48 protein-coding genes and 1 other RNA gene (1 of these 49 running past the window's edge) are annotated in these 55038 nt (G+C 38.6%); 33 read left to right on the forward strand and 16 right to left on the reverse strand.

The window, feature by feature from the left end:
• Positions 1 to 651: the 3' portion of a UDP-3-O-acyl-N-acetylglucosamine deacetylase gene (gene lpxC, locus M992_RS06815; RefSeq protein WP_047256302.1), read on the forward strand. It extends 267 nt beyond the left edge of the window; only the last 651 of its 918 coding nucleotides appear in the window; its start codon lies off the left edge, out of view; its stop codon occupies positions 649 to 651.
• Between the two features lie 181 nt (positions 652 to 832).
• On the opposite strand, the gene M992_RS06820 is transcribed toward lpxC, so the two are convergent.
• Positions 833 to 1366: a DUF721 domain-containing protein gene (locus M992_RS06820; protein ID WP_053907875.1), complete on the reverse strand. Its 534-nt coding sequence runs from the start codon at positions 1364 to 1366 to the stop codon at positions 833 to 835.
• Positions 1367 to 1657: 291 nt separating this feature from the next.
• On the opposite strand from M992_RS06820, the gene secM reads away from it, so the two are divergent.
• From secM to mutT, 3 genes are all read left to right on the forward strand, one after another.
• Entirely contained in the window at positions 1658 to 2188 is a 531-nt protein-coding gene (secM, locus tag M992_RS06825) for a secA translation cis-regulator SecM (RefSeq protein WP_053907876.1), read from the forward strand.
• Positions 2189 to 2299: 111 nt separating this feature from the next.
• Positions 2300 to 5011, forward strand: coding sequence for a preprotein translocase subunit SecA (gene secA / locus M992_RS06830; RefSeq protein WP_053907877.1), 2712 nt, complete (start codon positions 2300 to 2302; stop codon positions 5009 to 5011).
• Between the two features lie 173 nt (positions 5012 to 5184).
• Entirely contained in the window at positions 5185 to 5577 is a 393-nt protein-coding gene (gene mutT / locus M992_RS06835) for an 8-oxo-dGTP diphosphatase MutT (RefSeq protein WP_053907878.1), read from the forward strand.
• Positions 5578 to 5629: 52 nt separating this feature from the next.
• Here the strand turns inward: mutT and yacG are convergent, their stop codons facing one another.
• From yacG to ampD, 7 genes are all read right to left on the reverse strand, one after another.
• Positions 5630 to 5827: a DNA gyrase inhibitor YacG gene (gene yacG, locus M992_RS06840; RefSeq protein WP_047256297.1), complete on the reverse strand. Its 198-nt coding sequence runs from the start codon at positions 5825 to 5827 to the stop codon at positions 5630 to 5632.
• Between the two features lie 19 nt (positions 5828 to 5846).
• Complete coding sequence (locus M992_RS06845) at positions 5847 to 6599, reverse strand: cell division protein ZapD (protein WP_053907879.1); 753 nt, start codon at positions 6597 to 6599, stop codon at positions 5847 to 5849.
• Positions 6596 to 7216, reverse strand: a complete 621-nt coding sequence (gene coaE / locus M992_RS06850) for a dephospho-CoA kinase (protein ID WP_053907880.1) — start codon at positions 7214 to 7216, stop codon at positions 6596 to 6598. Before coaE ends, M992_RS06845 begins: the two co-directional genes overlap by 4 nt.
• A gap of 137 nt (positions 7217 to 7353) precedes the next feature.
• A complete protein-coding gene (locus M992_RS06855; RefSeq protein ID WP_053907881.1) occupies positions 7354 to 8547 on the reverse strand; it encodes a type II secretion system F family protein in 1194 nt (397 codons plus the stop codon).
• On the reverse strand, positions 8544 to 9953 hold the full coding sequence (locus M992_RS06860) for an ATPase, T2SS/T4P/T4SS family (protein WP_053907882.1): 1410 nt from the start codon (positions 9951 to 9953) through the stop codon (positions 8544 to 8546). Before M992_RS06860 ends, M992_RS06855 begins: the two co-directional genes overlap by 4 nt.
• Before the next feature lie 14 nt (positions 9954 to 9967).
• A complete protein-coding gene (ppdD, locus tag M992_RS06865) occupies positions 9968 to 10393 on the reverse strand; it encodes a prepilin peptidase-dependent pilin (RefSeq protein WP_047255305.1) in 426 nt (141 codons plus the stop codon).
• Between the two features lie 343 nt (positions 10394 to 10736).
• Entirely contained in the window at positions 10737 to 11276 is a 540-nt protein-coding gene (gene ampD, locus M992_RS06870; RefSeq protein ID WP_053907883.1) for a 1,6-anhydro-N-acetylmuramyl-L-alanine amidase AmpD, read from the reverse strand.
• A gap of 291 nt (positions 11277 to 11567) precedes the next feature.
• Here ampD and nadC point away from each other — a divergent pair, with 291 nt between their 5' ends.
• From nadC to M992_RS06920, 10 genes are all read left to right on the forward strand, one after another.
• Entirely contained in the window at positions 11568 to 12458 is an 891-nt protein-coding gene (gene nadC / locus M992_RS06875; RefSeq protein ID WP_053907884.1) for a carboxylating nicotinate-nucleotide diphosphorylase, read from the forward strand.
• A gap of 655 nt (positions 12459 to 13113) precedes the next feature.
• Positions 13114 to 13884, forward strand: a complete 771-nt coding sequence (gene pdhR / locus M992_RS06880; protein WP_053907885.1) for a pyruvate dehydrogenase complex transcriptional repressor PdhR — start codon at positions 13114 to 13116, stop codon at positions 13882 to 13884.
• Positions 13885 to 14048: 164 nt separating this feature from the next.
• The gene (gene aceE / locus M992_RS06885) at positions 14049 to 16715 is read left to right on the forward strand and encodes a pyruvate dehydrogenase (acetyl-transferring), homodimeric type (protein WP_053907886.1); all 2667 of its coding nucleotides are present in this window, start codon (positions 14049 to 14051) and stop codon (positions 16713 to 16715) included.
• Positions 16716 to 16728: 13 nt separating this feature from the next.
• Positions 16729 to 18603, forward strand: coding sequence for a pyruvate dehydrogenase complex dihydrolipoyllysine-residue acetyltransferase (aceF, locus tag M992_RS06890; RefSeq protein ID WP_053907887.1), 1875 nt, complete (start codon positions 16729 to 16731; stop codon positions 18601 to 18603).
• 205 nt (positions 18604 to 18808) lie between these two features.
• Positions 18809 to 20236, forward strand: coding sequence for a dihydrolipoyl dehydrogenase (lpdA, locus tag M992_RS06895; RefSeq protein ID WP_047255299.1), 1428 nt, complete (start codon positions 18809 to 18811; stop codon positions 20234 to 20236).
• A gap of 575 nt (positions 20237 to 20811) precedes the next feature.
• A complete protein-coding gene (acnB, locus tag M992_RS06900) occupies positions 20812 to 23409 on the forward strand; it encodes a bifunctional aconitate hydratase 2/2-methylisocitrate dehydratase (RefSeq protein WP_053907888.1) in 2598 nt (865 codons plus the stop codon).
• 333 nt (positions 23410 to 23742) lie between these two features.
• A complete protein-coding gene (locus M992_RS06905) occupies positions 23743 to 24129 on the forward strand; it encodes a YacL family protein (RefSeq protein WP_053907889.1) in 387 nt (128 codons plus the stop codon).
• A gap of 97 nt (positions 24130 to 24226) precedes the next feature.
• The gene (gene mscS / locus M992_RS06910) at positions 24227 to 25105 is read left to right on the forward strand and encodes a small-conductance mechanosensitive channel MscS (RefSeq protein ID WP_047255296.1); all 879 of its coding nucleotides are present in this window, start codon (positions 24227 to 24229) and stop codon (positions 25103 to 25105) included.
• 153 nt (positions 25106 to 25258) lie between these two features.
• Positions 25259 to 25876, forward strand: coding sequence for an arginine exporter ArgO (argO, locus tag M992_RS06915; protein ID WP_053907890.1), 618 nt, complete (start codon positions 25259 to 25261; stop codon positions 25874 to 25876).
• A gap of 204 nt (positions 25877 to 26080) precedes the next feature.
• Positions 26081 to 26815 carry an oxidative stress defense protein gene (locus M992_RS06920; RefSeq protein ID WP_053907891.1) on the forward strand — a complete coding sequence of 245 codons (735 nt, stop codon included), beginning with the start codon at positions 26081 to 26083 and terminating at the stop codon, positions 26813 to 26815.
• On the opposite strand, the gene M992_RS06925 is transcribed toward M992_RS06920, so the two are convergent.
• On the reverse strand, positions 26812 to 27726 hold the full coding sequence (locus M992_RS06925; protein ID WP_053907892.1) for a LysR family transcriptional regulator ArgP: 915 nt from the start codon (positions 27724 to 27726) through the stop codon (positions 26812 to 26814). The genes M992_RS06920 and M992_RS06925 overlap by 4 nt on opposite strands.
• Before the next feature lie 266 nt (positions 27727 to 27992).
• Between M992_RS06925 and rpiA the strand changes: the two genes are divergently transcribed.
• A complete protein-coding gene (gene rpiA / locus M992_RS06930; protein WP_053907893.1) occupies positions 27993 to 28652 on the forward strand; it encodes a ribose-5-phosphate isomerase RpiA in 660 nt (219 codons plus the stop codon).
• Between the two features lie 405 nt (positions 28653 to 29057).
• Positions 29058 to 30308 carry a phosphoglycerate dehydrogenase gene (gene serA, locus M992_RS06935; protein WP_053907894.1) on the forward strand — a complete coding sequence of 417 codons (1251 nt, stop codon included), beginning with the start codon at positions 29058 to 29060 and terminating at the stop codon, positions 30306 to 30308.
• A gap of 201 nt (positions 30309 to 30509) precedes the next feature.
• Here serA and M992_RS06940 read toward each other — a convergent pair whose 3' ends face one another.
• From M992_RS06940 to zapA, 3 genes are all read right to left on the reverse strand, one after another.
• The gene (locus M992_RS06940) at positions 30510 to 31100 is read right to left on the reverse strand and encodes a 5-formyltetrahydrofolate cyclo-ligase (protein WP_053907895.1); all 591 of its coding nucleotides are present in this window, start codon (positions 31098 to 31100) and stop codon (positions 30510 to 30512) included.
• Positions 31101 to 31298: 198 nt separating this feature from the next.
• A non-coding RNA gene (gene ssrS, locus M992_RS14680) (6S RNA) lies at positions 31299 to 31480 on the reverse strand.
• 111 nt (positions 31481 to 31591) lie between these two features.
• Positions 31592 to 31921 (reverse strand): cell division protein ZapA, encoded by a 330-nt coding sequence (gene zapA / locus M992_RS06945; RefSeq protein ID WP_047255289.1) that lies wholly within the window; start codon positions 31919 to 31921, stop codon positions 31592 to 31594.
• A 184-nt stretch (positions 31922 to 32105) separates the two neighbouring features.
• Here zapA and M992_RS06950 point away from each other — a divergent pair, with 184 nt between their 5' ends.
• From M992_RS06950 to gcvP, 8 genes are all read left to right on the forward strand, one after another.
• Entirely contained in the window at positions 32106 to 32684 is a 579-nt protein-coding gene (locus M992_RS06950) for a YecA/YgfB family protein (protein WP_053907896.1), read from the forward strand.
• A gap of 179 nt (positions 32685 to 32863) precedes the next feature.
• Positions 32864 to 34177, forward strand: coding sequence for a Xaa-Pro aminopeptidase (gene pepP, locus M992_RS06955; RefSeq protein ID WP_047255287.1), 1314 nt, complete (start codon positions 32864 to 32866; stop codon positions 34175 to 34177).
• 108 nt (positions 34178 to 34285) lie between these two features.
• Complete coding sequence (gene ubiH / locus M992_RS06960; RefSeq protein ID WP_053907897.1) at positions 34286 to 35464, forward strand: 2-octaprenyl-6-methoxyphenyl hydroxylase; 1179 nt, start codon at positions 34286 to 34288, stop codon at positions 35462 to 35464.
• A 26-nt stretch (positions 35465 to 35490) separates the two neighbouring features.
• Positions 35491 to 36723: an FAD-dependent 2-octaprenylphenol hydroxylase gene (gene ubiI / locus M992_RS06965; RefSeq protein ID WP_053907898.1), complete on the forward strand. Its 1233-nt coding sequence runs from the start codon at positions 35491 to 35493 to the stop codon at positions 36721 to 36723.
• Positions 36724 to 37065: 342 nt separating this feature from the next.
• Positions 37066 to 37401 carry a hypothetical protein gene (locus tag M992_RS06970; RefSeq protein WP_053907899.1) on the forward strand — a complete coding sequence of 112 codons (336 nt, stop codon included), beginning with the start codon at positions 37066 to 37068 and terminating at the stop codon, positions 37399 to 37401.
• Positions 37402 to 37896: 495 nt separating this feature from the next.
• Complete coding sequence (gene gcvT / locus M992_RS06975) at positions 37897 to 38991, forward strand: glycine cleavage system aminomethyltransferase GcvT (RefSeq protein ID WP_053907900.1); 1095 nt, start codon at positions 37897 to 37899, stop codon at positions 38989 to 38991.
• A gap of 53 nt (positions 38992 to 39044) precedes the next feature.
• On the forward strand, positions 39045 to 39434 hold the full coding sequence (gene gcvH, locus M992_RS06980; protein WP_053907901.1) for a glycine cleavage system protein GcvH: 390 nt from the start codon (positions 39045 to 39047) through the stop codon (positions 39432 to 39434).
• A gap of 239 nt (positions 39435 to 39673) precedes the next feature.
• On the forward strand, positions 39674 to 42553 hold the full coding sequence (gcvP, locus tag M992_RS06985; RefSeq protein WP_053907902.1) for an aminomethyl-transferring glycine dehydrogenase: 2880 nt from the start codon (positions 39674 to 39676) through the stop codon (positions 42551 to 42553).
• 171 nt (positions 42554 to 42724) lie between these two features.
• Here gcvP and M992_RS06990 read toward each other — a convergent pair whose 3' ends face one another.
• Entirely contained in the window at positions 42725 to 43345 is a 621-nt protein-coding gene (locus tag M992_RS06990) for an HD domain-containing protein (RefSeq protein WP_053907903.1), read from the reverse strand.
• Between the two features lie 17 nt (positions 43346 to 43362).
• Positions 43363 to 44355 carry a tRNA-modifying protein YgfZ gene (gene ygfZ, locus M992_RS06995; RefSeq protein ID WP_053907904.1) on the reverse strand — a complete coding sequence of 331 codons (993 nt, stop codon included), beginning with the start codon at positions 44353 to 44355 and terminating at the stop codon, positions 43363 to 43365.
• Between the two features lie 260 nt (positions 44356 to 44615).
• Here ygfZ and sdhE point away from each other — a divergent pair, with 260 nt between their 5' ends.
• Entirely contained in the window at positions 44616 to 44882 is a 267-nt protein-coding gene (sdhE, locus tag M992_RS07000; RefSeq protein ID WP_053907905.1) for an FAD assembly factor SdhE, read from the forward strand.
• A complete protein-coding gene (locus M992_RS07005; RefSeq protein WP_053907906.1) occupies positions 44863 to 45273 on the forward strand; it encodes a protein YgfX in 411 nt (136 codons plus the stop codon). The genes sdhE and M992_RS07005 overlap by 20 nt, the downstream gene beginning before the upstream one ends.
• 457 nt (positions 45274 to 45730) lie before the next feature.
• Here M992_RS07005 and fldB read toward each other — a convergent pair whose 3' ends face one another.
• Entirely contained in the window at positions 45731 to 46249 is a 519-nt protein-coding gene (fldB, locus tag M992_RS07010; protein ID WP_047255276.1) for a flavodoxin FldB, read from the reverse strand.
• 219 nt (positions 46250 to 46468) lie between these two features.
• On the opposite strand from fldB, the gene xerD reads away from it, so the two are divergent.
• From xerD to lysS, 5 genes are all read left to right on the forward strand, one after another.
• Positions 46469 to 47380, forward strand: coding sequence for a site-specific tyrosine recombinase XerD (gene xerD, locus M992_RS07015; RefSeq protein ID WP_053907907.1), 912 nt, complete (start codon positions 46469 to 46471; stop codon positions 47378 to 47380).
• 24 nt (positions 47381 to 47404) lie between these two features.
• On the forward strand, positions 47405 to 48097 hold the full coding sequence (dsbC, locus tag M992_RS07020; RefSeq protein WP_053907908.1) for a bifunctional protein-disulfide isomerase/oxidoreductase DsbC: 693 nt from the start codon (positions 47405 to 47407) through the stop codon (positions 48095 to 48097).
• 8 nt (positions 48098 to 48105) lie between these two features.
• Entirely contained in the window at positions 48106 to 49839 is a 1734-nt protein-coding gene (gene recJ / locus M992_RS07025) for a single-stranded-DNA-specific exonuclease RecJ (protein WP_053907909.1), read from the forward strand.
• A gap of 115 nt (positions 49840 to 49954) precedes the next feature.
• A protein-coding gene (prfB, locus tag M992_RS07030; RefSeq protein ID WP_134473557.1) for a peptide chain release factor 2 occupies positions 49955 to 51053 on the forward strand; the annotation gives its coding sequence in 2 pieces (ribosomal slippage) (positions 49955 to 50029 and positions 50031 to 51053; 1098 coding nt in all).
• A gap of 7 nt (positions 51054 to 51060) precedes the next feature.
• Entirely contained in the window at positions 51061 to 52578 is a 1518-nt protein-coding gene (gene lysS, locus M992_RS07035; RefSeq protein WP_053907910.1) for a lysine--tRNA ligase, read from the forward strand.
• Between the two features lie 149 nt (positions 52579 to 52727).
• Here the strand turns inward: lysS and M992_RS07040 are convergent, their stop codons facing one another.
• Positions 52728 to 53024 (reverse strand): HdeA/HdeB family chaperone, encoded by a 297-nt coding sequence (locus tag M992_RS07040; RefSeq protein WP_053907911.1) that lies wholly within the window; start codon positions 53022 to 53024, stop codon positions 52728 to 52730.
• Between the two features lie 459 nt (positions 53025 to 53483).
• Here M992_RS07040 and M992_RS07045 point away from each other — a divergent pair, with 459 nt between their 5' ends.
• Positions 53484 to 53996, forward strand: coding sequence for a hypothetical protein (locus M992_RS07045; protein WP_053907912.1), 513 nt, complete (start codon positions 53484 to 53486; stop codon positions 53994 to 53996).
• The coding region (locus M992_RS07050) for a hypothetical protein (protein ID WP_147638165.1) at positions 53993 to 55038 on the forward strand (1046 nt) is incomplete at its 3' end. The genes M992_RS07045 and M992_RS07050, both read left to right, overlap by 4 nt.

Below are 55038 nucleotides of genomic sequence, written 5' to 3' on the forward strand. Positions count from 1 at the left end.
GATAACATTGTTATCGAAGTTGATGCACCTGAAATTCCTATTATGGACGGCAGTGCAGCACCGTTTGTGTTTTTATTGCTAGACGCGGGCATTGATGAACTCAATTGCGCGAAAAAATTCTTACGTCTAAAAGAAGCTGTTCGCGTGGAAGATGGTGATAAATGGGCTGAGTTGTCTCCTTATAATGGATTCAGTTTGGATTTTACCATTGATTTTAATCATCCAGCGATTGATAGCAGTACACAGCGTTATAGTTTGGATTTTTCTGCGGAATCTTTTGTTCGCCAGATAAGTCGAGCACGTACTTTTGGTTTTATGCGTGATATTGAATATCTGCAATCGAAAGGTCTTTGCCTCGGTGGTAGTTTCGATTGTGCGATTGTCGTCGATGATTATCGTGTATTGAACGACGATGGCTTACGTTTTGAAAACGAATTTGTTCGTCATAAGATGCTAGATGCGATTGGTGATTTGTTTATGTGCGGGCATAATATTATTGGTGCCTTTACAGCATATAAATCAGGTCACGCACTAAATAATAAATTACTGCAAGCGGTTCTGGCTACAGAATCTGCTTGGGATCTAGTAACTTATGAAGATGAGGCCGAATTGCCATTGGCATTTAAAGCTCCTTCTGCGGTATTTGCGTAATTAATTGTTGCTAGACAACATAGATAACTAGATCTAAACAATATTGCTAGATACTGATAGTTATTAAATCTTTATGGCATAAAAATATCTGTCATAAAGTGAAATGAATAAATCACGCTGGTAATAAATAGTATTGCTACAAATATAAAATAACGTTACTTGCATCAATGAATAACCCGCATTAACGTTTCCTGTTGGCTGCATTAGTACTCTCTCCGGCTAATGCAGCCAGCCGCTCAAACTTCTCTTTTAATTTTTTCGGGCTTCTTTCTGCCAACACTAATAATTGTTCTGCCGTTTTAGCACTAATCCGTCGCGGGTTACTTTTTTGTTCTGGTTCAACCAATTGATGATTTGTTGAGCTATTTTGTCCTTTTTTTGTCATTAGAACTGGGTTGATTCTGATGTCGATAGAGGATAAAGATGGTAGAATAGTGCTTCTTAGCGCTGAAACAATATTAGGCTTTTCATAATTCATTCGATTAAGCCAGCTTGCGTTAGCGACTTCGATAATTAAAATATGATTGCGGTAATTTGCGACTCTGCACATTGGTTTCATTTCGGCAGGCAGTAGGCTTTTTACTGTACGATTTAGTTGAAGTATCGCTTTTGCAGTGCGCTGTATGGCTTGGAGTGATCCCTTAGCATCAGACGTATTTTTAGAGAGTGAATCGTCTAAAACATCACTTAGTGGTTGAGGATGACTATCTCGCATAGCAACTCCGGTTAAATCAGAAATATAATAGTTGAGTTAAATATAGTTAAAGATCTAAGCTAGTGTAGTGAGTTGATAATAAAATTAAGCTGTTAGCCGCTTAGCTCATTAGCAACATAGCTCATTAGCTGCATAGGGTCTGAAACATTAACTATAAAATATCAGCAACAAAACAAGTAATAAATTATAAGCTATAGCAGTATAGCTATAGTAAATAAGATTGTAATATAGCTGACTCTGTACTGAATCAGCTGCTTTATCAACATAAAAAAGATAAATTAAAAATTCTTGATGGGTATTGTAAGTCTTTGGCGACAATTTGGTAGACGATATTTTTGGCCCCACCTATTGTTAGGTGTTGTGGCTGCTGGTATCGGCATGCCCGCAATCTTGAGTGCACTGGTTGAAAGCCACAATATCCAGATTAATGCCTCAGTTGCCGAAAGACAAACTCAGGCAATGAGCGCCTTTGATAATCTATTTGCTCAAAAAAGTAACCAACGCCCCTCATCTTCTTATTCAATTAATTACTGGCAACAACATGCAGTTAGAAATGTTATTCGTCAGCTTACTTTTGCGTTCTCTTCTTTGGAATCAGAGAAAGATGAACCCGCAGAAAACGATGATTTAATCTTAGTTGCACAGCTTGAGCCGCAAGTTATGCTAGACACGCTGTATGCGATGTTGGCTCAGCGTTCGCTGCAATATATTGAACCTACCTTCAAGCCATTTAATACTAAACTTCCACCAGACATTGCATGCCAACCTGCGATGTGGGTATCTCAAACTCAAGGGATTCGAGCCGGGCCAGAGCAGGTTTAACTGCTTCGTTTTGTGATTGATATTGATGAGTGATATTTTTAAATAAGAATGCTGCCAATATCAATTTAATTAACTCTAACCTGTAATCTATTGATTTGAGAAAAGAAATTTATGTTAACTAAATTAATGACCAAAGTTTTTGGTAGCCGTAATGATCGTACTCTGCGTCGCTTGCGTAAAGAAGTTGAGAAAGTTAATCGTTTAGAGCCTGAATTCCAAAAACTAACTGACGATGAATTGAAAGCTAAAACTAACGAGTTCCGTGAGCGCCTGAAAAAAGACGAAAGTTTAGACAGCATCTTACCTGAAGCGTTTGCAACTGTACGTGAAGCCAGTAAACGTGTGTTTGGTATGCGCCATTTTGATGTTCAGCTGATAGGTGGCATGGTACTGAATGAACGTTGTATCGCAGAGATGAGAACCGGTGAAGGTAAAACCTTAACTGCAACCTTACCTGCTTATCTTAACGCGTTGAGCGGCAAAGGGGTGCATGTTGTTACCGTCAATGACTATTTGGCAAAACGTGATGCTGAAAATAACCGTCCGTTATTCGAGTTTTTAGGATTAACTGTAGGTATTAACTTACCAAATATGCCGGCACCACAAAAGCGTGAAGCCTATGCCGCAGATATTACTTACGGGACTAACAACGAATTCGGCTTTGATTATCTGCGCGATAATATGGCATTTAGCCCAGAAGAACGTGTTCAGCGCAAACTGCATTACTCTTTGGTCGATGAGGTTGACTCCATTTTAATCGATGAAGCACGTACCCCATTGATTATTTCAGGTCCTGCTGAAGATAGTTCTGAACTATACAAACAAGTTGATAAGTTAATTCCAAAATTAATTCGTCAAGAAAAAGAAGATACTGAAACGTTTGAAGGGGAAGGTCACTTCTCTGTCGATGAAAAATCTCGTCAGGTAACTTTAACAGAACGTGGACTAGTATTAATTGAACAATTACTGGCAGAAGCAGGTTTGATGCAGGAAGGGGAATCGTTATATTCACCTTCAAATATTATGTTAATGCACCATGTGATGGCCGGTTTGCGTGCTCACGCGCTATTTACCCGCGACGTTGATTATATTGTTAAAGATAATCAGGTTATTATTGTTGATGAGCATACGGGGCGTACTATGGAAGGCCGCCGTTGGTCTGACGGTTTGCATCAGGCGGTTGAAGCTAAAGAAGGCGTTGATATACAGAATGAAAATCAGACCTTAGCCTCAATTACCTTCCAGAACTATTTCCGTCTATATGAAAAATTAGCTGGTATGACGGGTACTGCCGATACTGAAGCATTTGAGTTCAGTTCAATTTATAAATTAGATACGATTGTTATCCCAACCAACCGTCCAATGGTACGTAAAGATTTACCTGACTTAGTTTATATGAATGAGGCAGATAAATTTAACGCAATTATTGAAGATATCCGCGAAAGAACCAAAAATGGCCAGCCGGTGTTAGTTGGTACAATCTCTATTGAAAAATCAGAGTTGATTTCTCAAGCGTTAACTAAAGCCAATATTCCACATAATGTCTTAAATGCTAAATTCCATGCAATGGAAGCTGATATTATAGCTAACGCAGGTCAAGCAGGAGCGGTGACTATTGCGACCAATATGGCTGGGCGCGGTACGGATATCGTATTGGGTGGTAGCTGGCAGACTGAAGTTGCCGCGTTAGAAGAACCGACAAAAGAACAGATTGAAGAGATTAAAGCTGCATGGCAAAAACGTCATGATGAAGTTTTAAAAGCCGGCGGTTTACATATTATCGGTACAGAACGCCATGAATCTCGTCGTATTGATAACCAATTACGCGGCCGTGCTGGTCGACAAGGTGATGCAGGTTCATCACGTTTCTACTTGTCGATGGAAGATGCTTTGATGCGTATCTTCGCCTCAGATCGCGTAACGGGCATGATGCGTAAGTTGGGTATGAAACCTGGCGAAGCTATTGAACATCCGTGGGTGACTAAAGCGATTGCTAATGCTCAACGTAAAGTTGAAAATCGTAACTTTGATATTCGTAAACAATTGCTTGAATACGATGATGTAGCTAGTGATCAGCGACGTGCTATTTATACCCAGCGTAATGAATTGCTGGATGGCGGTGATGTTAAAGAAACCGTTGATAGTATTCGCGAAGATGTATTTACTACAGTAATTGATGCCTATATTCCACCACAATCTCTAGAAGAAATGTGGGATATTGACGGGCTACAAAAACGTTTAATTAACGATTTTGATTTAGACTTGCCAATTAAAGAATGGTTAGATAAAGAGCCAGAATTGCATGAAGAAACGTTGAGAGAGCGTATTTTAGCGACAGCGATTGAAGTGTATCAGAAGAAAGAAGAAGTGGTTGGCGAAGAGATGATGCGTAATTTTGAAAAAGGCATCATGCTACAAACGCTTGATACACTTTGGAAAGAGCATTTAGCTGCGATGGATTATTTGCGTCAAGGTATTCACTTACGAGGTTATGCTCAGAAAGATCCAAAGCAAGAATATAAACGTGAATCGTTCAATATGTTCTCTAACATGTTGGAATCATTAAAATATGAAGTTATTAGCACATTGAGTAAAGTTCACGTTCGTATGCCAGAAGAAGTTGAAGCGCTTGAATTACAGCGTCGTAATGAAGCTGAACGTTTAGCGAAACAGCAGCAATTAAGTCATGCAACGGAAGAAGAAGCATTGATGTCCGAAGCTGAGGCTAAAATTGCAACAGAAGGGCATAAAATTGGTCGTAACGATACTTGTCCTTGTGGTTCAGGCAAAAAATATAAGCATTGCCATGGCCGTTTAAACTAAGTCATGATGTTAATATATTAAACTCATAAATAAAGGCGGGGAAACCCGCCTTTTTATACCCACGGTATCACAACCTATCGATAGACAGATTCAATTGTTGTTATAGTGATTGCAGAATAATTTTATTTAATCTCTTGTTAGGGATACCGAATTTACTATTGATGAAAATAATTATGCAAAAGAAACACCTTTATATTGCTGCGGGTATCATTCGAGATCCTCAGAATAATATCTTTATTGCTCAGCGCCCAATGGGTTCACATATGGGGGGATTTTGGGAATTTCCAGGTGGTAAATTAGAATCTAATGAGCGACCAGAAGATGCTTTAGTGCGTGAGTTAGAAGAAGAGATAGGAATTATCGCAACAGAATATCAATTGTTCAAAAAAGTTGAACATGAGTTTGATGATCGTTTTATCACTCTGTATTTTTTCTTGGTGACCAACTGGGATAATCAACCTTATGGGCGTGAAGGACAAAATTCACGCTGGGTAAAACAATCTGATTTAATTGCCGATCAATTTCCACCAGCAAATCGTATTGTTGTCGATATATTGACTCAATAACTAGTATTGCAGGCAGAGATCCGCCTGCAATGTATTTTACGATTAGAACATCCTAATCATCTGGATTTTCGCTCCAGGTATCACTTTCAGAAATATCACTCTGGCTAGCAATACGCTTTTCTTCATCAGCCCATTCACCGAGATCAATTAGCTGACAACGTTTACAGCAAAATGGACGGTAAGGGCTGTTTTCGCCCCAAATGACTTTCTTACCACAGGTAGGGCAAGAGACTTCAATTATTTCATTCATATTTATTTAGCTTATATTTTTAACAACTTGCCAACTCAAATTTTAGTATCGGAGGAACAATGCCATGTTCGCTATCAAAATGCAGAAAACGAATTGCAAAGCGTGTCTTATGTCCCGATATCTGAGGGTAAATTAATTCATTTACTGGCAGTTTTATTCGTAATAAATACTTATCTTCGACGCTGTCTTGATAAAAACCATTATGTGATTCTATTAATTCAAAATAACCTGAATTACGGATCAACAGCAGGATAACATCTAATGACTCTTTAAGTGGCAATAAACCGTCTAACCAGAGTGACATTCGTTGATCTCGCTCTGGTTGTGGTAAGTTTAGCCATAATTGAAGCAAGGGTAAATCAAAACCGCAGTAGCCGCCTGGAATACTAAGTCGTTGACGAACCATACTGATTATTTTATCTCCGCGTAATTGATGGGCAAACCGCGGTGCTGTTTTTACTTTAACTTGTTTGTTATTCACATCAGCCAATAAACCAACAATGATCTCTTTATCCACATACGGTGCTTCTGACCAGGCGACTAAACGCTGATGTTGTTTGTCTAATTCTTTGATTAATTCTGAACGCACTTCACCACGATCGAGAACTTCAATCAATTCAGATACAGCTCGAAAGAAAGCAATACCAGATGTATAGGAATCAATGTGTTGTAATGCAAAAATTTGAGATAAAAGCGTTTCTAGCCGTAACCAAGAACGCACTTTTTCATTTAAAGGATGCTCGTAGATGACAAAAGTGGTTGTCTCATTCATTTTGCATTTTCCTGTTGAGCTTGTTTCGCTAATTGCTGGTATTTCTGATGAAGTTTTACGATATCATCTTGCTGTTGATGCTCGCCATCATGGTTGGAAATAATATCATCAGCCAAACTTAACCGCTCAGCTCTACTTGCTTGTGCTGCGATAATTCGCTCAACGTGCTGCCGGGTAATATTATCTCGAGTAATTGTCCGTTGTATTTGTTCTTCTGGCGTAACATCAACGACTAACACTCGGTCTGCTAAGTGTGAAATATTATTTTCAATTAATAGGGGAACAACCCATAGTACATATAAAGCATCAGTATTCTTGATTTGACGCTGTGTTTCTTGCTGAATTAAAGGATGAAGTAATGCGTTTAACCACGCTTTTTGTTGTGGGTTAGAAAAAATTTTATGTCTTAATAACGGGCGATTTAAGGTACTATCGGGCAGCAAAATATCCTGACCAAAATGAGCTACAATTGCAGCTAATGCAGGTGATCCTGGCTCAACGACTTGTCTGGAAATAATATCGGCATCAACTATAGGAACCCCTAATGCGGCAAAGGCATTAGCGATAGTTGTTTTACCGCTTCCTATTCCTCCTGTAAGAGCCACTATATAAGCCATAATTTTCTCGCACTTTTAGTTATTTACTGAATCAATATATTATCCGTATTTTACAATAATGTTGCATCAGTCTCTATGACAAATAAGATGGAATTTTTAATAAAATGAAATTATAGTTTATACTTATAACTTAAAATTCAAGAGAAAATATTGCCAAGATTAAAGATTGGTAGGTACATTGCCAATAATAATCCGCCTATCAGTAAAGCAAGGAATAGCATAATAATTGGCTCCATACTTTTTAATAGTCCTTCTGTTTTTTGAATGTACTGTTCCTCATAATAATTACTCAAATAATGAACGAAGTGAGATAGTTTCCCTGACTCCTCACCGATTGAAATCAGTTGATAACATAACTCAGGGAACAATTTGTTATCTTTTAGTGATTGTGAAAAAGAGCAACCTAAAATAATACGCTCATAAATTTTATAAGTTTCTTGCTGGTAATAGGTATAAGTTAATGCTGATGCTGTGGATTTTAGACTGTCTAATAATGAAAGCTCAGCATGTAATGTTGTCGATAGAATTGAGAAATAGAGTTGTAATTGATTTAATTTTATCAACGTGTTGATTTTTGGGGTTTTTAATAAAATCCATTGTATAACTAAATCAAAAGATTTATTTTTTCGTTTTAGTGAAAAAAGAGTACTAGTGATTATAATTATGCATAAAAAGATAGTTAGCAAATTATTTTCAATAAGTTTAGATATTAGTATCAAATTTTTTGTAACGCTGGGAAGTTCACTATCAAAATTCTCATAAACAGATTGAAATTGAGGAAACACATAAATTAACATAATAAAAACTACTAACATAGAAAACAAGCAAAGAGTTATTGGATAATTTAATGACTTGATAATTCTCTTTTTAACAATATCTTTTTTATTGTATAAATTAAATATTTTATCAAAAGTAATATCATAGTTACCTGTTTTTTCTGAGATTATAACTAAATTAATAATTATTCTATCAAATATTAACGGGTGTTTTTTCATGCTATTAGAAAGAGATATCCCTTGTTTAATATCTACTATAATATCAGAAATAATTATTTTCCAGTAAATAATATTGCAGTTATTAACTATAATTTGTAAGCTATTAAGTAATGAAATACCTGATTGCATTAATATACTTATTTGCTGAAAAAAAGTAATTCTATAAGCTAAACTTTTATAGTTTAAATAATTTATTGTTTTAAATGTTAGTTTTAATGGGATTAAGTTTTTATCAATAATTAGTAAATAAGCTTGTTTTTTATTATTTGAGGATATTATGTCATTAACTATATCTCCTTTTGAATTTATTGCATTATATTGATAAATTAATTTCATTCATTTTTTCCTGTTATTGAATAAAGTTCTTGTAGTGACGTTACTCCTTGTTGAACTAAATTTAAGCCAAAATCAAATAATTTATCATAGATAATGGAATGATCTGTATGGATGTTATTTAACAGTGAATCCAATTCATGATGAGTAATAAATTCATAAATAGCAGTTCGGCCAATATAGCCAGAGAAACAATGTTCACATCCTTTGGCTTTCCAGTGTACTATTTCGATATTTTTCTTATCGTGACTAACCGTAATAGGCTGAGATTCTTGCTGTCGGCAATGAGTACAAAGCATTCTAATTAAACGTTGAGCAATAATAATTTTAACGCAGGATGCTAGAAGTGAGGGGGCAATACCAAGTTGCTCTAGTCGACTGACGGTATTTATTGTTCCATTAGTATGCAGGGTAGAAAGTACTAAGTGACCTGTTTGTGCTGCTCTTACAGCAATTTTTGCAGTTTCTTCATCTCTGATTTCGCCAATCATGACGATATCAGGATCTTGTCTGAGTAAAGAACGTAGAATATTTGCAAAACCTAAACTGTATTTTTCATTAACTTGTATCTGGTTGATTCCGTTTATAGGAATTTCTATTGGGTCTTCGATAGTTGATATATTTCGGTGCAAATTATTGACTGATTCAAGAGAGCTATACAATGTAATAGTTTTGCCACTTCCCGTTGGGCCAGTTACTAAAATCAATCCTTGAGATGAACTTAAAGTATCTTTTAGCTGCTGTAAAAGGCTCTCCGGCATACCTAGTTGGTCTAGGGTATATTTTAGCTGAGTATGTAGAATTCGCAGTACTAGCTTTTCCCCATACAGTGTTGGCATAGTGGATAAGCGTATACTAAAGTTCTGCTTGTCTAAAAAACAACTGAATTGTCCATCTTGTGGTAGGCGTTTTTCTGCGATATTAAGTTTAGCGAGAATTTTTAATCTTGCGATTATTTCTGCATTAATCTCATAAGCAGGAGCGGGAAGATAGTGTAGTTTTCCATCCACCCGAATGCGGATTTTTATTCCTTGTTTAGAGGGTTCTAGATGAATATCAGAAGAACGTTTTCTCACTGCTAGTGTTAACATATCTTCGACAAAAGCTACTGCAGGGGATGAAGACATAGCATGTTCATTTGGTGTTGGTTGATAAGCTACTTCTTCTTCATTGGCCTCTTCATAATAATTATTAAAATGATGGTCTATTTTTTCCTTAGGCCATAGATCATAGCAAATAGAAACACCAGCAATAAATTTTAAAGTCGATAATATTTCATCTTTAGGTTTTTTAGTTGCAGCAATAGATAATTTATTATGAGTCAGCTCAATAATTATAATGAAATTTTTATCACATATAGTTTTAATTTCTTTATATACTAAATGAATGTCTTTTCTATTATTAGCCATTTATTTACGCCTTATTAGAATTGAAGTGTTTTTTCACATATACTTTTAACTTTCTCATTGGCATCAATTACACAAGCTACTGTCCATTGAAAAACATTTACAGTACTAGGTAATTGAGGTGTCAATGTGATGGTGAGACCGTTTAATATTTTTTTAGTAGTTAATGTAATAACTCCACTTTTCACTGCTATTTTAGTAATATATTTTCCTTTTATATCATTTGGAATAGTACTTTTCCCACTGTCGCACTTACTAAAATCACCTTCATCAATACTACAAAGTTCTATATTACTTTTATAAGGTAGTAAGGATTGTAGTACATCTGTCATTGCCGCTTTTTGCATATAAGTTTGATAGCCAGGAATAGCCACAGCACTTAAAATGGAAATGATTGCAATGACGACCATAATTTCTATTAATGAAAATCCTTTTTGATACATAAAATGACACTCCTCGTTTTTAGGGTGTTTTATTATGCAGTATATGGTCGGTAAAATAATCGCTCTAATATAATAATGCGATCAGTTCTCTAACAAATACTATTGTTTTTTTCAGCCTGTTATTTGTTTTGTGAAGCGACTCGAATAAATATTAAAACACTATATTTTTTTATCGACTCTCTTACTTTTAAATGCGAGTCTTATTTTTAATGGCTATTTTTTATTTTGATATTTTATTGATTTTATATTTCTATATGAGATATATGTATTTTTTTAAATTATATATTACTGAAGAATTAGCTAGCCCATTAAATTTAATTAATATTAGCGGGCTAATTAATGATTATTTTAATAATGAATTAAAATAATCCCAATCAAAGAATGGACCGGGATCTGTTTTTCGAATAGGAGCTATATCACTATGGCCGATAATATTTCCTTTAATGAGAGGATATTCAATTAACAGCTGTTGTGTGATTTTTGCTAAAACTAAATATTGTTGGCTCGTAAATGGTTGAAAATCGGTACCTTCTAATTCTATACCAATGGAGAAATCATTGCATTTTTCTTGTCCTTTATAACAGGAAACACCGGCATGCCATGCTCTGAGTTGAAAAGGAACATATTGAATAACTTCACCATCACGGCGGATTAAGCAATGGGCAGAAACTTTCAATCCCTTTATTTGATCAAAAAAAGGATCTTCTGTCGGATTAAGTGTTCCAGTAAAAAGTTGATTAATGTATGGGCCACCAAATTGCCCAGGAGGCAAACTAATATTATGGATAACCAATAATGAGGGAACCATATCGACGGGGCGTTGATCATAATGCGGAGAGGGGATATGCGTTATGCCATCTATCCAGCCATTATGTATTTTCATTTTTAGGCTCCTTTACACTATATTGTTCAGTATCATATGAAGAGCTTCTATCAAAATGTTATCTCTATCGATAAAAGATATACAATATTAATAAAAACCTTACAGCTAAAGTATAACTAAAAAGGGTATTTTAGTTCACATTTTAGTGATTTAAGGTGATTCAAAGTTACTTAAATTAGTAGGCTATCTGTATTGTATGAGGCGATATAGTGAATGAATTGAAAAATAAATATAGTGAATAAATACTAAATTGATATTGATTACTTAAATCGATGTTCTTAGGAGTCCTTAATGACGATACGACGTTACGATACTGAACAAAGAAAACAGATATTAATGGCGCAGTTAGAGCGAGATATTCCAGCCAGAGTCACGCTCGCATTGCAAGAGGATCTCGGTCAATCTACTGATTATCATTATGATATTACGGGGCAACTGTTATCATCAGATCAGCAAGTAACGGCTAGAATTATTACCCGAGAAAATGGAGTATTTTGTGGTCAACAATGGCTAATTGAAGTCTTTCGTCAGCTGGGAGGAAATATCTCGATTGATTGGCAGGTCACTGACGGTGAGCCCGTGATTGAAAATCAAATATTATGCGAACTTACTGGCTCTGCTCAAATTCTTCTTACCGGTGAACGAACGGCACTTAATTTTATACAAACACTTTCTGCTGTTGCGACAGTAACTGCGCAATATGTCGCATTATTGCAGGGAACTCACGCTAAATTATTGGATACTCGTAAAACCATTCCAGGGTTACGTACGGCATTGAAATATGCAGTGTTGTGTGGTGGAGGTCAGAATCATCGATTAGGTTTAACGGATGCATATTTAATCAAAGAAAATCATATTATCTCAGCGGGTTCAATTAACAATGCGGTTTATTATGCGCGTCGAGCTCATGCTGAATTACCTATTGAAGTTGAGGTAGAAAATTTAGATGAATTACTTGAAGCAATTAGAGCCGGTGCCGATATTATTATGCTAGATAATTTTACTACCGTCATGATGAAGGATGCTGTGATATTAAATCGTGGTACTGCTGCACTTGAAGTATCGGGAAATGTAACTTTGGATACAATCTCTGAATTTGCCCAGACGGGAATTGATTTTATTTCAGTTGGGGCATTAACCAAACATATCCGAGCGATTGATCTATCGATGCGTTTCGTTTGATTTTGTTGTAAGGATTTATGCGCTATTAAATTTTGGGTATTGATGGAGCATATATGTAATTAGTTTTCATACTTTCTTATATTTTTTAATTACTTGATATAAAATATAAAGTTGAATTTCTAATATACCTGCAGCTACAGACGACAGCTTTGAGATTTCTTTGAATACTAATGATAAGTTGTTTTTTTATTCGGTTTTAAAATAGATGAACTACAAGTGATTTACTTGAGCTCTCGTTCGCATCAATAACGGTGCTTATTATTTTTTGCCATGAAATTAGTTTTGAGATAATAAAATTTTACTATCGATTATAATTTGATAAACCATTAGATGATAAATGGTTTTATATTCACATATTTTGCATTTAAATTTTAAATTTGGTTGGCTGTATCGCTTCAGTTTGCTTATTTAAACGTTTAAAAAGTAAAAAACTGTTAAATCTAAGCTCTTAAGCAACGATCATATAGTTATCAAATTATGCTAAATTTTAAAAAAAACTGTTAAAATTTGCAGGATTTTATGATTTGTCACAAGGTCTTTATGGACAGTTGGTGAATACTTTGTTACTTTATCGATATGTAATATAAATTGGTATTACCAATTGACTCTAGGTAATTCAAAATCAATATTTACTCACAAATGATTACTGCAAATTATGGCTTATAGTAAGATTCGCCAACCAAAGTTATCTGATGTTATTGAGCAACGTCTCGAACATTTGATACTCGAAGGGACATTGCGTCCGGGTGAAAAGCTGCCTCCGGAACGAGAACTGGCAAAACAGTTTGATGTTTCGCGGCCATCTTTGCGTGAGGCTATTCAAAAATTAGAAGCTAAAGGGCTGCTACTGCGCCGACAAGGTGGCGGTACTTTTGTCCAACAAAATCTATGGCAAAGTTTCAGTGATCCCTTGGCTGAATTACTCGCCGGCCACCCTGAATCCCAGTTCGATCTTCTAGAGACTCGTCACGCTTTAGAAGGTGTTGCCGCCTATTATGCGGCATTACGAGGTACTGATGAAGATTTGGAACGTATCCGTAAAAGCTATCATCTTATCGAGCAGGCACAAGGTACAGGTAATTTAAACGCTGAGTCAGACGCCGTTTTGCAATATCAACTGATAGTCACAGAAGCTGCACACAATGTAGTTTTATTACATTTATTACGCTGCATGGTGCCTATGTTAGAGCAAAATATTCGTCAGAATTTTGAATTTCTTTATACCCGTAAAGAGATGTATTCCGCAGTAAGTGAACATCGTGCACAGATATTTTCAGCAATTGTGGCACGTGAGCCGGAGCAAGCTCGTGAAGCTTCTCATCGTCATTTGGCGTTTATTGAAGATATTCTATTAGATATTAGCCGAGAACAAACTCGACGTGAACGTTCATTGCGTCGATTACAGCAACATCCCGAATTAAATTAGTGATGCAGATCCTGGCTGCTGCGTCTGCATTACTGCTACTGCTCATTAGAGCATAAGCAGCAACAAAACAGCAGGGCCTATCTTCTCGTGTTTTATATTGTAGAGAACCACGAGAAGATAGGCTCCATTAAACATTAAAACAAATAACAGATAAGGAATACACCATGTCAGATATGTTGAAAAATGACGTGGATCCGATCGAAACTCGCGACTGGTTACAGGCGATCGAATCGGTTATCCGTGAAGAAGGTGTTGAGCGCGCACAGTATATTATTGATAAAGTGTTGAATGAAGCTCGCAAAGGCGGTGTTAGTGTTGCCGCTGGCTCTGTTGGTAGTCGTGACTATATCAACACAATTCCTGTCGAAGATGAGCCTGCGTATCCAGGTGACATGGATTTAGAGCGTCGTATCCGTTCTGCTATTCGTTGGAATGCGGTAATGACAGTTCTGCGTGCGTCTAAAAAAGATTTGGAACTGGGTGGCCATATGGCATCGTTCCAGTCTTCAGCAACGCTGTATGATGTATGTTTCAACCACTTCTTCCGTGCACACAATGAAACTGATGGCGGCGATTTAGTGTTCTTCCAAGGACATATCTCCCCAGGGATTTATGCACGTGCATTCCTTGAAGGTCGTTTGACTGAAGGTCAAATGAATAATTTCCGTCAAGAAATTGGCGGTGAAGGTCTGTCTTCTTATCCTCACCCTAAATTAATGCCTGAATTCTGGCAGTTCCCGACAGTATCTATGGGCTTAGGTCCACTAAATGCTATCTATCAGGCTAAATTCTTGAAATATCTGAATCATCGTGGCCTGAAAAATACTACAGCACAAACTGTTTATGCTTTCCTTGGTGATGGCGAAATGGATGAGCCAGAATCAAAAGGTGCGATCACTATCGCAACTCGTGAAAAACTGGACAACTTGGTCTTTGTGGTTAACTGTAATTTACAGCGTCTTGATGGCCCAGTAACAGGTAACGGTAAAATTGTTAATGAGCTGGAAGGCATCTTTAGCGGTGCTGGCTGGCAAGTTATTAAAGTTCTTTGGGGCGATCGTTGGGACGAATTACTGCGTAAAGATACCAGCGGTAAATTGATCCAATTAATGAACGAAACCCTAGATGGCGATTATCAGACATTCAAATCTAAGAATGGCGCGTATGTTCGCGAACATTTCTTTAATCGTTATCCAGAAACTGCAGCATTAGTTAAAGATATGACTGATGATGAAATTTGGGCGTTGAACCGTGGTGGTCACGATCCGAAGAAAGTTTATGCAGCGTTCAAAAAAGCACAAGAGACAACAGGTAAACCAACTGTAATTCTTGCTCAAACCGTTAAAGGCTATGGTATGGGTGATACAGCAGAAGGTAAAAACATTGCTCACCAAGTGAAGAAAATGAACATGGACGGTGTTTCTCAATTCCGTGATCGTTTCAATGTTCCTGTTTCTGATGATCAACTTGAAAAACTGCCATTGATCAGCTTTGATAAAGATTCTGCAGAATACAAGTATCTGCATGAACGTCGTCAAGCATTAGGTGGTTATCTACCCGCTCGTCGTACGCATTTTGATGAAAAATTAGACATTCCTACACTGTCAGATTTCAGTCAATTGCTGGAAGAACAGTCTAAAGAGATTTCAACTACTATCGCTTTCGTTCGTGCATTGAACGTTATGCTGAAAAACAAATCGATTAAAGACCGTTTAGTCCCGATTATTGCTGATGAAGCACGTACTTTTGGTATGGAAGGTCTGTTCCGTCAAATCGGAATTTACAGCCCGAATGGTCAACAATACACTCCACAAGACCGCGAACAAGTCGCTTATTATAAAGAAGACGAAAAAGGTCAGATTTTACAGGAAGGTATTAACGAACTGGGCGCAGGTTCATCTTGGTTAGCGGCTGCAACTTCTTACAGCACCAATAACTTGCCGATGATCCCATTCTATATTTACTACTCAATGTTTGGCTTCCAACGTATTGGTGACTTACTGTGGGCAGCTGGCGACCAACAAGCGCGCGGCTTCCTGATCGGTGGTACATCAGGACGTACGACGCTGAACGGCGAAGGTTTACAGCATGAAGATGGTCATAGCCATATTCAATCACTGACTATTCCTAACTGTATTTCTTATGACCCAGCCTATGCTTATGAAGTTGCGGTTATTATGCACGACGGTTTAGAGCGCATGTACGGTGACAAACAGGAAAATGTGTATTACTACATCACGACCCTGAATGAAAACTACCATATGCCTGCGATGCCAGAAGGTGTTGAAGAAGGTATCCGTAAAGGTATTTACAAACTGCAATCTATCGACGGCGCGAAAGGTAAAGTTCAGCTGTTAGGTTCTGGTTCAATGATGCGTCATGTCCGTGAAGCTGCTGAAGTTCTATCAAGCGAATACGGCATTGGTTCTGATGTTTACAGCGTAACTTCATTTACTGAACTTGCTCGTGATGGTCAGGATTGTGAACGTTGGAATATGCTGCATCCGTCTGAGCAACCACGCGTTCCATACGTTGCACAAGTAATGAACGATGCGCCAGCTGTTGCATCTACTGATTATATGAAATTGTTTGCTGAACAAATTCGTACTTTCGTACCAGCAAGTGATTATCGTGTATTAGGAACTGATGGTTTTGGTCGTTCTGATAGCCGTGAAAATTTACGTCATCATTTCGAAGTAGATACTTCATATGTGATTGTTGCGGCACTGGGCGAACTGGCTAAACGTGGTGAAGTTGATGTTAAAGTCGTTGAAGACGCGATTAAAAAATACAACATCAACTCTGAAAAAGTTAACCCACGTCTGGCATAAGAGGTAATTATTAATGTCTATTGAAATTAAAGTACCCGATATCGGTGCTGATGCAGTTGAAGTCACCGAAATTATGGTCAAAGTTGGTGATAAAGTAGAAGTTGAACAATCACTGATTACTGTTGAAGGTGATAAAGCTTCTATGGAAGTCCCATCGCCAGAAGCTGGTGTCGTTAAAGAAATCAAAATTGCTGTTGGCGATACTGTAGAAACTGGCAAATTGATCATGATTTTTGAATCTGCAGCGGGCGCAGCTGAAGCGGCACCTGTCGCACAACCAGCGGCGGCTTCAGCAGCACCGGCTGCCGCAGAATTAAAACAAGTTGAAGTCCCTGATATCGGTGATGATGAAGTTGAAGTCACTGAAATTATGGTGAAAGTAGGCGATGTTATTTCTGAAGAGCAATCATTAATTACTGTTGAAGGCGATAAAGCTTCAATGGAAGTCCCTGCACCATTCGCAGGTACAGTTAAAGAAATTAAAATTGCTGCTGGTGATAAAGTTAAAACCGGTTCACTGATTATGGTGTTTGAAGTTGCTGGTTCTGGTTCTGCGCCAGTTGCTGAGCAAGCTCCAGCTCCTGCTGCTTCAGCGGCACCTGCAGCATCAGCTGTTAAAGATGTGAATGTTCCTGATATCGGTGGTGATGAAGTTGAAGTCACTGAAATCATGGTTAAAGTTGGCGATAAAGTTGAAGCTGAACAGTCAATTATCACTGTTGAAGGTGATAAAGCTTCTATGGAAGTGCCTGCGCCATTTGCTGGAACAGTTAAAGAAATTAAAATTGCTGCTGGCGATAAAGTTAAAACCGGTTCTTTGATTATGAGCTTTGAAGTTGTCGGTGCGGCACCTGCGCCATCAGCACCAGCAGCACAATCTCCAGCTGCGTCGGCACCTGCCGCAGCTGCACCATCAGCACCCGCGAAAGCGGCTGATGGTAAAAATGAATTTGTTGAAAATGATGCTTATGTTCATGCAACACCGGTTATTCGCCGTTTAGCGCGTGAATTTGGTGTTAACTTGGCAAAAGTTAAAGGTACTGGGCGTAAAGGCCGTATTCTGCGCGAAGATATCCAAACTTACGTTAAAGATGCAGTTAAACGCGCGGAAGCAGCACCAGCGGCAGCTACTGGTGGCGGTATTCCGGGTATGTTGCCTTGGCCAAAAATCGACTACAGCAAATTTGGTGAAGTCGAAGAAGTTGAATTAGGCCGTATTCAGAAAATATCTGGCGCAAACCTCAGCCGTAACTGGATGATGATCCCTCACGTTACGCTGATGGAAGATGCTGATATTACTGAAGTTGAAGCATTCCGTAAGCAGCAAAATAAAGAAGCAGAGAAAAAACAACTGGGCGTGAAAATCACTCCATTAGTCTTCGTAATGAAAGCCGTTGCTCGTGCATTAGAAGAAATGCCACGTTTCAACAGCTCAATTTCTGAAGATGCTCAGCGTTTGTTCCTGAAAAAATATATCAACGTCGGGATTGCAGTTGATACTCCGAACGGTTTAGTTGTTCCTGTCTTTAAAGATGTGAACAAAAAAGGTATCGTTGAGCTTTCTCGCGAATTGATGGAAGTCTCGAAAAAAGCGCGTGCAGGTAAGCTGACAGCTGCTGATATGCAAGGTGGATGTTTCACAATTTCTAGCCTTGGTGGTATCGGTACAACCGGATTTGCACCTATTGTTAATGCACCAGAAGTGGCAATTATGGGTCTGTCGCGTTCAGCGATGAAACCGGTATGGAATGGCAACGAGTTTGTTCCTCGTCTGACATTACCAATGTCTCTCTCTTTTGATCACCGTGTGATTGATGGTGCCGATGGTGCTCGTTTTATCACTCGCGTTGGTGAATTGATGAGTGATATTCGTCGACTGGTCATGTAATTAATTAGGCCGGCTGATATGCCGGCCTACTTTATTTAGCATGTGGCAGAATTTTTTTCTGTTTGTCCAACAGGTTGAGAGTTCCGTCACGTAATGATCCTTTTCAGGGTGTTAACAATTCTGTAAACTGCTTACAGTATGTACGTCTCGGTGGAATAACTCGATTTTTTGTCTGACCCGCCGGACAAAACAATAAGAGGTCATGATGAGTACTGAAATTAAAGCCCAAGTCGTGGTACTTGGTGCAGGTCCAGCAGGATATTCTGCGGCATTCCGTTGTGCTGACTTAGGTCTAGAAACTGTTTTAATTGAACGCTATTCTACCCTGGGTGGTGTTTGTCTGAATGTTGGTTGTATCCCTTCTAAAGCGTTGTTGCATGTTGCTAAAGTAATTGAAGAAGCCAAAGCATTAGCTGAGCACGGTATCGTTTTTGGCGAGCCTAAAACCGATATTGATAAAGTTCGCTTGTGGAAAGATAAAGTTATAACTCAGTTAACGGGCGGTTTAGCTGGTATGGCGAAAGGCCGTAAAGTGACCGTTGTTAATGGTACGGGTAAATTTACTGGTGCTAATACACTGGTAGTTGACGGTGAAAATGGTTCAACAACGATTAACTTTGATAATGCCATCATCGCCGCCGGTTCTCGTCCTATTCAATTACCATTTATTCCTCATGAAGACCCACGCGTTTGGGATTCTACAGATGCACTGAAACTGAAAGAAGTTCCTGAGCGTTTGTTAGTTATGGGCGGTGGTATCATTGGTCTAGAAATGGGTACGGTTTACCATGCTCTGGGTTCTCAGATTGATGTTGTTGAAATGTTTGATCAAGTGATCCCTGCAGCGGATAAAGACGTCGTTAAAGTTTTCACTAAACAAATTAGTAAAAAATTCAATCTGATGCTGGAAACCAAAGTTACTGCGGTTGAGGCAAAAGAAGACGGTATTTATGTCACGATGGAAGGCAAAAAAGCGCCAGCAGAACCTCAGCGTTATGATGCTGTTCTGGTTGCTATCGGTCGTGTACCAAATGGTAAAGGTTTGGATGCAGGTAAAGCGGGCGTTGAAGTTGACGATCGTGGCTTTATCCATGTTGATAAACAAATGCGTACTAATGTGCCGCACATTTTTGCGATTGGCGATATTGTTGGTCAGCCAATGTTGGCTCATAAAGGTGTGCATGAAGGTCATGTTGCAGCTGAAGTTATCTCTGGTCTGAAACATTACTTTGATCCAAAAGTTATTCCTTCTATTGCTTACACTGAACCTGAAGTCGCATGGGTAGGTTTGACTGAGAAAGAAGCTAAAGAGAAAAATATTAGTTACGAAGTAGCCTCTTTCCCATGGGCAGCTTCAGGCCGTGCAATTGCTTCTGATTGCTCAGAAGGGATGACTAAACTGATTTTTGATAAGCAATCAAACCGTATTATTGGTGGTGCTATCGTGGGTGTTAATGGTGGTGAATTACTGGGTGAAATTGGTCTTGCAATCGAAATGGGTTGTGATGCTGAAGATATCGCTCTGACTATTCATGCTCACCCAACGTTGTATGAATCAATTGGTATGGCTGCAGAAATCTTTGAAGGCAGCATCACTGATCTACCAAATGCTAAAGCGAAGAAAAAGAAATAATATTAATTTCTTTTGAATGCTAAAAATTTCAAATGGCTTCTGGAAACAGAGGCCATTTTTTTTCGCCCTAAAATTTAAAACTTAGTAATTTTCTTGATAGCTAACTTACATGCTAATTAATTAATCTGAATTTGAGATAAATAAAATAATATGGGTTTTATTTTATTTATGTTCAAAATATGTACCTCGATACGATTTATTGGGAATAACCTCTTAATTGTTTGATGAACTGTGATGAAGCTGAAAGAAATCGATGATAGTTGATGATTAAAGCCAATAAATAGACTATAAAAAGTAGGGTTTTATGATTTTCTTTCACCCATAAAGAGTGTTTTGAACTGAAAAATCGGTCTAAAAGACAGGTAAAGTTTAAAATTGGTCATTCAATGTTGCTTTATTGTGAAGAATTTAACATTGGAGTTAAACTTTGCTATGCTGGGAGCCCGTAGCTGGGCATAATTTTATTACTACTGAGATTATGCGAGCAAATTCCTCTGACCTGGCACTAACTTTGAATAAATAAAGAAGGTGCAGACAGCCGGGTATATAAATTAAAATGAAGCGAGGAGATAGTCGTGCTAAAAGAATACCGTGAGCACGTAGCCGAACGTGCAGCTCAAGGGATTGTCCCTACACCTTTAAATGCTGCACAAGTTGCAGAGCTGGTTGAGTTACTGAAAAATCCACCGCAAGGTGAAGAAGAGTTTCTGTTAGATCTGTTAATAAACCGCGTTCCCCCAGGCGTTGACGAAGCTGCATATGTTAAAGCGGGCTTTTTGGCTGCACTTGCGAAAGGCGAGGCTTCTTCTCCATTAATTACTCCCGAAAAAGCGATTGAACTGCTCGGAACTATGCAGGGCGGTTATAATATTCATGCATTAGTTGAAGCGCTAGATAATGAAAAATTAGCCCCCATTGCTGCAAAAGCACTTTCCCACACGCTGTTAATGTTTGATAGCTTCTATGATGTTGAAGAGAAAGCGAAAGCGGGAAATGTATACGCTAAACAAATTATGGAATCATGGGCGAATGCCGAATGGTTCTTATCACGCCCAGAATTAGCTGAAAAACTGACTGTTACCGTCTTTAAAGTGACCGGTGAGACTAATACAGACGATCTTTCTCCGGCACCAGATGCTTGGTCGCGCCCTGATATTCCTTTGCATGCGTTAGCTATGTTGAAAAATCCACGTGAAGGTATTGAGCCTGATGAAGTGGGGGCCGTGGGGCCAATTAAACAAATTAACGCGTTAGCTGAAAAAGGTTTCCCACTGGCTTATGTGGGCGACGTTGTGGGTACGGGGTCTTCACGTAAATCAGCGACTAACTCTGTATTGTGGTTTATGGGGGATGATATCCCTTATGTGCCTAATAAACGTGGTGGTGGTGTGGTTTTAGGCAGTAAAATTGCGCCTATCTTCTTCAATACTATGGAAGATGCCGGAGCCTTACCGATAGAAGCGGATGTTTCTGCGCTGAATATGGGTGATGTTATTGATATTTATCCATTTAAAGGCGAAATTCGCGATCACGAAACTAACCAATTATTATCAACATTTGAGTTAAAAACAGATGTATTGATTGATGAAGTTCGTGCCGGTGGACGTATCCCGCTGATCGTCGGTCGTGGATTAACCACTAAAGCGCGTGAATCATTAGGGCTTCCTCCTTCGGATATTTTCCGCCATGCAAGAGCCGTTGCACAAAGTGATAAAGGCTTCTCTTTAGCTCAAAAAATGGTGGGTCGAGCATGTGGTCGCACAGGGATCCGTCCTGGCGAATATTGTGAACCTAAGATGACATCTGTCGGTTCACAAGATACTACTGGGCCAATGACGAGAGATGAGTTGAAAGATTTGGCATGTTTAGGATTCTCGGCTGATTTAGTTATGCAGTCGTTCTGCCATACTGCAGCGTATCCTAAACCTGTAGATGTCACGACACATCATACATTGCCTGATTTTATTATGAATCGTGGAGGGGTTTCGCTGCGTCCAGGCGACGGGATTATCCATTCATGGTTAAACCGTATGCTGCTGCCAGATACTGTCGGTACCGGTGGAGACTCTCATACTCGTTTCCCTATCGGTATTTCATTCCCTGCAGGTTCTGGATTAGTCGCATTTGCCGCCGCTACAGGCGTGATGCCATTAGACATGCCGGAATCGGTATTAGTGCGCTTTAAAGGGAAAATGCAGCCGGGAATTACACTACGTGATTTAGTGCATGCAATTCCATTATATGGCATTAAGCAAGGATTATTGACAGTCGAGAAAAAAGGTAAGAAAAACATTTTCTCTGGCCGAATTCTTGAAATTGAAGGTTTGCCGGAATTAAAAGTAGAGCAAGCTTTTGAACTTGCTGATGCTTCAGCTGAACGTTCTGCTGCCGGTTGTACTATTAAGTTAGATCAAGCGCCAATTATTGAATATCTACAATCTAATATAGTGTTACTCAAATGGATGATCTCGGAAGGTTATGGTGATCGCCGTACATTAGAACGCCGTATTATCGGTATGGAAAATTGGTTAGCCGATCCTCAGTTATTAGAAGCCGATTCTGATGCAGAATATGCAGCAGTGATTGAGATAGATCTTAATGATATCAAAGAGCCTATTTTGTGCGCGCCTAATGATCCTGATGATGCTCGCTTGTTATCGGATGTAGCGAATACAAAAATTGATGAAGTATTTATCGGTTCTTGCATGACTAATATTGGTCATTTCCGTGCCGCAGGGAAATTGTTAGAGCAACATAAAGGGCAGTTACCGACTCGTTTATGGGTTGCTCCGCCGACCAAAATGGATGCAGCGCAGTTAACTGAAGAAGGCTATTACAGCATCTTTGGTAAAAGTGGTGCGCGTATTGAAATTCCTGGCTGTTCACTCTGTATGGGAAATCAGGCGCGGGTTGCAGATGGTGCAACGGTTGTTTCTACTTCGACACGTAACTTCCCTAACCGCTTAGGAACTGGAGCAAATGTATATTTAGCTTCTGCGGAATTGGCTGCGGTAGCATCATTATTGGGTCGTTTACCAACATCGGAAGAGTATCTGAAATTTATGGATAAAGTTGATGAAACGGCACAAGATACTTATCGTTATCTTAACTTTGATCAATTGCAGCAATATACTGACAAAGCAGATAAAGTGATTTTCCAAACTAGCGTATAAATGTACTCTTGAAGATTGGATTAATTTATACAGCAATACCGCTCATTAATAGTGAGCGGTATTTTTTTGCTCATTAATAATGAGATAAATAAACTCTCTGGATTATTGCTGATGCTTCCGTTTTAGCGTGAGAATTTGAGATATACTATTTTGTAAAGGTAATAGTTTTATAGCCCGTTAAGCGAATGGGTGAAAATAAACCGGGCAGTGAATGATAAAGTTATGTTATAACGCCGACAAAATTTCGCCCCGTTCGATAGACTGTGAATATCGAGTATGTAGCGAATATTTTCACGCTATACAGCAGGCTCAACGCTAATAAAGGGGAATTACATGGATTATGAATTTTTTCAGGATCTCACTGGGGTGATATCAGCAAAATTTTCCATGGATCATGAGGCTATTGGGTATTGGCTAAATGAAGAAGTGAAAGGCGATCTATCTATCATTGAGCAGATAAATAATGCGTTTTCAGAGATTAAAGGTAGCAATAAACAGTGGCAGAAGATTGGGCATGAATATACTTTGCTAATGGATGATGAAGAAATCATGATCCGAGCAAATCAATTGGTTTTCGAGACCGACGATTTGGAAGAAGGTATGAGCTATTACGATAATGAAAGTGTCGCTTTTTGCGGTATTGAAGATTTTCAGCTTATGCTCAGTGACTACAGTCAGTTTGTCCTCGCTAATACCCGTAGTTTTACATACGTAAAATGAAGTTTAATTTGTCAATTTAATCAAAAAACAGCTATCCTTTGATCAGCAACAAGAAGTATATAATATTTAAACCATGATTTTCTAAGGTGATTAATTAATGAATAGTAATGATGTAACAGGTGCTCTCAATGAAGCGACAGGTTGGTTTGCTGATAATCAGGAGTTGCTTTTACAATATGTGGTAAATATTGTTTCTGCTTTTGTCATCCTAATTATCGGTTTAATCATCTCAAAATGGGTTGGCAGAGGAATTCAGCGCGTAATGACATTACGTGGCATCGATAAGACGGTTAGTGATTTCTTATCTGCTATTGTTCGTTATGCTATCGTTGCATTCACTCTAATCGCTGTTTTAGGTAAAATTGGCGTACAAACGGCGTCAGTGATTGCGGTGATTGGTGCGGCCGGTTTAGCTGTAGGTTTAGCGCTGCAAAATTCACTGGGTAACTTTGCTGCGGGTGTATTGTTGGTGGTATTCAGACCTATTCGTGCTGGCGAATATATTATTGCGGGTTCCGTCGAAGGTACGGTGCAATATGTACAAATATTCTCGACAACTTTAAAATCAGCCGATGACCGTATTATTGTTATCCCTAATGGTAAAATGCTCAACGATAATATTATCAATACCAGTCGTGAGCCTAATCGTCGTACTCAAATGATTATTGGTGTCGCCTATGATTCTGATATCGATGAAGTAAAAAAAGTACTGGGCGATATTGTTGCGGCAGATAATCGTGTATTACATAATTTAGGTGTAACCATTCGTTTAAATGAAATGAGCCCGTCTTCATTAGATTATGTAGTTCGTTACTGGTCATCAAATGCAGATGCCTTACCTATTTATTGGGATTTAATGGAAAACTTTAAACGTGCGTTAGACAAGCACGGTATTGGAATTCCATTCCCTCAAATGGATGTTTACTTACATCAACAAGCACAAGCTGCAGCGAAAAAGCAGCCTTCAGATGCTTAATAAATAAATTCAAAATCTCAACCGATATCTACGGATGTCGGTTTTTTTTAGTATCTATATAAGTAAATCTAATGAGATATTAGAATTATTAACTTCATCTAATATTAATTTATCCCTAATATCAGCTCGAGAAAACTATATTTGGGGATAAAAATGCTAACTATATATTTACAGGGATTATTTCTTGGTGCGGCCATGATATTACCATTAGGCCCACAAAATGCCTTTATTTTACAACAAGGTAGCCGTCGTCAATTTCATTTAATGAGTGCCGCCTTATGTTCGTTGAGTGATATGATTTTAATTGCCGTTGGGGTCTTTGGTGGTAGTGCTTTGTTAAGTCAGTCTGATTTATTGATGACATTTATTACTTGGGGTGGGGTAGTTTTTCTTGCATGGTATGGGTTTGGCGCAGCTCGCGCTGCATTATCAAATAACCTCACTGTCGTGCGAGCAGAGATAGCTCCGACTAGTCGTAAACGGGTGGTCTTCATTTTACTGGCAGTCACTTGGCTTAATCCCCATGTTTATTTGGATACTTTAATTATTTTAGGCAGCATAGGTGGCCAGCTTGAGTATACACAGCGCTCTTGGTTTACTTTTGGCGCATTAACGGCATCATTAGTTTGGTTTTTTGGACTATCAATATTGGCAGCTGGATTATCTCCTCTGCTTAGTCGGCCTATCTCACAGCGTATTATTAATATTTTTGTGGCTAGCGTCATGTGGTTGATTGCATTTAAGTTAGCAATACAGGGTATTCAGCACTGAAAATTTCTTATTAATCTGAGATTATCTTTACATTTAGTATGTTAATGTTATTAACGTTATTTATTATTTACATATTCTATCAACTACTGTCGTTATCCGATTTTTAGTGGCTTTCATACTTATTTATATCAATATTCGCTGAGAGTATGAGTAATCGGACACACAGTAAAAAGTTATCCTAACTAATGTAATTCAGGAGATGCTGTGAAATTGAAATCACTCGCTGTTGCGGCCATGATTGCTGGTCTATCAATGCCTCTGCTTACTCAGGCTAATACGTTACCTGAAGGGCCTCATATTACTACTTCGGGTAACTCGATTATTAAGGCGGAGCCAGATATGGCGACGTTGAATATTAATGTTGAGGTTTCAAACAAAGATGCCTCGAAGGCAAAAAGCGCGGTAGATAAACGTGTAGCTGAATATTTTGAGTTTCTCCAACAGAATGGCATAGAAAAACAAGATATCGATGCTGCTAATGTGCGTACTCAGCCAAAATATGAATATGATAAAGATACCCAAAAATCATCAATTGTAGGCTATACCGCAGTACGTTCGGTTGAAGTTAAAGTTAAAAAACTGGATCAGCTGAATACACTATTAGACGGTGCACTTAAAGCCGGCTTGAATGAAATTAATTCTGTTCAGTTTGGCGTAAGTAATCCGCAGCAATATCGTGAGCAAGCACGTGAACAAGCAATAAAAAATGCAATCGAACAGGCAAATGCTTTAGCTAGTGGCTTTAAAGTACAGTTAGGCCCGGTATACAGTATTAGTTACCGAGCCCCAGATGCTGCCCCTTATCCAATGCCACGGGTTAATTACAGCATGAAAATGGCTGGAGCTCCGGTAACTCAAGCTGATGTTGATGAAACGTACCAGCAGCAGAGTATCGATTTTAACGATCAGGTCGATGTTATTTTTGAACTGAAGCGCTAAGCCTCAGCTGTTTGATCTAACTCTTGTTTCAGCATATGGCGTCCTGTTTTTAGCAGGGCGTCAGTAACATTCTGCATAGTCCGACTTTCTGGTGCAAAACGGTGCCAATAAAGCATCCGTCGTTGATATAACCCCGGCGTTAAATCGATTAATTCGCCCGAATCTAATTCTTTGGCAATTTGTAGATGCGGGATCATACAGCAGGTCGATCCTTGTTTAGCTAATTGGACAAAGGCCTCAGAAGAATTAACGATATGGCAAGGAACACTGCCCGGTGATAATCCAAAGTTTTGTTGCAAAAAAGCTTGATGCATATCATCAAGATGATCGAAAGCAACCGCAGGGGCTTTTAATAATGCCGTTCGGGTGACACCGCCCGGAAAGTAACGCTTAGCAAACTGAGGTGAAGCTACAAACAGATAATCTAAAGCCCCAAGTTTGTCGACTAAACAGCCTGGTAAGGGTTGTGGCTGAATACTTATCGCACCCACCACTTCACCACGGCGTAATCTTTCTTGCGTTCGTGTTTCATCTTCAACTTGAATATTCAAGCGTATGGGGCTATTGATTAACACCGGATTTAATGCCGGTAATAACCAAGTTGCGAGGCTATCAGCATTTACAGCTAAAGAAAGCAATAACGGAGTAGAACCGCCATTTTCATCGCCAAGCCATTGTTCTTCAAGTAATTCAACTTGATGCAATAGCGCCAGTAGTTTTTGCCCTTGTTCAGTAGGATGTGGTGGAACGGTCCTTACCAGCAGCGGTTGACCAAATAAATTTTCCAATTGTTTGATCCGTTGTGATACAGCGGATTGCGTGATACATAGCTTTTGGGCAGCCCGTTCAAATCCTCGCTCGCGGATGACTGCATCCAGTGCCTGTAGCGCGCGGTAATCAGGGCGCTTCATCTCAGAACTCTCCTTTCTATAGTTTGTTTTTATTCTATTTTATTCTGTTGGTACTCTATTTTTACTATGCCATAATTTTCACTAGAACACTTGAAATATTGTTTATACTCGTCAGCATAGTTCAAGTCAGTATATTTCAAGTCAGTATATTTCAAATTAGTATAGTTAAACGCGATATTAGAATAATTGCGCTATCGTAGTGAAGCCACTTGATGTAGCTTCGACCCTGTTAGATATATCAACTTACCTACACAAAAAGGCTAAATATGACTCAGGATGAATTAAAAAAAGCAGTTGGTTGGGCGGCATTGAAATATGTCAAACCAGGAACAATTGTTGGCGTTGGTACCGGATCAACCGCTGCGCATTTTATTGATGCACTGGCTACGATGAAAGGCCAAATCGAAGGAGCAGTATCTAGCTCAGAGGTCTCCACTCAGAAATTAAAAGCGTTGGGTATTCCTGTTTTTGATTGTAATGAAGTGGATTCATTAGATATTTATGTTGATGGCGCCGACGAAGTTGATCACCATATGAACATGATCAAAGGTGGTGGTGCGGCACTAACTCGCGAGAAAATTGTCGCGGCGATTGCCAAGACATTTGTTTGTATTGTCGATCAATCCAAACAAGTGGATGTTTTAGGTAATTTTCCATTACCGGTAGAAGTCATTCCAATGGCACGCAGCTATGTAGCTCGTGAATTAGTTAAACTAGGTGGGATGCCTGAGTATCGTCAGAACGTGGTGACGGATAATGGCAATGTAATCTTGGATGTACATAATCTAGCGATCGTTAATCCGCAGGAATTAGAACAAAAAATCAATCAAATTGCCGGCGTAGTGACTGTCGGATTATTTGCTCATCGCGGTGCGGATATTGTACTAATGGGGACTAGCGAAGGCGTGAAAACAATTGAAGCATAATTTACTATGATGTTTGTATTGCGGTGATTATAAGCTTCAACGATTGGTATCATAACGCCTAATTTTGATTGGGCGTTATTTTTTTAAACTAACGTTCGGATTAATTTTGAATTTATTGAATACCCATAGTTAACCGATTTATCTATTAAAACCTTATCGTAAAAAATATTTTAATTATTTATTAACCCGCTATTTTGGTGATATATATCACATAAATCATTCTACAATTATCTAAATCCTGATTTTATCTTATCTAGTTTCATATTATTTCGTATAACTTCTTTTTTACTGCTATTTATCCTACAGAGGAAGCAATCGATTGTATTGATACTATGCTGTTTTTTGTTATGTTGTTTATAACACTCCTGAACGTCACAAATATTTAAGCATGATAGGGTAGGGCAAATGGTCAAGGTATCTTTAGAGAAAGACAAAATAAAATTTTTATTATTAGAAGGTGTACATCAGAGCGCTGTCGATAATCTACGTGCTGCGGGTTACACTAATATCGAATACCATAAAGGTGCATTATCTGAAGAAGAATTAAAAGAAGCGATTAAAGATGCACGCTTTGTAGGGATCCGCTCTCGAACTCATCTTACTGAAGAAATTTTTGCGGTAGCAGAAAAACTGGTTGCAGTGGGTTGTTTCTGCATTGGTACCAACCAAGTTGATTTAAATGCAGCCGCAGTGCGCGGTATCCCTGTATTTAATGCGCCTTTCTCCAACACTCGTTCTGTGGCTGAAATGGTATTAGGTCAACTATTACTCTTGATGCGTCGTATTCCTGAAGCCAATATGAAAGCTCATCGTGGTATCTGGGATAAACAAGCTAAAGGATGCTATGAGGCGCGAGGTAAAAAACTGGGGATTATTGGTTACGGGCATATAGGAACGCAACTGAGTATATTAGCAGAAAGTATCGGAATGGATGTCTATTTCTATGATATCGAGAATAAACTGCCACTAGGTAATGCAACTCAAGTTCGTACGTTAGCAGAACTGCTAAATATGAGCGATGTAGTCACTCTACATGTACCAGAAACCCCTTCCACTAAAAATATGTTTGCGAAAGAACAACTTGAGTTAATGAAGCCTGGCTCAATTTTGATTAATGCTTCTCGTGGAACTGTGGTTGATATTCCGGCGTTGAGTGAAGCACTAGAAAGCAAACATTTATCCGGTGCAGCAGTGGATGTCTTCCCTAGTGAACCTGCAAGCAACGACAATCCTAATGATCCATTCGTTTCTGAATTAATTAAGTTTGATAATGTTATTCTAACGCCGCATATCGGGGGATCAACCGTCGAAGCACAAGAAAATATCGGCTTAGAAGTTGCGAGTAAATTAGCTAAGTACTCAGATAATGGTTCGACGTTATCTGCAGTCAATTTCCCTGAGGTTTCATTACCGGTACATGGCGATGATACTAACCGTTTACTGCACATTCATGAAAATCGCCCCGGTATGATGAACAGCATAAACCAAGTGTTTATGGAAAATAATATCAACGTAGTTGGTCAATATCTGCGTACCAGTGGAAATATTGGTTATGTGGTCATTGATATTACAACGCAAGAACCAAAACAAACGGGCGAAACACTACTACAGCTTAAGCAGTTACCAGGAACAATTCGTGCCCGTTTATTGTTCTAAATTTATTGGTTATTTTTCATCTCGTTATGGTGTTGACCGCGATAATATGTGATTAGAAATGTAATACGAAAAGTAGTTAACGTTGAATAAAGTCGTTAACAAAGCTAAATAAAATAAAGCCAGCATTGAGGACGAGTTCAGTGCTGGCTTTTTGTATGGTTATGAATTGAGTAAACGTTTGTTCTTTTAATGGTTATTTTATTACCAGCGCCAAATCTTTTGAGGGGTAATTATTTCTGGCAGCGGTATATCCCAAGTAGCGGCAGGTAATTTATCCACTTGTTGGCATTGATGTGCTAGCCCAATCGGATAAAATCCCTTTTGCTGCCAACCGGCTAAGATCCGGTCATAAAATCCTCCCCCCATTCCTAGCCGTTGGCCAATAAGATCAAAAGCAACTAACGGGATCAGCATAATATCTAATTGATTGAGCGGTAATACTTGCTGGACATCAAGTGCTGGTTGCTGGATATTAAAGCGATTTTTAACCAGTTGGGTTGTTGGTGTATAGGCTAAAAATAATAAACTGTGTCGATTAAAAGGGTGTAAGACTGGCAAGTAAACGTGTTTTTCTCGCTGCCAAAGTTGCTGGATTAACGGCATAGTGTCGATTTCGCCATCAAAAGATAAAAATAACGCGATAGTTTGGGCGGATTGAACGTTGGGATCAGATGAAACTTGCTGGCTAATATATTGAGCAGCCTGCTGTTGCTGGCTTTTAGTTAATTGCTGGCGTTTTTGCCTTATTTGTTGGCGGATACTTTTTCTGAGTTGAACATCGTTCTCAAGCATAGAATAGAGCCCAGTATGATGAAGGAGCTAGAAAGTTATGATCCTAGTATAGCTGGTAATAGCAGAAGAGAGAAAACTGATAGATGACGATAGGGTAGAGTAATAGCTAAGATATATTTAACGGTGGGTTGGATAGGACAAGTTGAATAATAGATGTACAAAGTAAAATTTTAACTATTTAACCTACTAGTTAAAATTTGGGTCTCCAAGATGCCGTTACAGGCTGTAACCCTTGAACCCTTGGTTCAAGGTGAACGCAGCATCGCAACCTTTAGGCTTCCTGAACGTTCCAGGCATGCTCACCAGCGCATCAACCACATTCTTTTCTTTCGAAATATCGGCTCAGGGGACTCGCCCGTTGACGAACATCTCAGAGAGATTTGGTCGAGTGCTATACAGCAACTCTATACATCTATTGTATGAAACTAGATTGAGAAAGCAACCTAAATTTAATACTTTTTTATTTACTAGTGTATGATTTTTAAACGAAATTATTCTATATGCGCCACAGGTCTTTCTGTAATGCGCACTTGGTCGTGCAGCGCTTGTTCTATAGTCTGCTGCAACATTTTAATCTTCTCTTCCATATTATAAGCATAATCACGCGTTTTTGTCTTTTCTTGTGCTAATTCGTGACATACATTCAGCGCAACAATAAAAACAAGTTGTTCAGTATTAGTTACACCACTGCGGTTTTTTAAATCTTGTAGACGTTGTTCTAGTTCGTCTGCTGCTAAAAGCAGCGCTTCTTGTTGTTCGGGAGGGCAATTAACCCGCATCGAGCGCCCGAAAATTTGAAGATCAACCGGTTGTGCAGACATGATATCTCCCTGCGTAAATAGGACACACCGTAATAAAGTTAAATGTTCGGCGTATATCGAAGTAAATTCCGCTATAATACCCATCTACGCTGAAAAAACAGACTAATTATAGGGTTATCTGGTATAGCGACTATCCTTGATGGTAGCATATCATGAATTATTACCGCTAACGTGACGAAAATACATGTCAATACAAAAAACTTTACCTAATTATGAATCGCTCGATAAATTACTTGAACAGCAATCTGTGGCGCTCACTGCGGCGGAAATTCATGGGCTGATCACCGGCTTAATTTGTGGGGGGAATCGCGACCACAGCTGGAAGACATTAGTACATGATTTGGCTAACGATGGACTGGCTTTTTCCCATACATTAGCTGAACCATTAAGAGAACTATACGATTATACATTTGAGTCTCTTGATGATACTGAATTTAATTTTTCTTTATTTCTTCCTGATGATAATGCCTCTATTTTTGATAGAGCGGATGCCCTGTCTGGCTGGGCTAATCATTTCTTATTAGGCATCGGTGTATTACAACCAAAATTAACTGATAAGAAAGAAATTAATGAAATCATTACTGATTTGCGCAATATTGGCATGTTGGGATATGACGAAGATGAAGATCAAGAAGAGCTAGAGCAAGCGCTAGAAGAAGTTCTTGAATATGTTCGCGTAGCGGTACAGTTATGTTATATCTCATTAACTGAGGGCAAAAGTTCGCCAACAGCGGCAGAGAATCAAAAACCAACATTGCATTAATCTAGCGAATATATTTAAGTAACGGGAGCGATTAGTTAATGGCTGAAAGGTTTATTAGTTAGCAGCTCCCGCTGTATTTAATCCTCCGGATCGGTTATTAGCACCAAGCTATCTTAACTTATGGGTTCTAGATAGCATCAATGCAGTCTCATCAGAAAATTACAGGCAGGAGAGGGTATATGAACAAACAAGAATTTATGTCCCGTCGAAGAGCACTATTGGCTCAGATGCAGCCAGCCAGTGCGGCAATTATATTTTCAGCGCCGCCAGCTCAGCGCAATGCGGATTCTGAATACCCTTATCGCCAACATAGTGATTTTTTATATTTGACAGGATTCAGTGAGCCTGAAGCCGTATTAGTGCTGATTAAAAGTGATGAGACACACAGTCATAGTGTATTATTTAATCGAGTGCGTGATTTAACGGCTGAAATTTGGTTTGGCCGACGGCTTGGCCAAGATGCTGCGCCAGAAAAACTGGGGATTGATAAAGCACTGCCATTTGATGAAATTAATGATCAACTATATCAGTTATTTAATGGCCTTGATGTGGTTTATCATGCGCAAGGTGAATTTGAATATGCGGATAAATTGGTATTTTCAGCGTTAGAGAGCTTACGCCAAGGCAGTCGCCGCAATCTTAAAGCGCCATCTACATTGATCGACTGGCGTCCGATAGTGCATGAATTGCGTTTGTTTAAATCAGATGCTGAAATTGAATTATTGCGTAAAGCGGGAGAGATTTCCGCCTTAGCACATATTAGAGCGATGAAAGCCTGTAAACCGGGTATGTTTGAATATCAATTAGCCGGCGAGATAGAATATGAATTTACTCGCCATGGTGCTCGTTATCCTTCCTATAATAGCATTGTTGGTAGCGGAGATAACGCTTGCATCCTTCATTACACTGAAAATGAAAGTAAAATGAAGGATGGCGATATGGTTTTAATTGATGCGGGGGCTGAATATCAAGGATATGCCGGTGATATTACACGTACATTTCCCGTAAACGGTAAATTTAGTCGTCCTCAGCGTGAAATTTATCAAATTGTCCTGAAAGCCTTAAATACGGCATTGGAATTATATCGCCCAGGAACCAGCATTAGCCAAGTAACGCAACAAATTTTGCGGATTAAAGTCGAAGGTTTAGTAGCGCTGGGTATTTTACACGGTGATGTTGAGCAACTAATTGAAAGCAAAGCTTATCAGCCATTTTTCATGCATGGATTAAGTCATTGGTTGGGGTTAGATGTGCATGATGTCGGTTATTATGGTTCAAATCGTGACCGTATTTTAGAGCCGGGAATGGTATTAACTATTGAGCCTGGTTTATATATTGCTCCAGATGCGGATGTTCCGCATGAATATCGTGGAATTGGTATTCGTATTGAAGACGATATTGTTATTACCAAAGATGGTAATGAAAATTTAACCGCAACAGTGGTTAAAGATGCAGATGAAATAGAAGCATTAATGGCACAGGTTAAAAATTAATAAGTCATATACCCGGTAGTAATATTGGTGTTAAGTGCTAATTTTAAGCTTTAATTAAGACACGAGTGCGCTTGAATGATGATGGGTATATAAGGTAAAGAACAAATAATGAACATGATTATTGTCGGTGGTGGAATGGCTGGCGCAACGCTTGCATTGGCTATTTCTGCCTTAAGTCAAGGAAAGGTAAAGGTTTCGTTAGTCGAAGCGTCGCTGCCAAATCAACAACATCCAGGGTTTGATGCCCGCTCTATAGCTTTAGCGTATCAAACCTGCAAGCGACTTGAGCAGATTGGCATTTGGTCTGCACTGGCTTCTTATGTTACACCGATTACTCATGTTCATGTTTCAGACAGCGGGCATGCGGGCTTCGTTAATATTGATACACATGATTATCAAATTCCACAACTTGGTAATGTCATTGAATTGCATGATGCAGGATCACAACTATTTAAGTTGCTACAACATGCCCCCGGAGTAACGCTTTATTGTCCAGCCAAAGTTGCCTCTATTTCTCGAACTGCCCAGCAAGTCTCGGTGACGCTGGATAATGGCCAAATGATTAATGGTGAATTATTGGTTGCTGCCGATGGTTCTCAATCTGCCGTAGGCCATGCGTGTAATATTCAGTGGCAACAGGATGATTATCAACAAGTTGCGGTTATTGCTAATGTGAAAACAGCAGAGGATCCACAGGGCCGTGCTTTTGAACGATTTACTGAATTTGGTCCCTTGGCTTTATTGCCAATGTCTCAAGGGCGAAGTTCATTAGTTTGGTGTCATAGTAACCAGAACATGGATGCCATAAACTCATGGAATGACGCTGAATTTAAGCAAAAATTACAAACGGCTTTTGGCTGGCGTTTGGGCAGTATTGATTACGTGGGAAAACGTACTTGTTATCCGCTGTCTTTACGTCAAGCTGTTCGTCAAATTAGCCACCGAGTTGCTTTAGTGGGAAATGCCTCGCAAACGCTTCATCCTATTGCTGGTCAAGGGTTTAATTTAGGCATTAGAGACGTTATTCAGTTAGCTCAAAATGTGACTAAAGCAGCAGAGCAAGGGCGAGATATTGGGTCATTCGCGGTATTAAACCAATATCAACAGCATCGAAATGATGATAGAAAGAGAACGATCGGCATGACCGATGGATTGGTTCGTCTGTTTGCTAATCGTTGTCTTCCATTGGTGGTTGGTCGAAATATTGGCTTAATGGCAATGGAAATGTTACCTCCAGCGCGTGATATACTGGCCCGACAAACATTGGGTTGGGTTGCGCATCAATAACCACAAAATTAAGAGGACTTATCAGTATGCAATCATTTGATGTGGTTATCGCTGGTGGTGGAATGGTTGGTTTAGCTTTAGCGTGTGGCTTAACCGGCAGTGGATTACGGATTGCGGTAATTGAACACCAACCATCGGTACAGAATTTTAATCCACAGTCAGAGCCAGAGCTGCGAGTTTCGGCAATTAATGCCGCCAGTGAAAAACTACTGACACATCTTGGTGTTTGGTCGCGGATTAAATCCATGCGAGCAAGTCCGTATACAGAAATGGAAGTTTGGGATAATCACAGTTTTGGACGTATTCATTTTTCGGCACAACAAGCCTCAAGTACTCATTTAGGTCATATCGTTGAAAATAGAGTGATCCGTGACGCATTATGGCAACGTGTTTTAGAATGTGATGATGTGCAGATAATTTCACCCGCTGCTATCGAGAAGATCCACTGGGGAGAGAACGAGGCATTTATTACACTTAGTGATGAGCAAGTATTAACCGCAAGGTTAGTGATTGGAGCGGATGGTGCGCAATCGTGGCTACGAACCCACGCCGATATTCCATTAACCTTTTGGGACTATGAACATACCGCGCTAGTAGCGACAATTCGTACCGAGCAGCCTCATGGTGGGGTGGCTCGTCAGGCATTTCATGGTGATGGAATTTTAGCTTTTTTACCGCTCAGTGACCCGCATTTATGCTCTATTGTTTGGTCTATTCCTGCACTGTTGGCGGAGCAACGTAAAATTAGCGATGTCACACAGTTTGAACGAGAATTAAGTGTAGCTTTTGATATGCGCTTGGGATTATGCCAGCTGACAAGCTCACGTTTTACAGTGCCACTGGTTGGACGCTATGCGCGCAATTTTGCGGCTCAGCGCTTGGCTTTATTAGGCGATGCGGCCCACACGATTCATCCATTAGCTGGGCAAGGAGTTAACCTCGGATTTATGGATGTAGCCGAGTTGATTGGTGAATTAAAACGTTTGCACCGTGAAGGCAAAGATATCGGACAATATTTATATCTACGCCGCTATGAGCGACGTCGTAAACATAGTGCTGCACTAATGCTCGCGGGTATGCAAGGATTTAGACAGTTATTTGATGGCAATAATCCGGCCAAGAAATTATTGCGTGATTTAGGTTTATTGTTAGCTGATAATTTACCTGGCGTAAAACCTCAGTTATTGAATCATGCTATGGGGCTCTCAGATATGCCGGAATGGTTGCAACAATTATCTATAATTGAAGAGCGCGAGTAGAACAAAAGACCAAGAAGAACCAAAATAAGAGTGTTCTGCTTGAGGCTGACGCCATTATTTAGCTGACCAGATTGGTTGGCTATCAAAATAAGTATATCGACACCAAGTAACGTGATTAATCGTTACTTGGTGATAATATATCTCAAATTATATTCCACTAGCAGCTATTTTAGATTGTTAAGTTATAAAAAAATAGCAAAGCGCCCCTTATTAATAAAAAATGGCCTGAGTTTTAATTGATATAAAACAATAAAAACATTAGATTAGCGTTATTGCCATTAACGCATAATAGCAATGAAAAATTAATAAATGGAATTTATACACTAATAAAAGGAATATATTATGTCTGGATTTTTTAATACACTTAAAAGTATGGCTAAATCGGTTGTTCAATCAAAAATCTTTAAAGAATTTACTAAAAAAGCGATTAATTTGCTGGAAGAAGTAGGTTTAAATTTGTTGAAACAAGCCAAAAATAAACTGATCGCCGCATTTAGCGCAGAAGAACCGAAAAAAGAAGCTATCGTGACGCCAATGAAAACAGCGACCGGTGATGCTGATAGCTTAATTAGCCAAATTAGCGCTATGAAAAGTAATAATGACTCAGTTAGTGCGTTAGGTTCAATTCCTCTCATCGGTGATTTAGCTCCGTCAATGCCGTTACTTGCCGCTAAATAATAATTCTTATCTTAATAATAACTGATCTCTAGATGAGGTCAGTTATTAATTCTATTTTTCATCCTCTAGATCTGCTGCCATATAATTTAAAAAAACTAATCAATAAATTTTTCGCATTATATTTACTAATTATTCAATTCTCTAAAATTTATTATTTAGTGGCATAGGCATAACTTCATATCGTGATAACGCTCACTTTTGTGGGTGTGTTTCGACCTATAAAGTGATCACCTTCAATTTATTAATCAAAAATACTGGATAATCTTTATATCTATTAGTAATAAATAGATTTATTAGCCTTATTTTTATTTATGGTTTATAACTTAAATCAGTGCTAGTTTTAAACTGAAGGTATCGTTTGCGTTATGGGTATACTACTAAGGCATCAATTATCGCCAAAAAAGCAATTAATCCGTGATAATAGTTGTTTGTCATAATAGCAATTTATCGCATTTAAGATGTCCCTATTCATATAAAGAATGAACGAGGAAAGTCATGGCAAAACAAACGGTGTTATATGATGAACATGTCGCGAATGGCGCAAAGATGGTCGATTTTCACGGCTGGATGATGCCATTACATTACGGTTCACAAATTAATGAACATAATCAAGTGCGAACCGATGCGGGAATGTTTGATGTGTCTCATATGACGATAGTCGATCTTAATGGTGAAGGTTGTCGTTCATTTTTGCGTTATTTGCTGGCCAACGATATTAATAAATTAACAGTCAAGGGAAAGGCACTGTACTCTCCAATGCTGAATGCTTCTGGTGGCGTAATTGATGACTTAATTGTTTATTACTTAGATGATCATTATTATCGATTGGTGGTTAACTCAGCAACTCGAGAAAAAGATATTACATGGATAAATCAACACATTAGCAGTTATCCAGTTAGAGTTACGGTCAGGGATGATTTAGCGTTAATCGCAGTGCAAGGCCCGCAAGCTCCCCAAAAAGTCCAATCTATACTTTCTCCCTCACAATGCCAAGCTATTGCCAATTTACCTCCTTTTAATGGAATACAAACCGGTGAATTATTTATTGCTACCACTGGATATACTGGTGAAGCCGGTTATGAAATTGCATTACCTAAACAACAAGCTGTTGAGTTCTGGCATCAGTTATTGGGAGCGGGAGTTAAACCGGCGGGATTAGGGGCTCGAGATACTTTGCGCTTAGAAGCGGGAATGAACTTATATGGTCAAGATATGGATGAAACTGTTTCACCATTAGCGGCTAATATGGGCTGGACTATTGCTTGGCAACCAGAGAATCGTGATTTTATCGGTCGTCAAGCGTTGGAAAAATTACGCCAGCACGATACCGAGCTATTGGTGGGTATCGTGATGCGAGAAAAAGGTATTTTACGTAGCGGGCAACCTGTTCGATTTACCGATGATTTGGGGCAATTACAACAAGGCGTGATTACTAGCGGCTCATTTTCCCCAACATTAGGTTTCAGTATCGGTTTGGCTCGTGTTCCTGCAGGAATTAAACGTCAGGCTATTGTTGAAATTCGTCACCGAGAAATGCCGGTAGAGGTAGTGAAACCGGGATTCGTACGTAATGGTCAGGCTCTGGTATGAGCTCGAGTATGATAGTTTAGAATTATGAATTGATAATACAGTGAGGATAAGTGATGAGTAATGCTCCAGCAGAATTAAAATATACAAGTGAACATGAATGGTTACGTGCTGAAGGTAATGGTGAATTTACTGTTGGTATCACGGCTCATGCACAAGAAACTCTGGGTGATATGGTTTTTATTGATCTGCCAGATGTGGGTACTGAGGTCAATATGGGCGAAGAGTGTGCGGTGGTTGAATCCGTAAAAGCAGCATCTGATATTTATGCACCGTTATCGGGGCAAATTATTGCGGTTAATGAAACGCTGAATGATTCTCCTGAGTTAGTTAATGAACAACCGTATCAAGAAGGGTGGATTTTTCGGATTAAGGCCAGCGATGAGGCTGAAATTGCTAATTTATTAGATGCCGATGTCTATTTAGCGCTAATTGAAGAAGAATAATTTTGAAGGCTCCATTATCGTTGATTGTGGAGCTTTTTTATTATCATTCATTCCTATTATATTGCTGTCACTCTATTTAACGCCTCTGATATTTGGATATCCGATCGCCTGATTTATCGATAAAAATCGCGCGTATGAAACACAAGTATCATTCTGCCTTCGGCACGATTAAATGAAATATTTTAGGGATATCCGTCTGTTATTACAGTTCATCAACTAAAAAACGGGAATATCAACGCATGACTACCACGTTAAGCCAATTAGAGAACCGTACTGAATTTATCCAACGCCATATTGGCTCTTCCGAACAGCAGATTAATCAAATGCTAGCTGTTGTTGGTTCAAAATCACTGGATGAACTGACCGATAAAATTGTACCTAAAAATATTTTGTTATCTGAGCCGCCATATGTTGGGGAAGGGGCAACAGAGCAAGAGGCTTTAGCTGAACTTAAAGCGATTGCTTCACTGAATAAACGTTATAAAAGTTATATTGGTATGGGGTATACGCCTGCCATATTACCGCCGGTTATACTGCGTAACTTATTAGAAAATCCTGGATGGTATACTGCTTATACCCCGTATCAACCTGAAGTTTCACAAGGTCGATTAGAATCTCTTCTTAATTTTCAGCAGTTAACTATTGATCTTACTGGGCTTGATTTAGCATCCGCTTCTTTGCTGGATGAAGCAACGGCAGCAGCAGAAGCGATGGCGATGGCCAAACGAGTGAGTAAGTTAAAACAGGCTGAGCGCTTTTTTGTAGCTGATGATATTCATCCTCAAACTCTAGATGTAGTACGTACTCGCGCTGGAACTTTTGGTTTTGAGATAATTGTTGATAGTGCTGACAAAGTTTTAGAGCATGAAAATATCTTTGGGGCGTTATTACAGCAGGTCGGAACTACCGGTGAAGTTCATGATTACACCGAATTAATGCAACGGCTTAAACAAAAGAAAATTATTTCGTGTGTGGCCGCAGATTTAATGACACTGGTGTGTGTCACACCACCAGGAAAACAAGGTGCTGATATTGTTTTTGGGTCTGCCCAGCGTTTTGGTGTTCCTATGGGTTACGGTGGCCCTCATGCCGCTTTTTTTGCTTGTCGTGATGAATTTAAGCGTGCAATGCCGGGACGCATAATTGGTGTATCACGCGATGCAGCCGGTAATACTGCACTGCGTATGGCGATGCAAACACGTGAACAGCATATTCGCCGAGAGAAAGCTAATTCAAATATTTGTACTTCTCAGGTTCTACTTGCCAATATTGCTGCAATGTATGCCGTTTATCATGGACCTGAAGGATTAAAACGGATTGCTGAGCGAATTCATCGTTTATGCGATATATTCGCATTGGCACTTAAAAATGCGGGTATGAAATTAAAACATCAGCATTGGTTTGATACTTTAACTATTGAAGTCGAAGATAAAGCAGGGGTGCTGATGCGAGCTGAAGAACATCAATTGAATCTGAGAACCGATATTCATAATGCGGTGGGTATTACTTTTAGCGAAACCACGACACGAGCCGATCTAATTGAATTATATACCGTTTTAACTGGCGAAGATAAGTTGCTTGATATTGATACTTTAGATAAGCAAGCTGCGGCTGAGAACTCTTCATTGCCTGCCAATTTGCGCCGCAGTGATATTATTTTGGCCCACCCAAATTTTCATCGTTATCATAGCGAAACGGATATGATGCGCTATATGCATAGCTTGGAGCGCAAAGATTTGGCGTTAAATCAAGCGATGATCCCTTTAGGTTCTTGCACCATGAAGCTAAATGCTGCGGCTGAAATGTTGCCGATAACGTGGCCTGAATTTGGCGAACTGCATCCATTCTGCCCTGTAGCTCAGTCGCAAGGATATCAGCAAATGATAGCCCAACTATCCCATTGGTTAGTTCAGCTAACGGGATATGATGCAGTATGTATGCAACCGAATTCTGGAGCACAGGGCGAATACGCGGGGTTACTCGCAATTCGCCGTTATCATCAACATAATAAACAAAATCAGCGTAATATTTGTCTTATTCCCGCATCGGCCCATGGAACAAATCCTGCCTCAGCTCAAATGGCGGGGATGGATGTTGTGGTCGTGCGTTGTGATGATGCCGGTAATATTGATTTGATTGATTTGCGAGAAAAAGCTGAACTGCATAGTAATGAATTAGCTTGCGTTATGGTGACTTATCCTTCAACTCATGGAGTGTATGAAGAGAGCATTCGAGAAGTTTGTGAGATTATTCATCAGCATAATGGCCAAGTCTATTTAGATGGTGCAAACATGAATGCTCAAGTGGGTTTGACAACACCGGGATTTATTGGTGCTGATGTTTCACACCTTAATTTGCATAAAACATTTTGTATCCCGCATGGCGGTGGTGGGCCGGGCATGGGCCCCATTGCAGTTAAACAACATTTGGCTCCATTTGTTCCGGGGCATTCAGTCGTTGAGTTAGAGACTTTGACACATCAAGGTGCTGTTTCAGCAGCTCCTTTTGGAAGTGCATCTATCTTGCCAATTAGTTGGATGTATATTCGTATGATGGGTTCTTATGGTTTACGAAAAGCTAGCCAAGTGGCTATTTTAAATGCCAATTATATTGCGACCCGTTTAAAACATGATTATGAGATCCTTTATACGGGCTCTAATGGCTATGTGGCTCATGAATGTATTATTGATCTGCGACCGATTAAAAAACAGGTTGGAATTACAGAATTGGATATAGCAAAACGACTGATTGATTATGGATTCCATGCGCCAACAATGTCGTTTCCAGTTGCCGGGACATTAATGATCGAGCCGACAGAATCGGAAAGTAAAGTAGAAATAGATCGTTTTATCGACGCGATGTTAGCAATCAAAGCGGAAGTTAATTTAGTCGAGAGTGCTGAATGGCCGTTGGACGATAATCCGTTAGTTAATGCACCGCATATACAGACGGAATTAGCAGAAGAATGGACGCATACATATAGCCGCGAAATTGCTGTATTCCCAACCATACAGACAAAAACTAATAAATATTGGCCAGCGGTTAAACGCCTGGACGATGTCTATGGTGATAGGCATTTACATTGTTCTTGTGTGCCTATCGATGAGTATAATCACTAGCCACATATAGCTTGATGTTTGAGCTATAAGCCTGCCGTTCTTAATACAATCGGCAGGCTTATTTATTCGATTCGATTCTATTCAGTATCTTATTTAGCGTTGAACCGAAATTAGCTGGATAATAGCATAATTATTTTGTATCACTCTTTGCTCGTTATTATTTCCCTAATTCTATAATAACCAACCTTTCTGCTGTGCTTGTTTTAATTGAGGCAGTAAATATTCCCATAATTCAGGAAATGCTTGTTCAATAAAGCTATTACGTGATATCACTTGTTCAAGACGAATATTATTTTGCACCCAACTTTGGCCATTATTATGCAAATTCATTAAGATTGGCATAATGCGATCAATCACATTGGCAAATTGTGCATCTTGGCTTTCTCCCGCTTCATATTCTTGCCATAGCGCTAAAAATTGACTTTGTTGCGGTTCTGGTAGCAGTCCAAAAATACGATTAGCGGCTTTAACTTCTTGCTCATGAATCGCTTCACGTGCTGCGATATCATAAACCATGACATCCCCTGCATCGATTTCAACCACATCATGAAGCAGTGCCATTTTTAGTACTCGTGTAGTATCGATACCCTTAACATAGGGGGCAAAACTCATGACTGCCATTGCAAAATGCCAACTATGTTCAGCTGTATTTTCATTTCGACTGCTATCTAATAATTCGGTTTTACGATAAACGCATTTGAGTTTATCTAATTCCATTAAAAATTGAACAACTTCAGTAAAAGGGCCAAAGTTTAATGTATTCTCAGGTATTTCTAATATTGCTGATGTCATTGATTGCTCCGATATTATTATTTTTCTTCATCTAGCGAATAAGGCAGTGGTTGAATAGTCAGATGGCTATTCTCATCACCTTTAACTCGAAATACACTTTCTGCTTCCATATCGTTATTCATAACTACTTGTAGATTAATACTTTCATCATTCAGACGAACTGCAGATAATACGGTTCCAGTACGGCGCCATTTATCCCCTAGTTGCCATTCAAGATCATCACCGGCGACTGGGACGTTTGTAGCGGTACCTTTCAGCCAATACATTGCTCGTTTGTTCGCTCCACGAAACTTAGCTCGAGCGACCATTTCTTGCCCGGTGTAACATCCTTTCTTAAAGCAAATTCCGGCAGGTAATGCTTGTAAATTAGTTGCTTGTGGAATAAATTGCGCACTGTTGGCGGCATCAATAATAGCAAATCCCGCTTCGATATCTAATGATAGCCACTGCGCACTATCGGTACGCTGTGCTGAGGTTAACGTATTGGCTAATTTCTCGGCTTCAGCTGGCGTTGTAATGATGAGGAAACGTTCACTCGGCAGTGAAAAATGCAGAATTAAACCCTCATTAAGGGTAATAACTTGATTTTCATCGTCAGGCAATGAAGAAAAATTGTGTTCAAGTGCGAGTCTAGCGCCGAGGCCTGCAATACCCAACATGACTGAGTCGTTATCAATGCTCATAGAAACTTTAGAAAAAACCGCATATTTTTTCAGCTCAGCCAACTGATCCTCAATGACACTTTTTCTCTCTATATAAGCATAGCCTTCACCACGATGGAATAATCTTAAATCACTCCACATTTTACCTTTGGCATCACAATGCGCACTAAGGGTATGTTGGTGAGATGCCAGTGCTGCGATATCAGAGGTTACTTGTCCTTGTAAATATTTCTCAGCGTCAGCTCCTGTGATATTAACCAGTCCCCAATCTTCGAGAGAAATTAAGGTTAAAGGTAGGGATTGATAGCTTATAGGAATTTGATGTGAAAATGGTATTTGGAAATTCATGACATCACCTGTTGAGCGGGTAAGAGAAAAACAGTGTTCATGTTAAAATAGCTGGATAACAATGCAAGTAGTTATTATGATGTTCAGCTATTTATTAAATTTTCTAACAAAATAACTGATTGAAAAAAATCAATAAATATTTAAAAAATAGATAATTGTCATCCATGTCATGTTTTGAATGTGGTAATCTATTAATCTAATAAAAAAAATGACAAAGTAAGACCGGTTTGTTGTGATCGATAATAGAAGGTATCGAATAAATGGATATTGATAATAAAGCGCGGATCCACTGGGCATGTCGTCGAGGAATGCGAGAACTGGATATTTCAATTATGCCTTTTTTTGAACATGAGTATGATGGATTAAACGATAATGAAAAATACCAGTTTATTCGTTTGCTGGAGTGTGCAGATCCCGATCTGTTCAATTGGTTGATGAACCATGGTCGTCCTGACGATGATGAGATTTATCATATGATTAAACTAATTCAACAAAGAAATAAAGACCGTGGTCCTGTGGAAATCTAATTTATCCATATCATGGATGGCTCAGCTTTTTTCTACCTGTGTACATTGTGTCCTGGGGCTAGTGTTATTACTGGCTCCGTGGCCGACAGGTAACTCTATTATTTGGCTTCCTTTATTAATGGTGACTATTGCAAGTTGGGCAAAGAGTCAAAAAAACATTAATAAATACAAAGGAGTAATTGTTCTTACTAATGGAAATAAAGTCCAATGGAAGAAAAATGAATGGAGTATTATCAGCCCCCCATGGTGCACTCGCTTTGGTATTTTGTTAACGTTAAGTGCTTTACAAGGTAAACCTAGAAAAATAAAATTATGGGTTGCTGCTGATGCAATATCAGAAGACGATTGGCGGGATCTAAATCAACTGTTATTACAATACCCTGATATATAATAAATTGTTTTATTATCAATGAGTTGAAATTGATTTTATTTATATGAAAAGTAAATGATTAAATAAAATTAATCATATTTCAATTATTTTTTGAACTTTATCTTAATGTTTTCTTTTAATCTATTATTGTGATGAGATTGTGTTAATATAAAAAGGTACCAAAGATAGCAATACAAAGACAGCAATATAAAGTAACTTTATTCTAACAGTAAATCATTTATTCATTTTAATAGTAATTATTTCATTTATTCATTTTAGTAGAGTTTATTAAGTGGTCGAAGTAAATAAAAAATAGTGCTAAGTAATTTTTATGAAAAAATAACCTATTCTTTCATGTAATAATGATCTTTAGATATATATACTTAATTATTATATATAAAAACTAGGTTTTATATCCTTTTACCTAGTTTTTGAGTTTATATAATAGAGTTAATTTTAGTATCGCTCAATGGAAGCATTATAATAATGCTTCCATTTCTTTTAATATCTGCATACACCAGAGAGCTATTCGTTCATCAGTTTGTTCAAACTGAGTAACATCATCTAAGGCTAATCCAACAAATTGAGTTTTATCTTCAGTTAAAGGTTTTGGGCTATCAAATTCATACCCTTCGGTCGGCCAAAAGCCAATAAATTTAACGCCAGAAGGTTTTAAATGATGATAGAGCATACCTAAAGCATCTAAAAACCATTCGCTGTAATCAACTTGGTCACCCATGCCGTACATCGCAACAATTTTGTCAGCTAAGTCTAGATTGGGGAGTGCCTCCCAAATTTCTAGCCAGTCTTCTTGTATTTCACCAAAATCCCATGTAGGGATGCCTAAAATGAGAACATTATATTGTTCCATCATTTCAGGGGCTGTATCTCGGATATTATGTAAATCAACGAAATCATGGCCGAGAATATCGCGAATTTTTTCAGCCGCCATTTCTGTGTAACAGGTGCTTGAACCGTAAAAAAGACCTATCTTCATTTTACTTTTGCTGTAGTTTCCATTATACGAGGAGGGTATTGTAACAGAATGAAGGTTTTAAGGCATAATATACAAGGCTTATTTTTCATCCCTATTTTTCACCGCCTTATTTAGGATAACGACAAAAAATTTACTCATTTATCGGAGTAAACCAGTAATTTTAGCGATTTTGGCTAGAGTATTCGAGGGATAGATATAGTATGTATATTGGAGGCAGTATTGGCTAATAACGTAAAAAAAGAGATCAATCCAGTTATCGAGCAATTTCTTGATACTATTTGGTTGGAACAAAATTTAGCAGAGAACACATTAGCCTCTTATCGTAATGATTTACAGACGCTTGATCAGTGGTTGGAACTTCATCAACTGGATTTTCTTAATGTCCAGGTTATTGATTTACAGTCTTTTTTAGCTGAGCGTGTTGATGGTGGTTATAAAGCGGCAAGCTCAGCTCGGTTACTGAGTACTATGCGCAGGTTATTCCAATACCTTTATCGAGAAAAAATGCGCGCGGATGATCCATCAGCGGCGCTATCAGGACCTAAAATTCCCAAGCGATTACCTAAAGATTTAAGTGAACAACAAGTAGAGAGTTTACTGCATGCTCCGGCAATTGAAGATCCGATTGAATTAAGGGATAAAGCCATGCTTGAGGTGCTATATGCCTGTGGTTTGCGTGTATCGGAACTTGTTGGTTTAACTTTTGCTGATATTAGTTTAAGGCAAGGTGTAATTCGCATCATGGGCAAAGGAAATAAAGAGCGACTAGTTCCATTAGGCGAAGAAGCGATATTCTGGATTGAAAAATATTTGTCTGAAAGTCGTCCAATTTTATTGAATGGTTGTACCAACGATGTGTTATTCCCGAGCAAGCGCGGTACACAAATGACTCGTCAGACATTTTGGTATCGGATAAAACACTATGCGATATTAGCCAATATCGATACAGAATTATTATCACCTCACGTTTTGCGGCATGCATTTGCTACTCATTTGCTAAATCATGGTGCTGACCTACGTGTGGTTCAGATGTTGTTAGGTCATAGCGACCTATCAACGACGCAAATTTATACACATGTTGCGACCGAAAGGCTGCGTAAATTACATGAAGAACATCACCCAAGAGGCTGATCTTTGGTGATTAAGGAAACATTAATGAAAAGAATATTGTTATTAGCGGGATTATTCGTATCTTTCACTAGCATCGCATCAGTTAATGATAAAACGATTGAAACTGCCTTAAAAAAATACAATATGACGGCAGAATCAATTAAGCCTTCGCCTATTGTTGGATTAAATACAGTGGTGACCGCTAATGGAGTCGTTTATGTCACCGATGATGGTAAATATCTACTGGAAGGACCTATTTATGATATTAGTACTAAAACACCAACTAATATTACTAATAAATCATTGATGAAAAAAATAGATGACCTTAAAGATGAAATGATTGTATTTAAAGCACCAAAAGAAAAATATGTGGTCACTGTATTTACTGATATTACGTGTGGATATTGTAAAAAACTTCATTCATCAGTAAATGAAATGAATGATAAAGGGATCACGGTGCGTTATTTGGCTTTCCCTCGCCAAGGTTTGCAGCATGAATCGGCTAAACAGATGGCATCGATTTGGTGTAATGCGTTACCGCAAAAAGCGTTAACAGATGCGTTTAAAGGTGAGTCAGTTGCGATGATTGATAATTGTAAAATTGATTTTTCCCGCCATATGCAAGTAGGTAAATTGTTTGGTTTGACTGGAACGCCAGCAATTTTACTCGATGATGGTCAATTAATTTCAGGATATTTATCCGCAGATGCTTTAGCTAAAGCACTGGATAATAAATAATATATAACGTGAAGACAGAAACTTATTTACGCCGTCGATTATCTGAGGCGCAGGTTGATTTACCTGCTGATATCCCTGAAGTACTGCAACGTATTTATGCCAGTCGTGGTATTAAAAATAGCACAGAGCTAGATCGCAAAGCGGCAGGATTACTCAATTATCGGACGCTTAGTGGTATTGAGCCGGCCATTTCATTATTAATTACGGCATTAAAATCACATTGGCGCATTGTTATTGTTGGCGATTTTGATGCGGATGGTGCAACCAGTACAGCACTCGCTATCCGCGCGCTTAAATTAATGGGATACCGTAATTTAGATTATCTAGTGCCGAATCGTTTTGAGGACGGTTACGGTCTGAGCCCCGAAGTTGTTGAGCAAGTGGTTAAAAAAGGGGCTGATTTAATTATTACCGTTGATAACGGTATTTCATCACATGATGGTGTTGATTCAGCTCATAAGCATGATATTAAAGTTATTATTACTGATCATCATTTGCCGGGTTCGGTATTGCCAGCAGCAGAAGCTATTATTAATCCTAATCTTACAGATTGCCAGTTTCCGTCGAAGGCATTAGCCGGAGTAGGGGTAACATTTTATTTAATGTCGGCTTTACGTGCTGAATTGCGGCAACAAGATTGGTTTGAACAACAAGGAATTGCAATTCCTAATTTAGCGGAATTACTCGATTTAGTCGCGCTAGGAACCGTTGCTGATGTTGTCCCTCTCGATTTTAATAATCGTATTTTAGTCCATCAAGGATTAAATCGGATTAGGGCAGGCCGTTGTTGTGTTGGGATAAAAGCGTTGCTAGAGGTTTCAAAACGAGAAGCATATCGCCTAGTTGCCAATGACTTAGGTTTTTCGCTTGGTCCACGGTTGAATGCGGCAGGGCGACTTGATGATATGTCGATAGGCGTTGCTCTATTATTAACTGACGATATTGCTCATGCCCGTGAACTAGCTAATGAACTTGATAGTTTAAATCAGACCCGCAGAGAAATTGAAGCAGGAATGCAGCTAGAAGCTATGGCGCTATTCAGTAAAATTGAATACCCCGATAATATATTACCGAATGGATTAGCGCTTTATCATAAAGACTGGCATCAAGGTGTCGTCGGTATTTTGGCTTCTCGAATAAAAGAGCGGTTTCATCGGCCGGTAATAGCGTTCGCTCCTGCTGGTGATGGAATACTAAAAGGTTCTGGGCGTTCAATTCAAGGCGTACATATGCGAGATGCACTAGACAGACTAAATACCTTGCATCCTGGATTGATGCTGAAATTTGGTGGGCATGCGATGGCAGCCGGGCTTTCTTTAGAGGAAGATAAATTTAGCGCTTTTAATCAATATTTTTGCCAATTAATGGCGGAGCTAATAGACCCAGCAGATTTATCTGGTGTGGTATGGAGTGACGGCGCACTCAATTCTTCACAATTAAGCCTAGAAATGGCCGAGTTACTCCGCGAAGCCGGCCCGTGGGGACAAGCTTTTCCTGAACCTATCTTCGATGGAAAATTTAAGATCTTACAGCAGCGATTGGTGGGAGAAAAACATTTAAAACTGATGTTAGAACCGATTGAGGGGGGCCCGATGCTTGATGGTATTATGTTTAATATTGATCCAGCTCAGTGGCCAGACAATAGTATTAAGACAGCAGAGATAGCTTATAAACTTGATGTAAATGAATACCGTGGAAATCGTAATGTGCAATTGTTAATACAGCATATTTGGCCAGATTAGGCACCTCATTAGGCCGTCATAGATTACGGTCAGGTATATAAACGCGGCATCAATTCCGCTATAATAGGCGGTTTGAAATTAATTCATATTATTCAACGTAAGACGCGGAAATATAATGTTTGAAATTAACCCGGTCAAAAACCAAATTCAGGACGTGTCTGAACGGACATCGGTTCTGAGGGGGTATCTTTGACTATGATGCAAAGAAAGAACGATTAGAAGAAGTTAACGCCGAGCTAGAACAGCCTGATGTCTGGAATGAACCTGAAAGAGCCCAAGCGCTTGGTAAAGAGCGCTCATCGTTAGAGGCTATTGCCGAAACGATTGATCTATTGACTCAAGGTATCGAAGATGTTGAAGGGCTTTTGGAATTAGCAGTTGAAGCTGAAGATGAAGACACCTTTAATGAAGCTATTGCTGAATTAGAGCAATTAGAAGAAAAGCTTAATCAGCTAGAATTCCGTCGTATGTTCTCAGGTGAATACGATAGCGCTAATTGCTATCTCGATTTACAGGCGGGTTCAGGGGGGACAGAAGCTCAAGATTGGGCAAGTATGTTAATGCGTATGTACTTACGATGGGCTGAATCCAAGGGATTTAAAACAGAAATTATTGAAGAATCGGACGGTGATGTTGCCGGTTTGAAATCAGGAACCATCAAAATTATTGGTGAATATGCTTATGGTTGGTTAAGAACAGAAACAGGGGTGCACCGTTTAGTGCGTAAAAGCCCGTTTGATTCTGGTGGCCGCCGTCATACTTCCTTTAGTTCAGCGTTTATTTATCCTGAAGTTGATGATGATATTGATATCGAAATTAACCCAGCAGATCTGCGTATTGATGTATATCGTGCATCAGGTGCTGGTGGGCAGCATGTCAATAAAACAGAATCTGCGGTGCGTATCACCCATATTCCGACCAATACAGTGACCCAGTGTCAGAACGATCGCTCTCAGCATAAAAATAAAGATCAGGCTATGCGCCAGATGAAAGCAAAATTGTATGAGTTAGAAGTACAAAAGAAAAATGCTGATAAACAAGCGATGGAAGAAAATAAATCCGATATCGGTTGGGGAAGTCAGATCCGTTCTTATGTATTGGATGATTCCCGAATTAAAGACTTACGTACTGGTGTGGAAACGCGTAACACGCAAGCCGTACTGGATGGTGATTTAGATAAATTCATTGAAGCCAGTCTTAAAGCTGGCCTGTGAGGAAAAAATGTCTCAACAACAACAGGGTGCGGAACAAGCGCCAGATTTAAATAATGAGCTTAAAGCTCGTCGTGAAAAATTAAGCGCGTTACGTGATAAGGGTATCGCGTTCCCTAATGATTTCCGCCGTGATGTCATATCAGAGCAACTTCATCGCCAATACGATGATAAGTCAGCAGAAGAGCTCGAAGCATTAAATATCGAGGTCGCTATTGCTGGTCGTATGATGACTCGCCGTATTATGGGTAAAGCATCATTTGCGACTATCCAAGATATGGGGGGGCAAATTCAGCTTTACGTTTCTCGTGATGATCTGCCAGAAGGTATTTATAACGAACAGTTTAAAAAATGGGACTTAGGCGATATTCTTGGCGCTACAGGTCGATTATTTAAAACTAAAACGGGCGAATTAACTATTCATTGTAATAATGTTCGTTTGTTGACTAAAGCTATGCGCCCATTACCGGATAAATTCCATGGTCTTTCAGATCAGGAAACCCGTTATCGTCAACGTTACTTAGATTTGATCGCGAATGAAGAATCGCGTAAAACATTCCAAATCCGTTCTCAAATATTATCTTCATTGCGTAACTTTATGGTTAGCAAGGCGTTTATGGAAGTAGAAACGCCAATGATGCAAGTTATTCCTGGTGGTGCAACTGCTCGCCCATTTGTAACTCATCATAACGCATTAGATATTGATATGTATCTGCGTATCGCTCCTGAACTGTATTTGAAACGTCTAGTTGTCGGTGGCTTCGAGCGCGTATTCGAGATTAACCGTAATTTCCGTAATGAAGGTTTATCACCACGCCATAATCCTGAGTTCACTATGATGGAACTCTATATGGCTTATGCCGATTATCGTGATTTAATCGATCTTACAGAAGAATTATTCCGTACATTAGCGCAAGAAGTTCTTGGTACGACGGTGGTTAAATATGGTGAGCAGGAATTTGATTTTGGTCAGCCATTTGCTAAATTAACCATGAGAGAAGCTATTTGCAAATACCGCCCAGAAACTAATATTGCTGATTTAGATGATATGGAAAAAGCGGTAGCTATTGCTGAATCTATCGGTATTAAAGTGGAAAAATCTTGGGGCTTAGGTCGTGTTCAGTGTGAAATATTTGAAGAAGTTGCTGAAAGTCACTTGATCCAACCAACATTCATTATTGAATACCCAGCAGAAGTTTCTCCATTAGCTCGCCGTAATGATGATAACCCATTCATAACTGACCGCTTTGAGTTCTTTATAGGTGGTCGTGAAATTGGTAATGGTTTCTCAGAGTTAAATGATGCAGAAGATCAAGCTGAACGTTTTGCTGAACAAGTTCATCAAAAAGATGAAGGCGATGATGAAGCGATGTTCTATGATGAAGATTACATTACTGCATTGGAACACGGTTTACCGCCAACGGCTGGTTTGGGTATTGGTATTGATCGCATGGTAATGCTATTTACTAATAGTCATACTATTCGTGATGTGATTTTGTTCCCAGCATTAAGACCAACTAAAGCTTAATCGTAAATAGATTTATAATTTAAAATGCCTGATGATTTATCAGGCATTTTTTTATTAGAAAGATAATAAATTTAAGAATTTATTGCTTAATATAATAAATAAAGGGCAGATGATATATCTAACCCCTTATTTATTATCTAATAGAGATATTATTTTTTATATTCAGCTAATTTTTTAGTCGGCTGTGTTTTACAGAACGCTAAAATTTTAGGTGTCTCAGCAATTGTTGATTCTTGCAATGCTACATAATCGCCTTGTTTAAATACAGTATCATTACTTAATAGCCAAAAAGCGACAGGAGTCATCGCCTGAGGGTTCAAGTCAATAAACTCTTGGCAAGTCATATTTTCTGGCGTACTAGTGGGTGTCGTTTTTTGATCTGCATTAGCATAACAGGCTGTGGATATACCTAAAACTGCAATTAAACTAATAATTGATTTTTTCATGTGCTACCCCTATTTAAATTTATATTAATATAAAAGCGGTAAATCGATGCTATCGAAGATAAATAAATTATCATACCCAAAAAGAAATTCAAATATAAATTATAAAATTATACTCATTACCAATTAATGATATTCATAAATTGATGTGTATTCTATAATAGAAGATACATTATATTTGGTTTAGTTAAGGAAATATTATTTAATTAATGATTATTATTTTTATTTATAATTAAATATACCGACATTTTGTGATAGTTAAAGTATCAACTATATACCTATATATTGAGTAAACATGGGTTAAGTGAAAGGCTCATAGATAACAGCTCTATAATGAATCAATAATTGATGTACTCCCTTGTTTTATTGATGGATAGATAGAAAAAAAATCTGATTTAGCTTAGACTAAGTGAATATTATCGATAATATTTAGCTGACTCAATCGTTGGATAAGGTAACATTATGTTTTCTAAAAATAAAAAGAAAATCCTAACGGCAACTTTTTTTGCCGCCAGTATCATTTCTCTTTCGGGATGTAATTCGCTATGGGGACAAAAAACACCTTCTTCTGCGATAAATATGGCATCAGCCCAAAAACAGCAGCCGACATATGATTATGCTCATACTGAAAATAACGCTCAAGTAAAACAAATAATTGAGCAAACAGCTAGTAATGATGATTCATCAAAAATGCTGACAGAGCCAGCTTCCTTCTCCAATTTAGATTCTTGTATTAAAGAATTAAATTCATTGAAAGTTCTCTCGCCAACAGATTATGAACATTTAGTAGGGTCATTTAAAGAAGTTAGTGAAATTAATGGGTTATATAAACAAATTGCATCTACCGCTAGCCCAGATACTATCGAATTAATGAAAATGGCGATAGAAGCGAAAACAAAAGTTTTATGCGCTAAAGTACGTTACAACTCTGTACTTTCTATTGAATCAACTTTGGAAAAGATTAGTGGATTATGAGAATTAACTTAAGATTGTGCATCTCTCTGGCAATAATATCATTAGCTTCGAATGTTCAGGCTGAAGAATTTAATAGTGTTATCAATGATTTTGATGCCTATCTTCAGCTCGAAAAGCACAATGAGGTTAAACAAGTCCCCATTGAGACACGATCTTATGATGAGTTATTTTCTCAACTACCAAAAGAAGCAGGGAAGAAGAATAAGCCGTCTAAACTGATTAATAAAAAAACAAACACTGCGGAAGCTAAAAGTGGAGTTAGATATAATAAAGATACAGAGCAGAAAGCGGTAGCAAAAAATATAGGAAATACCATAGCGGATAAGCCATTGAGTTCAGCTGAGCAAAAAAGAGAGAATAAATCAGAATATAATATTGCTGATTTTTCTAAATCTAAAAAAGCAGATGTTACCGATGCTATCGCTCCTGCGAATTATTTAACTTCAGTTTCGGCCTTATTTATACCAAGTCAATGGTCTAGCGATTACCTATTGCGTGATTATGGTAAATATAATGTTGTTTATAATCCACTAAGCTTATTTACCTCTTTATCTTCAGTCACATTGCCCACGCCATCACAAAAAATGACGGCTAAGCAACGTGAAAATATTATGCAGATTATCGACCAACAGAGATTTTCGACGTTGTTTAATTTTGGTGTAGCCCAAGGTGTAGGTCAGCTAATCTGGTACCAGAATTTACTCACTGACAAAGAGCTAGTAAATAAATTATCTGCTAGATATCAAACTATTGATGAATTAAAGAAACAACTGTTATTAAAGTCAGCTGAAATCGAAAAAATTAAATTATTACTATCTGAGTCTAATGAAAAAATAAATCAGCTAGAAGTTCAATTAACAAAAGTTGCTAAATCAGATACTCCAGAAACAGAGCAAAAAATTAAAGCACTAACTGAACAATTGGCATTAGCGACTAAAAATAATGCAATCAAAGAATCTGAATTGGCGGCATTAGTTCAAGAAAATCAGCAAATTAAATATAAACAAACAGAAATAACCAAAACATTGACTGATAAAGCTGC

It is taken from the genome of Moellerella wisconsensis ATCC 35017 (assembly GCF_001294465.1).
GTDB classification, from domain to species: Bacteria; Pseudomonadota; Gammaproteobacteria; order Enterobacterales; family Enterobacteriaceae; genus Moellerella; species Moellerella wisconsensis.

Coding starts and splice junctions, on each gene's coding strand:
- M992_RS06925 (WP_053907892.1), bottom strand. CDS start 27,726: ATGAAGCGCCCTGATTACCGCGCGCTACAGGCACTGGATGCAGTCATC.
- M992_RS07040 (WP_053907911.1), bottom strand. CDS start 53,024: ATGAAAAAATCAATTATTAGTTTAATTGCAGTTTTAGGTATATCCACA.
- M992_RS06820 (WP_053907875.1), bottom strand. CDS start 1,366: ATGCGAGATAGTCATCCTCAACCACTAAGTGATGTTTTAGACGATTCA.
- M992_RS06940 (WP_053907895.1), bottom strand. CDS start 31,100: ATGCTTGAGAACGATGTTCAACTCAGAAAAAGTATCCGCCAACAAATA.
- rpiA (WP_053907893.1), top strand. CDS start 27,993: ATGACTCAGGATGAATTAAAAAAAGCAGTTGGTTGGGCGGCATTGAAA.
- M992_RS06845 (WP_053907879.1), bottom strand. CDS start 6,599: ATGAATGAGACAACCACTTTTGTCATCTACGAGCATCCTTTAAATGAA.
- ubiI (WP_053907898.1), top strand. CDS start 35,491: ATGCAATCATTTGATGTGGTTATCGCTGGTGGTGGAATGGTTGGTTTA.
- secM (WP_053907876.1), top strand. CDS start 1,658: ATGGGTATTGTAAGTCTTTGGCGACAATTTGGTAGACGATATTTTTGG.
- pdhR (WP_053907885.1), top strand. CDS start 13,114: ATGGCTTATAGTAAGATTCGCCAACCAAAGTTATCTGATGTTATTGAG.
- mscS (WP_047255296.1), top strand. CDS start 24,227: ATGAATAGTAATGATGTAACAGGTGCTCTCAATGAAGCGACAGGTTGG.
- M992_RS06990 (WP_053907903.1), bottom strand. CDS start 43,345: ATGACATCAGCAATATTAGAAATACCTGAGAATACATTAAACTTTGGC.
- serA (WP_053907894.1), top strand. CDS start 29,058: ATGGTCAAGGTATCTTTAGAGAAAGACAAAATAAAATTTTTATTATTA.
- M992_RS07045 (WP_053907912.1), top strand. CDS start 53,484: ATGTTTTCTAAAAATAAAAAGAAAATCCTAACGGCAACTTTTTTTGCC.
- secA (WP_053907877.1), top strand. CDS start 2,300: ATGTTAACTAAATTAATGACCAAAGTTTTTGGTAGCCGTAATGATCGT.
- M992_RS06905 (WP_053907889.1), top strand. CDS start 23,743: ATGGATTATGAATTTTTTCAGGATCTCACTGGGGTGATATCAGCAAAA.
- aceE (WP_053907886.1), top strand. CDS start 14,049: ATGTCAGATATGTTGAAAAATGACGTGGATCCGATCGAAACTCGCGAC.
- gcvP (WP_053907902.1), top strand. CDS start 39,674: ATGACTACCACGTTAAGCCAATTAGAGAACCGTACTGAATTTATCCAA.
- pepP (WP_047255287.1), top strand. CDS start 32,864: ATGAACAAACAAGAATTTATGTCCCGTCGAAGAGCACTATTGGCTCAG.
- ppdD (WP_047255305.1), bottom strand. CDS start 10,393: ATGTATCAAAAAGGATTTTCATTAATAGAAATTATGGTCGTCATTGCA.
- lysS (WP_053907910.1), top strand. CDS start 51,061: ATGTCTCAACAACAACAGGGTGCGGAACAAGCGCCAGATTTAAATAAT.
- M992_RS06855 (WP_053907881.1), bottom strand. CDS start 8,547: ATGAAATTAATTTATCAATATAATGCAATAAATTCAAAAGGAGATATA.
- M992_RS06860 (WP_053907882.1), bottom strand. CDS start 9,953: ATGGCTAATAATAGAAAAGACATTCATTTAGTATATAAAGAAATTAAA.
- M992_RS06970 (WP_053907899.1), top strand. CDS start 37,066: ATGTCTGGATTTTTTAATACACTTAAAAGTATGGCTAAATCGGTTGTT.
- ygfZ (WP_053907904.1), bottom strand. CDS start 44,355: ATGAATTTCCAAATACCATTTTCACATCAAATTCCTATAAGCTATCAA.
- dsbC (WP_053907908.1), top strand. CDS start 47,405: ATGAAAAGAATATTGTTATTAGCGGGATTATTCGTATCTTTCACTAGC.
- coaE (WP_053907880.1), bottom strand. CDS start 7,216: ATGGCTTATATAGTGGCTCTTACAGGAGGAATAGGAAGCGGTAAAACA.
- zapA (WP_047255289.1), bottom strand. CDS start 31,921: ATGTCTGCACAACCGGTTGATCTTCAAATTTTCGGGCGCTCGATGCGG.
- lpdA (WP_047255299.1), top strand. CDS start 18,809: ATGAGTACTGAAATTAAAGCCCAAGTCGTGGTACTTGGTGCAGGTCCA.
- M992_RS06950 (WP_053907896.1), top strand. CDS start 32,106: ATGTCAATACAAAAAACTTTACCTAATTATGAATCGCTCGATAAATTA.
- ampD (WP_053907883.1), bottom strand. CDS start 11,276: ATGAAAATACATAATGGCTGGATAGATGGCATAACGCATATCCCCTCT.
- yacG (WP_047256297.1), bottom strand. CDS start 5,827: ATGAATGAAATAATTGAAGTCTCTTGCCCTACCTGTGGTAAGAAAGTC.
- mutT (WP_053907878.1), top strand. CDS start 5,185: ATGCAAAAGAAACACCTTTATATTGCTGCGGGTATCATTCGAGATCCT.
- gcvT (WP_053907900.1), top strand. CDS start 37,897: ATGGCAAAACAAACGGTGTTATATGATGAACATGTCGCGAATGGCGCA.
- ubiH (WP_053907897.1), top strand. CDS start 34,286: ATGAACATGATTATTGTCGGTGGTGGAATGGCTGGCGCAACGCTTGCA.
- gcvH (WP_053907901.1), top strand. CDS start 39,045: ATGAGTAATGCTCCAGCAGAATTAAAATATACAAGTGAACATGAATGG.
- aceF (WP_053907887.1), top strand. CDS start 16,729: ATGTCTATTGAAATTAAAGTACCCGATATCGGTGCTGATGCAGTTGAA.
- fldB (WP_047255276.1), bottom strand. CDS start 46,249: ATGAAGATAGGTCTTTTTTACGGTTCAAGCACCTGTTACACAGAAATG.
- sdhE (WP_053907905.1), top strand. CDS start 44,616: ATGGATATTGATAATAAAGCGCGGATCCACTGGGCATGTCGTCGAGGA.
- nadC (WP_053907884.1), top strand. CDS start 11,568: ATGACGATACGACGTTACGATACTGAACAAAGAAAACAGATATTAATG.
- argO (WP_053907890.1), top strand. CDS start 25,259: ATGCTAACTATATATTTACAGGGATTATTTCTTGGTGCGGCCATGATA.